51 protein-coding genes (1 of these 51 running past the window's edge) are annotated in these 57,671 nt (G+C 44.6%); 30 read left to right on the top strand and 21 right to left on the bottom strand.

Annotated features, from left to right (window positions below; translation table 11 throughout):
- Positions 1 to 96 precede the first annotated feature (96 nt).
- Positions 97 to 1,599 carry a guanosine-5'-triphosphate,3'-diphosphate diphosphatase gene (gppA, locus tag L1070_RS17385; RefSeq protein ID WP_237126516.1) on the bottom strand — a complete coding sequence of 501 codons (1,503 nt, stop codon included), beginning with the start codon at positions 1,597 to 1,599 and terminating at the stop codon, positions 97 to 99.
- 44 nt (positions 1,600 to 1,643) lie between these two features.
- Positions 1,644 to 2,918, bottom strand: a complete 1,275-nt coding sequence (gene rhlB, locus L1070_RS17390) for an ATP-dependent RNA helicase RhlB (protein ID WP_070983498.1) — start codon at positions 2,916 to 2,918, stop codon at positions 1,644 to 1,646.
- A 91-nt stretch (positions 2,919 to 3,009) separates the two neighbouring features.
- On the opposite strand from rhlB, the gene trxA reads away from it, so the two are divergent.
- From trxA to L1070_RS17405, 3 genes are all read left to right on the top strand, one after another.
- The gene (trxA, locus tag L1070_RS17395) at positions 3,010 to 3,336 is read left to right on the top strand and encodes a thioredoxin TrxA (protein ID WP_070983497.1); all 327 of its coding nucleotides are present in this window, start codon (positions 3,010 to 3,012) and stop codon (positions 3,334 to 3,336) included.
- 208 nt (positions 3,337 to 3,544) lie between these two features.
- Positions 3,545 to 4,804 (top strand): transcription termination factor Rho, encoded by a 1,260-nt coding sequence (gene rho, locus L1070_RS17400; protein WP_070983496.1) that lies wholly within the window; start codon positions 3,545 to 3,547, stop codon positions 4,802 to 4,804.
- A gap of 120 nt (positions 4,805 to 4,924) precedes the next feature.
- Entirely contained in the window at positions 4,925 to 6,181 is a 1,257-nt protein-coding gene (locus L1070_RS17405; RefSeq protein WP_237126517.1) for a methyl-accepting chemotaxis protein, read from the top strand.
- Here the strand turns inward: L1070_RS17405 and L1070_RS17410 are convergent.
- A complete protein-coding gene (locus L1070_RS17410) occupies positions 6,158 to 8,989 on the bottom strand; it encodes a response regulator (protein WP_237126518.1) in 2,832 nt (943 codons plus the stop codon). The genes L1070_RS17405 and L1070_RS17410 overlap by 24 nt on opposite strands.
- Positions 8,990 to 9,056: 67 nt before the next feature.
- Between L1070_RS17410 and L1070_RS17415 the strand changes: the two genes are divergently transcribed.
- The gene (locus tag L1070_RS17415) at positions 9,057 to 9,641 is read left to right on the top strand and encodes a DNA-J related domain-containing protein (RefSeq protein WP_237126519.1); all 585 of its coding nucleotides are present in this window, start codon (positions 9,057 to 9,059) and stop codon (positions 9,639 to 9,641) included.
- Here L1070_RS17415 and dbpA read toward each other — a convergent pair.
- The gene (gene dbpA / locus L1070_RS17420) at positions 9,631 to 11,019 is read right to left on the bottom strand and encodes an ATP-dependent RNA helicase DbpA (protein WP_237126520.1); all 1,389 of its coding nucleotides are present in this window, start codon (positions 11,017 to 11,019) and stop codon (positions 9,631 to 9,633) included. The genes L1070_RS17415 and dbpA overlap by 11 nt on opposite strands.
- 238 nt (positions 11,020 to 11,257) lie before the next feature.
- Here dbpA and L1070_RS17425 point away from each other — a divergent pair, with 238 nt between their 5' ends.
- On the top strand, positions 11,258 to 12,046 hold the full coding sequence (locus tag L1070_RS17425; RefSeq protein WP_237126521.1) for a hypothetical protein: 789 nt from the start codon (positions 11,258 to 11,260) through the stop codon (positions 12,044 to 12,046).
- On the opposite strand, the gene L1070_RS17430 is transcribed toward L1070_RS17425, so the two are convergent.
- Complete coding sequence (locus L1070_RS17430; RefSeq protein WP_237126522.1) at positions 12,043 to 14,643, bottom strand: EAL domain-containing protein; 2,601 nt, start codon at positions 14,641 to 14,643, stop codon at positions 12,043 to 12,045. The two genes, L1070_RS17425 and L1070_RS17430, sit on opposite strands and share 4 nt — an antisense overlap.
- A gap of 167 nt (positions 14,644 to 14,810) precedes the next feature.
- Here L1070_RS17430 and ubiD point away from each other — a divergent pair, with 167 nt between their 5' ends.
- The gene (gene ubiD, locus L1070_RS17435; protein ID WP_237126523.1) at positions 14,811 to 16,286 is read left to right on the top strand and encodes a 4-hydroxy-3-polyprenylbenzoate decarboxylase; all 1,476 of its coding nucleotides are present in this window, start codon (positions 14,811 to 14,813) and stop codon (positions 16,284 to 16,286) included.
- A 77-nt stretch (positions 16,287 to 16,363) separates the two neighbouring features.
- Entirely contained in the window at positions 16,364 to 17,077 is a 714-nt protein-coding gene (gene fre / locus L1070_RS17440; RefSeq protein ID WP_070983488.1) for an NAD(P)H-flavin reductase, read from the top strand.
- 67 nt (positions 17,078 to 17,144) lie between these two features.
- On the opposite strand, the gene add is transcribed toward fre, so the two are convergent.
- From add to cyaY, 7 genes are all read right to left on the bottom strand, one after another.
- The gene (gene add, locus L1070_RS17445; RefSeq protein WP_237126524.1) at positions 17,145 to 18,137 is read right to left on the bottom strand and encodes an adenosine deaminase; all 993 of its coding nucleotides are present in this window, start codon (positions 18,135 to 18,137) and stop codon (positions 17,145 to 17,147) included.
- 135 nt (positions 18,138 to 18,272) lie between these two features.
- Positions 18,273 to 19,382: a heme biosynthesis HemY N-terminal domain-containing protein gene (locus L1070_RS17450; protein WP_237126525.1), complete on the bottom strand. Its 1,110-nt coding sequence runs from the start codon at positions 19,380 to 19,382 to the stop codon at positions 18,273 to 18,275.
- The gene (locus L1070_RS17455) at positions 19,379 to 21,184 is read right to left on the bottom strand and encodes a uroporphyrinogen-III C-methyltransferase (protein ID WP_237126526.1); all 1,806 of its coding nucleotides are present in this window, start codon (positions 21,182 to 21,184) and stop codon (positions 19,379 to 19,381) included. The genes L1070_RS17450 and L1070_RS17455 overlap by 4 nt, the downstream gene beginning before the upstream one ends.
- Positions 21,184 to 22,119: a hydroxymethylbilane synthase gene (gene hemC / locus L1070_RS17460; protein ID WP_237126527.1), complete on the bottom strand. Its 936-nt coding sequence runs from the start codon at positions 22,117 to 22,119 to the stop codon at positions 21,184 to 21,186. The genes L1070_RS17455 and hemC overlap by 1 nt, the downstream gene beginning before the upstream one ends.
- Positions 22,120 to 22,139: 20 nt before the next feature.
- The gene (locus tag L1070_RS17465) at positions 22,140 to 22,973 is read right to left on the bottom strand and encodes a DUF2914 domain-containing protein (RefSeq protein WP_237126528.1); all 834 of its coding nucleotides are present in this window, start codon (positions 22,971 to 22,973) and stop codon (positions 22,140 to 22,142) included.
- 15 nt (positions 22,974 to 22,988) lie between these two features.
- The gene (locus L1070_RS17470) at positions 22,989 to 23,642 is read right to left on the bottom strand and encodes a dienelactone hydrolase family protein (protein ID WP_237126529.1); all 654 of its coding nucleotides are present in this window, start codon (positions 23,640 to 23,642) and stop codon (positions 22,989 to 22,991) included.
- Positions 23,642 to 23,962: an iron donor protein CyaY gene (cyaY, locus tag L1070_RS17475; RefSeq protein ID WP_237126530.1), complete on the bottom strand. Its 321-nt coding sequence runs from the start codon at positions 23,960 to 23,962 to the stop codon at positions 23,642 to 23,644. Before cyaY ends, L1070_RS17470 begins: the two co-directional genes overlap by 1 nt.
- A 122-nt stretch (positions 23,963 to 24,084) precedes the next feature.
- Between cyaY and L1070_RS17480 the strand changes: the two genes are divergently transcribed.
- The 8 genes from L1070_RS17480 to L1070_RS17515 all read left to right on the top strand — a co-directional run bounded on the left by L1070_RS17480 (position 24,085) and on the right by L1070_RS17515 (position 31,303).
- Positions 24,085 to 24,279, top strand: a complete 195-nt coding sequence (locus L1070_RS17480; protein WP_237126531.1) for a lipoprotein — start codon at positions 24,085 to 24,087, stop codon at positions 24,277 to 24,279.
- Positions 24,280 to 25,533, top strand: a complete 1,254-nt coding sequence (gene lysA, locus L1070_RS17485; RefSeq protein WP_237126532.1) for a diaminopimelate decarboxylase — start codon at positions 24,280 to 24,282, stop codon at positions 25,531 to 25,533.
- Positions 25,534 to 25,599: 66 nt separating this feature from the next.
- Positions 25,600 to 26,430 carry a diaminopimelate epimerase gene (dapF, locus tag L1070_RS17490; protein WP_237126533.1) on the top strand — a complete coding sequence of 277 codons (831 nt, stop codon included), beginning with the start codon at positions 25,600 to 25,602 and terminating at the stop codon, positions 26,428 to 26,430.
- Between the two features lie 17 nt (positions 26,431 to 26,447).
- Positions 26,448 to 27,074: a DUF484 family protein gene (locus L1070_RS17495; RefSeq protein WP_237126534.1), complete on the top strand. Its 627-nt coding sequence runs from the start codon at positions 26,448 to 26,450 to the stop codon at positions 27,072 to 27,074.
- Between the two features lie 8 nt (positions 27,075 to 27,082).
- Entirely contained in the window at positions 27,083 to 28,021 is a 939-nt protein-coding gene (locus L1070_RS17500; RefSeq protein ID WP_237126535.1) for a tyrosine recombinase XerC, read from the top strand.
- A 38-nt stretch (positions 28,022 to 28,059) separates the two neighbouring features.
- Positions 28,060 to 28,764 (top strand): HAD-IA family hydrolase, encoded by a 705-nt coding sequence (locus L1070_RS17505; protein WP_237126536.1) that lies wholly within the window; start codon positions 28,060 to 28,062, stop codon positions 28,762 to 28,764.
- A 98-nt stretch (positions 28,765 to 28,862) separates the two neighbouring features.
- Positions 28,863 to 30,350, top strand: coding sequence for a peptide MFS transporter (locus L1070_RS17510; protein ID WP_237126537.1), 1,488 nt, complete (start codon positions 28,863 to 28,865; stop codon positions 30,348 to 30,350).
- Between the two features lie 68 nt (positions 30,351 to 30,418).
- The gene (locus L1070_RS17515) at positions 30,419 to 31,303 is read left to right on the top strand and encodes an SDR family oxidoreductase (protein WP_237126538.1); all 885 of its coding nucleotides are present in this window, start codon (positions 30,419 to 30,421) and stop codon (positions 31,301 to 31,303) included.
- 68 nt (positions 31,304 to 31,371) lie between these two features.
- On the opposite strand, the gene L1070_RS17520 is transcribed toward L1070_RS17515, so the two are convergent.
- Positions 31,372 to 32,097 (bottom strand): hypothetical protein, encoded by a 726-nt coding sequence (locus L1070_RS17520; RefSeq protein WP_237126539.1) that lies wholly within the window; start codon positions 32,095 to 32,097, stop codon positions 31,372 to 31,374.
- 115 nt (positions 32,098 to 32,212) lie between these two features.
- Complete coding sequence (locus tag L1070_RS17525) at positions 32,213 to 33,052, bottom strand: glycosyltransferase (protein ID WP_237126540.1); 840 nt, start codon at positions 33,050 to 33,052, stop codon at positions 32,213 to 32,215.
- A gap of 147 nt (positions 33,053 to 33,199) precedes the next feature.
- On the opposite strand from L1070_RS17525, the gene L1070_RS17530 reads away from it, so the two are divergent.
- From L1070_RS17530 to L1070_RS17540, 3 genes are all read left to right on the top strand, one after another.
- Positions 33,200 to 33,892, top strand: a complete 693-nt coding sequence (locus L1070_RS17530; protein WP_237126541.1) for a pseudouridine synthase — start codon at positions 33,200 to 33,202, stop codon at positions 33,890 to 33,892.
- 67 nt (positions 33,893 to 33,959) lie between these two features.
- Complete coding sequence (locus L1070_RS17535; protein ID WP_070983469.1) at positions 33,960 to 34,337, top strand: BlaI/MecI/CopY family transcriptional regulator; 378 nt, start codon at positions 33,960 to 33,962, stop codon at positions 34,335 to 34,337.
- 1 nt (position 34,338) lies between these two features.
- Complete coding sequence (locus L1070_RS17540) at positions 34,339 to 35,556, top strand: M56 family metallopeptidase (protein ID WP_237126542.1); 1,218 nt, start codon at positions 34,339 to 34,341, stop codon at positions 35,554 to 35,556.
- A 42-nt stretch (positions 35,557 to 35,598) separates the two neighbouring features.
- Here L1070_RS17540 and L1070_RS17545 read toward each other — a convergent pair whose 3' ends face one another.
- The gene (locus tag L1070_RS17545; RefSeq protein WP_237126543.1) at positions 35,599 to 35,982 is read right to left on the bottom strand and encodes an MAPEG family protein; all 384 of its coding nucleotides are present in this window, start codon (positions 35,980 to 35,982) and stop codon (positions 35,599 to 35,601) included.
- A 244-nt stretch (positions 35,983 to 36,226) separates the two neighbouring features.
- Here L1070_RS17545 and L1070_RS17550 point away from each other — a divergent pair, with 244 nt between their 5' ends.
- Complete coding sequence (locus tag L1070_RS17550) at positions 36,227 to 37,099, top strand: DMT family transporter (RefSeq protein WP_237126544.1); 873 nt, start codon at positions 36,227 to 36,229, stop codon at positions 37,097 to 37,099.
- 7 nt (positions 37,100 to 37,106) lie between these two features.
- Here L1070_RS17550 and L1070_RS17555 read toward each other — a convergent pair whose 3' ends face one another.
- Positions 37,107 to 38,633, bottom strand: coding sequence for a bifunctional GNAT family N-acetyltransferase/carbon-nitrogen hydrolase family protein (locus L1070_RS17555; protein ID WP_237126545.1), 1,527 nt, complete (start codon positions 38,631 to 38,633; stop codon positions 37,107 to 37,109).
- Between the two features lie 250 nt (positions 38,634 to 38,883).
- On the opposite strand from L1070_RS17555, the gene L1070_RS17560 reads away from it, so the two are divergent.
- Positions 38,884 to 39,936, top strand: coding sequence for a GGDEF domain-containing protein (locus L1070_RS17560; protein ID WP_237126546.1), 1,053 nt, complete (start codon positions 38,884 to 38,886; stop codon positions 39,934 to 39,936).
- On the opposite strand, the gene L1070_RS17565 is transcribed toward L1070_RS17560, so the two are convergent.
- Positions 39,933 to 42,227: a penicillin acylase family protein gene (locus tag L1070_RS17565; protein ID WP_237126547.1), complete on the bottom strand. Its 2,295-nt coding sequence runs from the start codon at positions 42,225 to 42,227 to the stop codon at positions 39,933 to 39,935. The two genes, L1070_RS17560 and L1070_RS17565, sit on opposite strands and share 4 nt — an antisense overlap.
- A 358-nt stretch (positions 42,228 to 42,585) precedes the next feature.
- Between L1070_RS17565 and L1070_RS17570 the strand changes: the two genes are divergently transcribed.
- From L1070_RS17570 to folX, 6 genes are all read left to right on the top strand, one after another.
- Positions 42,586 to 45,801: an ATP-binding protein gene (locus tag L1070_RS17570; RefSeq protein WP_237126548.1), complete on the top strand. Its 3,216-nt coding sequence runs from the start codon at positions 42,586 to 42,588 to the stop codon at positions 45,799 to 45,801.
- 23 nt (positions 45,802 to 45,824) lie between these two features.
- Positions 45,825 to 46,451 carry a YceH family protein gene (locus L1070_RS17575; RefSeq protein ID WP_237126549.1) on the top strand — a complete coding sequence of 209 codons (627 nt, stop codon included), beginning with the start codon at positions 45,825 to 45,827 and terminating at the stop codon, positions 46,449 to 46,451.
- Positions 46,452 to 46,509: 58 nt separating this feature from the next.
- Entirely contained in the window at positions 46,510 to 47,340 is an 831-nt protein-coding gene (gene nadE, locus L1070_RS17580; protein ID WP_237126550.1) for an ammonia-dependent NAD(+) synthetase, read from the top strand.
- Positions 47,341 to 47,521: 181 nt separating this feature from the next.
- A complete protein-coding gene (gene folM / locus L1070_RS17585) occupies positions 47,522 to 48,229 on the top strand; it encodes a dihydromonapterin reductase (protein ID WP_237126551.1) in 708 nt (235 codons plus the stop codon).
- A gap of 11 nt (positions 48,230 to 48,240) precedes the next feature.
- A complete protein-coding gene (gene folE, locus L1070_RS17590; protein WP_070983458.1) occupies positions 48,241 to 48,795 on the top strand; it encodes a GTP cyclohydrolase I FolE in 555 nt (184 codons plus the stop codon).
- 9 nt (positions 48,796 to 48,804) lie between these two features.
- The gene (folX, locus tag L1070_RS17595) at positions 48,805 to 49,164 is read left to right on the top strand and encodes a dihydroneopterin triphosphate 2'-epimerase (protein WP_070983457.1); all 360 of its coding nucleotides are present in this window, start codon (positions 48,805 to 48,807) and stop codon (positions 49,162 to 49,164) included.
- A 4-nt stretch (positions 49,165 to 49,168) separates the two neighbouring features.
- Here the strand turns inward: folX and L1070_RS17600 are convergent, their stop codons facing one another.
- A complete protein-coding gene (locus L1070_RS17600; protein ID WP_070983456.1) occupies positions 49,169 to 49,606 on the bottom strand; it encodes a YqaA family protein in 438 nt (145 codons plus the stop codon).
- Between the two features lie 79 nt (positions 49,607 to 49,685).
- Here L1070_RS17600 and L1070_RS17605 point away from each other — a divergent pair, with 79 nt between their 5' ends.
- On the top strand, positions 49,686 to 50,195 hold the full coding sequence (locus L1070_RS17605; RefSeq protein WP_237126552.1) for a TlpA disulfide reductase family protein: 510 nt from the start codon (positions 49,686 to 49,688) through the stop codon (positions 50,193 to 50,195).
- Between the two features lie 67 nt (positions 50,196 to 50,262).
- Here L1070_RS17605 and L1070_RS17610 read toward each other — a convergent pair whose 3' ends face one another.
- Positions 50,263 to 53,739, bottom strand: a complete 3,477-nt coding sequence (locus L1070_RS17610; protein WP_237126553.1) for a S8 family serine peptidase — start codon at positions 53,737 to 53,739, stop codon at positions 50,263 to 50,265.
- A 341-nt stretch (positions 53,740 to 54,080) separates the two neighbouring features.
- On the opposite strand from L1070_RS17610, the gene L1070_RS17615 reads away from it, so the two are divergent.
- Complete coding sequence (locus tag L1070_RS17615) at positions 54,081 to 54,530, top strand: cytochrome c (protein ID WP_237126554.1); 450 nt, start codon at positions 54,081 to 54,083, stop codon at positions 54,528 to 54,530.
- A gap of 48 nt (positions 54,531 to 54,578) precedes the next feature.
- Here the strand turns inward: L1070_RS17615 and L1070_RS17620 are convergent, their stop codons facing one another.
- Together L1070_RS17620 and L1070_RS17625 are read right to left on the bottom strand one after the other, a co-directional pair.
- Entirely contained in the window at positions 54,579 to 55,220 is a 642-nt protein-coding gene (locus L1070_RS17620) for a cytochrome b/b6 domain-containing protein (RefSeq protein WP_237126555.1), read from the bottom strand.
- A gap of 160 nt (positions 55,221 to 55,380) precedes the next feature.
- Complete coding sequence (locus L1070_RS17625) at positions 55,381 to 56,535, bottom strand: iron-containing alcohol dehydrogenase (protein WP_237126556.1); 1,155 nt, start codon at positions 56,533 to 56,535, stop codon at positions 55,381 to 55,383.
- 181 nt (positions 56,536 to 56,716) lie between these two features.
- On the opposite strand from L1070_RS17625, the gene L1070_RS17630 reads away from it, so the two are divergent.
- Together L1070_RS17630 and L1070_RS17635 are read left to right on the top strand one after the other, a co-directional pair.
- The gene (locus L1070_RS17630; protein WP_083330427.1) at positions 56,717 to 57,583 is read left to right on the top strand and encodes a LysR family transcriptional regulator; all 867 of its coding nucleotides are present in this window, start codon (positions 56,717 to 56,719) and stop codon (positions 57,581 to 57,583) included.
- A gap of 40 nt (positions 57,584 to 57,623) precedes the next feature.
- Positions 57,624 to 57,671 carry the 5' portion of a glutathione peroxidase gene (locus tag L1070_RS17635; RefSeq protein WP_237126557.1) on the top strand. 435 nt of this gene lie beyond the right edge of the window, so only the first 48 of its 483 coding nucleotides appear in the window; its start codon is at positions 57,624 to 57,626; the stop codon falls past the right edge of the window.

Below are 57,671 nucleotides of genomic sequence, written 5' to 3' on the forward strand. Positions count from 1 at the left end.
ACAGAATTATCGAAGAAAAGTGATAAAAACAGACCGTTCGCATTATTTTTGAGCGGAACTTATATTTTTTGATAGTTTTATATACAAATAAAGCGCTTAATCGCGCTTTATTTGTATATTCCAACCGACTTTACGCTGATATTGCGCTTCTTGTTGTAATTCGCTTTCCATAAGTGGATGATTCGCTAGCCAATCTGCTTTAAAACTTAGCACTAGCTGTTCCAGAGCATCTGCAGAAACCATAACAGGCGGCACCATATCGTCTTGTCTGCGCATTGATAGAATAACCGCAAGCCTAACAATACGACTTAGTCGTTGCGAGGCTTTAGTGTGAGCCCCTAGATTAGCAAAGTTATTCAAATTGAGATCTGCTCTATGCGATGAGGTTAACGCAACGATCATCTGTTTTTCTATTTTTGAATAACCGGGCATACCCGTATGAGTCAGAATATAAGCACTATGTTTATGATAAAGCTTATAATCCACAATTAACCCAATTTCATGCACACAAGCAACGGCACTAATTATCTTCTTGGTCAGTTCAAGATCTAGTTGCCACGTATCTGCTAGCTGTTTAGCTAAAGACAAAGCAAGCTCAGCAACATAGCTAGCTTGGCGTTTGTCTACATGGTAACGGTCCATAAAACTATCTAATGTGCGTTTGCAAATATCTGAGTTGTGAAGCTCTGGGATCATGCTATATAGCACACCTTCACGCAAAGCACCGCCCGCAAGCCCCATCTGCGCTATATGTAGTGATTCAAAAAGAGCTATGAGGATAGCTAACCCAGATACAAATACCAATCTGCGTTCTTCACTGAGTCCAGGCAGATCAAGCTTGCTTATGCTTTGACAAGCGATAGCTTGCGCCTGAATATCATGAAGCTTCTTAAGCGTTAGTAAGTCAGATTGGCCATCTGCCGCGAGTATTTCTTGAATGGCTTGCACAGTGCCAGAAGCACCTATCGCCAGCTCCCATCCCAGCGCAACAAAATCTTTTTGTATTGGTGACACGACTTTTTTTGCTGAAATGATAGCTTGATCAAAGTTCTCGGAGCTAAGTAAACCATCCGAAAAATACTGTTCGAGAAAAGTAACACAGCCCATGTTTAAGCTTTTATATAGTAGGGCGTCAAATCCTTTACCAATGACAACTTCAGTACTCGCACCGCCTATATCAATCACTAATTGGCGACCTTGGCAAGCTGATGTGTGCGCAACACCTTTATAAATAGTCTTAGCTTCTAGTTCACCACTAATCACATTGATCTTATGATTGAGGATTTGCTCTGCCCGCGTTTTAAACTCTTCCGCGTTCTTGGCCAGTCTAAGCGTTGCTGTCGCAACGATGCTAATATTTGCCTTGGGTATATCTTGTAATCGCTCTGCAAACAGGGCTAAACACTCCCATCCTCTTTGCATCGCTTCTTCTGACAACACATTGTTTTTATCTAAACCTGCAGCCAAACGTACTTTGCGTTTAACACGGCCAATAGTATGTACACCACCCGCAACATGTCTTGCAATAAGCATATGAAAGCTGTTTGAACCTAGGTCTATAACCGCGAACACGCTACTTTGAGGAATTTTCTGCCCCACTAATGTAAACCTCTAGAAACAAGTACCAATGTGATCGCTCTAATTTAATTATTAGAGCGCGACTTTTGGTAACTACCTTGGCGACGGCCGTTATTACGGTTGCGTGGTCCAGATGAGTAGTTCCTTTTTCTTTGCATATTAGGCTTAGTTAAGTCATCAAGCAAAGCTGTTTTATCATAATGCGACAGCGGAATTGCATGTTCGATGTATGATTCGATCTCATGTAAGTTGTAGGCATATTGCTCACAAGCAAAACTGATAGCATGTCCCGATGCACCTGCACGACCGGTTCGCCCAATTCGATGAACATAATCCTCACAATCATCAGGCAAATCAAAGTTGAAGACATGACTTACTTCTGGAATATGTAACCCACGCGCTGCCACATCAGTTGCGACCAGAAAATCAACATCACCTTTGGTAAACTGCGCCAAAATACTCTGTCGTTTTTTCTGATTGACGTCACCAGTTAGTAGCCCCACTCGATGTCCATCGGCTTTCAGCCACGCGTAAACGTTTTCACAACTTTGCTTGGTGTTAGCGAAGATAATCGCTTTATCCGGCCACTCTTCTTCAATTAAAGTCAGTAGCAATGGAATCTTATCATCGTGCGAAGGGTGAAATAACTCTTCCTGAATACGCTTACCAGTTTTCACATCCGGCTCAATCTGTACATGTTCAGGGTTAGTCATATGCTCAAAAGCCAACTCTTGAACTCGGTACGATAGGGTCGCCGAAAATAATAAATTTAGTCGTTCAGATGTCTCCGGCATCCGATTGAACAAATAACGAATATCCTTAATAAAGCCCAAATCGAACATGCGATCAGCTTCATCCAACACCACAACTTCGATTTCATTAAGGCTATACGCGCCTTGTTTGTAGAAATCTATTAGGCGTCCGGTCGTGCCAATTAAAATATCTACACCATTTTCTAACTGTGCACGTTGTTTTTCATAGTCTTCGCCACCATATATCAAACCTAGTTTGAGATCACAGTGTGGCGCAATAATTTTTGCATCTTTATGTATCTGAATCGCCAGCTCCCTAGTGGGAGCCATGATCAGTGCCCTTGGTTGCTTTCTGGAAATGCCTTCTGATTGCATCAAACGATGACAAGTGGCTGTTAAGAAAGCCAAAGTTTTACCTGTCCCCGTTTGAGCTTGGCCCGCAATATCACGGCCATCAACAACAAAAGGCAAACACTTTGCTTGGATTGGCGTACAATATTCAAAGCCATTCGCGGTTAAGCCGGCGACCACTTCCGGCGCTAAAGCAAAGTCAGAAAATTTTTTATTGGTCAAATGTGTCTTAGTCATAGCGATAAAGCATAACGTTTAAACTTGCAATAAGAAACAAGAGTGTTTAAATACGCATTAAATAATTCGCCAAATTCTAACGGAGAGCGCAATGAGCGACAAAATTATTCAACTTACCGATGACAGCTTTGAAGCAGATGTACTTAAATCAGACAAGCCTGTACTTGTTGATTTTTGGGCAGAATGGTGCGGTCCTTGTAAAATGATCGCCCCTATTTTAAACGAAGTTGCTGAAGAGTTTGATGGTAAAGTAACCATAGGTAAACTTAACATTGACCAAAATGCAGGTACACCACCTAAGTTCGGTATTCGTGGTATTCCTACCCTTTTACTATTTAAAGATGGTGCTGTGGTAGCAACTAAGGTAGGCGCATTATCTAAAACTCAACTTGTCGAGTTCTTAGAAAGTAACGCTTAACAAAGCCTTAAATATGTACCCGAGAATTAAAAATCGGGTGCATATTGCCTTGTTTCCAGTTTAATTTTAGATTTTTCACACAAAATTTGTATAAAGACTGGACGCCCAGCGACCTAACTGCTAATTTATATCACCACTAACCTTTAGATTTATCAAATCAACCTCTCTCGTTTACGAGAATGACAATTGTAATAAAGAACCCACCAATATGCATTTACGCGAACTTAAAGACAAGTCAATCAACGAACTTGTAAAACTAGCCGAGTCTATGGGACTCGAAAACGTAGCCCGTCTAAGAAAACAAGACATTATTTTTGCCATTTTAAAAGCCCACGCCAAAAGTGGCGAAAACATTTACGGCGGCGGTGTTTTAGAAATTCTACAAGATGGCTTCGGCTTTTTACGCTCATCAGAAGCTTCTTACTTAGCTGGGCCAGATGACATTTATGTCTCACCAAGCCAGATTAGACGTTTTAGTATGCGCACCGGTGACACCATCAGCGGCTTAATTCGCCCACCGAAAGATGGTGAACGTTATTTTGCGTTACTGAAAGTCAATGAGGTTAATTTCGATAAACCCGAAAACTCTCGTACCAAAATACTATTCGAAAACTTAACACCTATCCACGCGAACGAACGTTTTGTTATGGAACGTGGTAACGGTAGTACTGAAGACATCACAGCACGAGTATTAGATCTTGCTTCTCCTATCGGTAAAGGACAGCGTGCGCTTATCGTTGCACCACCGAAAGCTGGTAAAACCATGCTACTTCAAAACATCGCGCAGTCAATCACTTATAACAATCCAGATGCAACACTGATGGTATTGTTAATTGACGAACGTCCTGAAGAAGTAACCGAGATGCAACGCCTAGTAAAAGGTGAAGTAATCGCCTCTACGTTTGATGAACCAGCCAACCGCCACGTACAGGTTGCAGAAATGGTTATCGAAAAAGCTAAACGTTTGGTCGAGCACAAAAAAGATGTTGTTATCTTACTTGACTCAATCACGCGTTTAGCTCGTGCTTACAATACCGTGATCCCATCATCAGGTAAGGTATTAACAGGTGGTGTAGACGCAAACGCACTACATAAGCCAAAACGCTTCTTTGGTGCAGCCCGTAACGTTGAAGAAGGTGGTAGTTTAACCATCATCGCAACTGCTCTTATCGATACCGGCTCTAAAATGGATGAAGTTATCTACGAAGAGTTTAAAGGTACCGGTAACATGGAACTGCATCTTAATCGTAAGATTGCTGAAAAACGTGTTTTCCCAGCTATTGATTTCAACCGCTCAGGTACTCGTCGTGAAGAGTTGCTGACGAAAACCGACGAGCTACAGAAAATGTGGATCTTACGTAAGATAGTTCACGAGATGTCGGAGATTGACGCCATGGAATTCCTCATTGATAAGCTATCAATGAGTAAAACAAATGATGAATTCTTTGATCTAATGCGAAGAAAGTAGCAATTAAAGTTTAAAAGAAGCCTGTTTTTACAGGCTTTTTTATTACCTATCGCTTGGCTAAGTAGGTTTTATCAACTATATATTATGAGTCTTTTAAAACTTAAATGGACTCGTTAAACAATGAAGTCACTGCACCTAGCTATGCTTTTGTTAGCCCTTAATGCCTTATTATTGATAGGCATAGGCGTGCTCTTTTCATTATCCGTGAGTGCAATTACGATACTCACCATAGCCTCATCTATCATCATGTCGGGCTGCATCCTCTACTATCATCGAAAGCGCCAAGATACCTCTTATTTAGACATGCTTGTGCAGAAACTGGTCAACGAGGGTTGTATTGATCTGACCTTTCGCTTTGATGAAAATGATAAAGACATCCCCCCAGCCTGTTTAGCACTCAATGCCAGTTTGATCACCGTTGAGCATATTATTGGTGAAGTTTATGCCTCATCAGCAAGGCTTTCACCAATGGCCGATAACTTGCGCGATACATATGCATCTATGACACAAAAAGCGTCCATTCAACATGCTCATGGCCAAGATTTAGCGTCTTCAATAAACCGTATGTTAGAAGTATCTAGGGAACTTGATGAGAATTTAGAAAAGATCTATCACTCCGTCGAGGAGGCAACACACGCCGTCAAACAAACTCGCCAAGATACCGACAAAAGCCAAAGAAGCTTACTTGGGCTTGTAGATAATATTGAACAAACCAGTAAACAGATTGAGGCGCTCAAAGCAGATAGTGACTCCATCAGTTCTGTCATTGATGTCATTAACTCTATTGCTGAGCAAACCAATTTACTTGCGCTCAATGCTGCTATTGAAGCAGCCCGAGCGGGTGAACAGGGTCGTGGCTTTGCGGTTGTTGCTGATGAAGTACGTAGCCTTGCCGCACGAACCAGCCAATCTACCCAGCAAGTTCGAGACATGGTAACCAAAATTCAGGCTGGTACCGATAGTGCTCATAGCTTAATGCAGGAGGCGTTAACACAAACAGAGCAAACGGTATCGCTATCAGAAGCATCGACGAAAGAAATGGATCAAATTGAACAAGCGATGGTGAACGTCAACGATATGTCTCAAAGTATTCATACCCAAGTGGAGCAGCAAAAAGCGGTCTCTGATGAAGCACAAAGTAGTATTGAGTCGATGGTAGAGTTAAATTCCGATGCGTTATCTAACTCTAAAATTCAAGCCGTATCCAGCAGCGACTTGCTCAATTTAGCTGTTACCATACATGAAAAATTATCGCTGTTTAAAGCAGACTATGATCCGCCCGACATGTCGCAAAGAGAGCCCAAAGATAAAAATCTGGCCCAAGATAAACCCAGCGAGACTGAAAAAGAAAGCTCATCCGACGTCGAGCTGTTCTGACAAGCCGAGATACTGTAATTCGTCACACAAAATCAGATACAAATGCTCGGCTTGCTTATACTGCTCTTTTGATAGCATTTGCTCCAACTGTCGAGAAGTATTTGCCAAAGATATGAAACTAAATGTACTCGCAGCCCCAGACAAGCGATGGCATGCGCGCTGTAAGCTTTCCCACTGCTGAGTTTGCCAAAGCTCAATGATTACAGAGCGCTCGTTGGATAATGTTGCTACAAAACTTGCTGCCAAATCACTAATATCTACCTGACTAGATACCAACTCCGATGCTGTTGATATATGCCTTTGCAAAGCTTTAATTAATAGCTTGCGATCAAGCGGTTTACCCAAGTGCCCGCTGAATCCTGCTTTTAAATATGACTGTATCTCATGTTCCATTACATTAGCAGTCAATGCATACACCGGTTGGTCAAAACCAGATTGGTGTAGCAGGTTAAGCGCTTCTACACCATCCATTTTTGGCATTTGTATATCCATTAACACAACATCAGGATACTCTCTTAGGCACAGCTCTACCGCTTCCTCACCATTTCTCGCTACCACTACCTCTAGACCAAGTTGCTCAATCAGCCGTTTAAAAAGTGCGCGGTTATCATCATGGTCTTCGGCCACAAGCACTTTCCCATAGTCCCAACTAACTTCTTGCTGTTGCTCTAAACTTTGTGGTAACTCGCGCTGTTGTGGTGCGCATGGAATATAAACAATAAACTCACTGCCCTTGTTAAGCTCACTATTGACACTAATGCTACCGCCCATCATATCAGTCAGCTGCTGTGATAAGCACAGCCCTAAGCCTGATCCTCCAAAACGACGGGTAATACTGTTGTCACCTTGCTGAAAGCTTTCAAATACTCGACTCAGTTGCTCTTGGCTCATACCGATACCGGTATCCAAAACCTTGAAAATCAACCCAGAGGGCTGGCAACTTACTTGTAGCTCGACCCCTCCGTGCTCGGTAAACTTGACTGCATTCCCCAACAAGTTAATCAGGATCTGTTTAAGACGAACATAGTCCAGCTTAACCATGACTGATTCTTCATTGTCGCTTTCAATACTAAATTGCAGCGCTTTCACCTTACAGGCGTTATAAAACATGTCACTAATATCATCGAGTAGACTTTGTAAGTAAAACTCTGTGTATTCCAAGTCTAAGCGCTGCGCTTCAATACGACTCAAGTCAAGCACATCACTAACTAAATCCTTTAGGTGCTCTCCTTGGCGCTGGATAACCCCAAGCGATGTTTTGAGCTCAAAGTTCTGCCCATGTTCATTTAACATAGCCTCGGCCTGTCCAATAATCGAGGTTAAGGGGGTTCTGATCTCATGGCTTATGTTGGCAAGGAACTGATTTTTGACTTGGTTAGCTTCTCGCAGTTCATCCGCAACACGCTGTAACTCAGCGGTTCTCTCTGCAACCTTTTCGCGCAGTTCAACTTTCGCATTCTTCTCAGCTTGCTTGAAGTACAGACTGACGACAGCAATAAAAAGCGACAACACCACCATGGAGCTTAACCAGATCACTTGCTCACGCTTTTCTATTTGTAGTGTTTGAAATGCTTGCTTTTGCTTCAGCTCTGTAATTTCTCTATTTAACTCAGCGGCTTCAATTCGGTTTTGATACTCCATCATTTTGGCGAGAACATTCTTGTTCAAAAACTCATATTGATTTGTTTGATAGCGCGTAAAGTTTAACAGTGCCTGTTCATGCTTCCCCGCGCCAGCTTGGATCAGAGCCAATGTTGCAAGCTCATCTTTTTCTAAATAACGCGCGCCCGTTTCGGTGGCCAATGACATAGCCTCATTAACCATCAGTTCCGCTTTAACTAACTCTCCTTTCACAAACATCGCTTTCGCCAGTGGAAACAAGGCAGACATACGCCCAGTGTCGCTATTTATTTTCTCCGCATAATACAAAGCAAAATTGGCCTCTTTTTCTGCTTTATCAAATTCCCCTTGCACGAGACTCACATTTGCGAGATTCGCATGCTGAACCATCAAATGATCCATATTATTTTGCTGTTCGTAGTAGTCTATCGCTGCCTGAAAGTGATATCGCGCAGAGTGCGTCATGCCTTTCTTACTGAATAACTCCCCCAAATATGTGTTTGCCAATGCAACCCCATAGCTATCACCCAACTCTGAAAACATTTTCATACCGGTGTTGATCATCTCTTGGGCAACATCAAACTGATATTGACGAATGTAAACCACCGACATATTGAGCATGATATCCGCCTCATGCTGCATTTCTCCTAGGCCCTGATAAAACTTCTGTGCTTCACCAAAATGAGAAATCGCTAAACCTAGCTCATTGGTTTTAACATAAGTCAATCCTAGGTTGTTATGCATGTTGGCTTGTTCTAATGGATTATTGCGTTTGCTCGCAATATTTAGTGCTTTTAAATACTGAGGGATAGCTGTGGTATAAAATCCTTGATGATACGCGTTGATAGCCAAAAGTTTGGTGGCAAAATAGTACTCATCACTGAGCGGTTGCTGCACATATTCCAACTCTATTTCTTTAAGGTATTGCTCTGTGGTAGTAAAGTCGTCACGTTCAAACGCCTCTCTTGCGAGTGACTTTAGTAACTCAAAGCGCTGCTTTGAGTTTAAATTTGGATGGGAAAGTAGCTGATGGCCTTTAATGGAAATATCTTGCCAGCTTTCTAAATCTCCAAGCGCCTCTATCTGGGTATCAAGCGACGGCGTGGGCTCTTGCGCAGAAACAGCCAAGGTTATGTTGAAAATCAACATTATATATATCAGCGCTCTACCTATAAGCCTTTTACCCATCCTTGTTTCCACCACCTGCTACAAAATAATGCTATGCTGAAGATACACTAACTCAATTGGTGGAACAATGCTCAACCCTTTAGTCGATACTATTTTCCTCATCATCTGTGATAAAAAAGTACACAAAGTTCATACATTAGCGGGCAAGTTAAGCCACCGACGGGCCTTTCCTCAACTAGACTCAGAGCCAAATAAAGAACTGTTTAAGAAGAACTTTTTAATCATGAATGCACTGTACCAGTTGCAAACTGAGTTATTACAGGAAGGTCTTTTCCTCAGTGTTAGCAGCATGCATATTCAGTTAGTAGATATTTCCAAAAATACGCCGCTACCACCTGATCCACTGCGAGATTATTACTTGGACTGGGAAAATTATGAAACTACGAAGGAAGAGGTATTAGAGTTACTCGATACATTCTGGCAAAGTTTTGCACCACCTAGCATACCAACAAACATACCCACTACAGTGATCCAAGGTATTTGTAAGCACTGGCAATTACCCTATCCATACCAAAGGCAGCAACTCAAACGAACGTGGCGACAACAAGCTGTATTACAGCACCCTGATAAAGATGCAGGCTGCGAACAGCGCTTTAAACAACTCAAAGAAGAGTATGACTTACTTAAAGCGCATCTGGCTGTTATTGATTGATACGGCGAACGCGAAATTTACGACCTTTCAGTTTGCCTTCACTCAGCTTACGAAACGCGGGCTTTGCAGCCTCTCTGGCGACAGCCACATAAGCACTGTTATCTAGCACATTGATTTTTCCAATTTGTGTAAAAGCGATGCCTTGTTCACCCGTTAAGCTTCCTACAATATCACCTGGGCGTACCTTTTGTTTTTTACCACCATCTATTTGCAGCGTCACCATGTCTGGTTTATAGGGAGGCTTATCAAGTAAGCTTAACGATGGCATGGGCGCAGGTTCAAAATCACGATCATATACATCACCAATCTGAGCCACTTTAAAGGCTTCGCTCTCGCCGTAGATTGAACAAGCTAAGCCTTTCTTTCCTCCTCGACCTGTGCGTCCAACACGGTGCACATGCGTTTGCGGGTCGTGTGCAAGATGGTAGTTGATCACCATATCCATATCATCTATATCTAAGCCCCTCGCAGCCACGTCTGTTGCAACCAAAATAGATGCGCTCTTATTAGCAAAACGGATCAGAGTTTGTTCTCGCTCTCTTTGTTCCAAATCACCGTGCAGTGCCACCGCATTAAAGCCAGCAGCACGTAGTTCATCACAGGCTTTTTGTGTTTCAACCTTGGTATTACAAAATACTACACAGCTTTGCGGCTTGTGTTGTAACAGCAACAGTCTCAAGGTATTAAAGCGTAGTTTGTTATTATCCAGCTTAAAAAACAGTTGCTTGATGCTGGTATTGACCGTTTGTTCTTCAACTTTAATCATTTGAGGTGAGTGCATCACACGCTCGGCAATTTCTTCAATGCGCTTTTGATAGGTCGCACTGAACAACAAGGTTTGCCTTTGCTGTGGTAAATAAGAAACAATGTTATCTAGCGCATCAGCAAAACCCATGTCCAGCATTTGGTCAGCCTCATCTAATACCAGCGCAGATACTTCAGATAGATTGAGCGTGCCCTTAAACAGATGATCCTCTATTCGGCCAGGCGTGCCGACTATGATGTGCGCACCATGTTCCAAAGATCCAATCTGTGGTCCAATGGGTACACCACCACACAGGGTTAAAATCTTAATATTATGGATGCCTCGAGCAAGTTTGCGTAGCTCCGTAGCCACTTGCTCAGCCAACTCTCTGGTTGGGCATAACACTAACCCTTGAATTCGATAGCGAGCAACATTTAAGCGTGACAATACTCCTAAACCAAATGCGACGGTCTTACCCGACCCCGTTTTGGCCTGAGCAATGACATCTTTGCCAGATAAAACTACGGGTAGACTTTGCGCTTGTATGGGCGTCATATTTTTAAACCCTAAATCAGTCAGGGTATCCAATAGCTCCTGGGCCAAAGGTAGGGTGTTAAATGCAACTGAACTCATGTGCCGTTCTCAAAGGATTAAATGATTCGAGATTCTAGCAGAAATCTGTGTGTGCGAGTATCACATCACGGCAAGTATTTACGCCTGCTTGATGCTACTTGGTATTACCTTTGAGAAGTTCTATCAGTCACCTACACTGTGACATTCGCTTAGACAAAGTGATATGGTATACCTCCTGCGGCCTTATCTGTGTCGAAGGAACAACTAAACTTTAAATATTAATCAAGGGAGTGGCCCTATGGCATCATTGAGCTTAGTCTATGCGCTTCATGAGTTCGTTGAAACATGCATCATTCACTACAGATGCCCTTTGCTCATAGCCACCTCTTTGCTGTGCGTAGGCTATTTGGGTTACCAGTATCAACACGCTCAATCACAACAAAGCGCCCTACTAGCGCAGCCAGAAGTACACGATGTCTGGATCCTCAACATGGGACACCTCGAAACACAACGTAAATATCAAGCACAATATCGCGTCGCTCAAGTATTACAGGTGTCACAGACACACATTGAACTCTTGCAAGGCAGCTTTACCTATCGAAAGCTACATGGTGCGCAGCGCGCCATTAAACTAGACTCCCTAATGTTAGATAGCTACTTTAGGCAGCAAACAATGACATTCGAACGCGCTGAATTACCCTCTCTGTTTGAACGACAGGCCATTGATAGTGTCTATCGCCCTAACGATATTTATGTACTTGGCGGTATTGTTAAAAGGCGCGCCATACCCACTGCTATCAATCATCTACCTAAAGCTTCGGTCGCTTTAAACTCACACAATGACCAAGCCGTTACGTTATTTCGTCAAGGAGATTTTAAAGCAGCCAGAGCAGAGTTCTTACAGGCGGCTAAGCAAGGAGATAGTTGGGGACAATATAATTTGGCCGGTATGCTTAGACTGGCACAAGGTGGCTCACAAGATCTGAAACAGGCGATTTATTGGTTACAACAATCAGCAAAACAACACAACCCAAAAGCTCAGGAAGCCCTCTCAGCACTTTGCGCTGAGCACCCTAAAATGTGTTAGCAACCCTCGTTGAAACGCGCTAAATATACATCAAACTCATCCGGTGATAGAGGCTGGGCATGTAAATAGCCTTGTGTAAAATCACAGTCGAGTTGTTTCAATAACCCCAACTGCTCTGCAGTCTCAACGCCCTCAGCCACCACTTGTAGGTTTAGGTTTGCCGCCATGGAAATGATGGCGCTGACCAAAGCTCTATCTTCCGCATCATGGGGCAAATCACGGATAAACTCCTGGTCAATTTTCAGCTTTGAAAGCGGAAAACGCTTAAGGTAACTCAACGACGAGTATCCGGTCCCAAAATCATCAATTGCCAGCTCAACTCCCATATCACGAATCGCTCTTAGCTGCGTAAGAATACGCTCAGAGTTGTCAGCCAACACATTTTCTGTGATCTCCAAAGTGAGTGCGTGACTAGGTAACCCTGTTTCACGTAACACCGTTGCCACAAGTGTAGATACATCTTGCCGCTTGAACTGCGTGCTAGAAACATTAACTGTGACAAAGAAAGGCGTTTTGGTTTTCTCATACCAATGTTTGGCCTGTTTACATGCCTGAAATAGCACCCACTCTCCCATCGCTAGAATGAGTCCTAACTCCTCACTAACAGGGATAAATTCTCCAGGAGAGACGTCACCGAGTGTTTCACTGTGCCAACGTAGCAACGCTTCGCACCCAATGCGCTCATTATCTTTGCCAAGAATTGGCTGATAGACAACTGATAGCTCCTCGTTTATCAAAGCCTTATGAAGCGCCCCCTCAAGCTGACTGCGCGCCTTGGCATTTTCATGCATCATGGAAGTGTAAAACTGAAAACAATTTCGCCCGTGTTCTTTGGCTTTATACATTGCGCTATCTGCGTTGCGTAATAGCACTTCTCTTTCATCACCATCGTCAGGGTAAAACGTAATCCCTATGCTGCCCGACACAAATGCCTCATGGCCCTCCAGTACAAACTGGCTCCTTAACTGGTGTAAAATCTTGTTGGCAATAGCTTCTACATCACGAATGTGTTTAATGTCCGTCAACAATATTGCAAACTCGTCTCCGCCTAGTCTTGCCACCACATCACTGCTGCGTGTGCAGTCCTGAATACGCTGCGCCGCTTCAATCAACAGCAAATCACCTATATGATGACCGAGCGTGTCGTTTATTGCTTTAAAGCGGTCCAAATCAATAAAACAAATGGCAAAACGGGTATGGTTTTCTTTTGCCGCAGCAAGTGTTGTATCAAACTTCTCGTGGTAATGATGTCGATTGGCAAGTCCCGTCAATGTATCAAAGTTGGCCTGTTGCCACATTAGCTGCTCATGATGTTTGCGTGAGGTAATGTCGTTGAACAACGCCACGTACATTTCAATATTACCTTGCTCGTCAAACACGGCTGAAACTTGTAACCAGCTCGGATAAACGTCTCCCATTTTTCGACGATTCCAGATTTCACCTTCCCAGTGCCCCCGCTCATTTAAGGTTTGATAAAGTTGGTTGAAATAGGCGTTGCTATGGTGTCCTGAATTAAACATCGCGGGCGTTTGGCCCAATACTTCATCACTTTCAAACCCCGTGATCTGAGTAAACGCACGGTTAACCATTTGAATGCGGTTGTCTCTATCAGACACCAGCACCCCTTCGGTGGTGGTGTCAAATACGGTCTGAGCTAATCGCTGCTCACGCTCACGAGCGAGACGTTCGGTGATATCTTGTAACACATAGATATACCCTAATAGCTGCTGATTAATATCCAACACAGTGGTTTTAGTGATACTAAAAGTACACTGTTTATTACCCAGCTCCAATGTGTAAGGCAATTGATAACACGTTGCTTGCTCAGCACTGCGACTATCATGCAGTACTTCCCCAATTGGCTTATTCATTAACGAGCCATGCGCTGCGAAGATATCTTCCACCCTTTTATTTACTGACAAAACTTGCCCTTGTTCATCAGTAAAAATAAGCAAATCATCAATACCATTGAAAATGGCTTTTAGCCTCGCGCCTTGTGCCTCCGAGCGTCGCTTGGCAGCCCTTAAGCGTAACAAAAGTGCACCTAACACAAGAATCGAAACCAGCAAAATGGCGATGATTAATGCCAGTAACAACACTTTCAAGCTGCTCATTTGCTGGATTTCTTGTGTTTGTGCAGCAACTTGCTCTTCTAGTTTATTTTGGTAATACCATAGTGAATCTTGTAGCGCTCGTTGAGCACTTATATCATGAATGATTGAGAGTAGCTGAGTTTGTCCTGCGCCATCGACAAATGGCGTTGAGTAAACACTCACTGTGCGTAGGGTGTCATCCGCCAAGCGGTGGCGAAAGATAAAATAGTTTCGACCTTCACTTGCAGCCAGCGATCGTTCCTCTGCAACCTGCTCTGCGTTAAGCTGATTAATGTCCTGTATCAGCATTGCTTCGAGTGTCGTACGCGAAAAGCCATAAAATTTTGCAGCTGCTTTATTGGCAGCGATAATTTGCCCCGACTGAGGGTTGATCACCAACATCACAGCACTGTGCTCTACAAATACTGGATCATCAACAGACAATGCATTCACCACACTGCTACAGAGCGACAGACACGCGATTATTATTTTTATTATTTTCATCCAGCCACCACAGACTTAAAGGCTTGAAAATGACTATAAAACAAAGCATATCCTTTGAAAACACGTTAAGGCACTAAGTATTGCACAATATCAAATAAAGCGCAGATTACTGCCATTTCAAAGTCAAGTTGATATACTGAAACCAAATTCAAGTACCCAGTAACGAAATGAAATATAAAGACTTGCGAGATTTTATCGCGCGCTTAGAAGCGCAAGGTGAGTTGGTACGTATCTCACAGCCAGTTTCCACTAAGTTAGAAATGACCGAAATCGCAGACCGCACACTCAGAGCGGGCGGTCCGGCGTTACTATTTGAAAACCCTATCGGTTTTGATATTCCCGTACTCGCCAACCTGTTTGGTACCGCCAAACGCGTTGCGATGGGAATGGGGCAAGAGGATGTCAGCGCACTGCGCGAAGTGGGTAAACTACTTGCCTTTTTGAAAGAACCTGAACCACCAAAAGGCATTAAAGAAGCGCTCGGACAATTACCCGCTTATAAGCAAGTTCTTAATATGCCTGCTAAAGAACTGCGTAAAGCACCTTGTCAGGAAGTGGTGCTCAGTGGTGGTGAGGTAGACTTAACTCAGTTACCGATTCAGCATTGCTGGCCAGGCGATGCCGCTCCGCTCATCACTTGGGGCTTAACGGTCACCCGAGGCCCTTACAAAAAGCGACAAAATCTAGGCATTTATCGCCAGCAACTGCTGGGTAAAAACAAAATTATTATGCGTTGGCTGTCTCACCGTGGTGGCGCGCTGGATTTTCAGGAGTGGTGTAAAGAAAACCCAGGTGAACCTTATCCCGTCTCCGTTGCCTTAGGTGCCGACCCCGCAACCATTTTAGGGGCAGTCACCCCTGTTCCCGACACGCTTAGCGAATACGCATTCGCAGGTCTGTTACGTGGCGCAAAAACTGAAGTCATCAAGTCTATCTCCAACGATTTACAAGTCCCCGCCAATGCGGAGATTATACTGGAAGGACATATCATGCCCGGCGAGCTAGCGCCAGAGGGACCTTATGGAGATCACACCGGTTATTACAATGAAGTTGATGACTTTCCAGTGATGACTGTCACGCATATTACGCACCGTAAAGATCCTATCTATCACAGCACCTATACCGGCCGCCCACCCGATGAGCCAGCTATTTTAGGCGTGGCACTCAATGAAGTGTTTGTGCCCATCTTACAGAAACAATTTCCTGAAATTGTAGATTTTTACTTACCGCCTGAGGGGTGCTCTTATCGCATGGCCGTTGTAACCATGAAGAAGCAGTACCCAGGTCATGCAAAGCGGGTGATGATGGGTGTTTGGTCATTTTTAAGACAGTTCATGTACACCAAGTTTGTGATTGTATGTGATGACGACGTCAATGCCCGCGATTGGAATGATGTCATTTGGGCTATCACAACACGTATGGATCCAACGCGAGATACCACCTTAATTGATAATACCCCAATAGACTATTTGGACTTCGCTTCGCCGGTTTCGGGGTTAGGTTCAAAAATGGGGATGGACGCAACCAATAAGTGGCTAGGAGAGACAGATCGTGAATGGGGGGAGCCCATCGTTATGGATGATGCCACCAAGCAACGCGTTGATGAGATCTGGGACAGTCTAGGTATTAAGCTGGAGTCATAGGATAACCATCTTGGCTGTGATAAAGTGCTGATACTTTATACAAATAATCAATATAACCGCCGTGCTAAAGGTAAAATATGCAATTAGTTAAAGCTGAAGTGGCCGCCATCAGCCCACTTACAGAGTTTGTTCATAAAGTAACACTGACTCCTGAGGAGGCTGTTACATTTGAAGCAGGACATTATTTACAACTGGTATTGGGTGAAAAAGATAAACGCGCTTTTTCTATCGCCAGCCGTCCATCGTTACGCAATGAGCTTGAGTTACACATCGGTGCCTCAGGTGCAGACTCATACGCCATGCAGGCGTTAGAACATTTGCGAGAAGCCCATCAAAGCAACACGCCAGTATCATTAGAAGTGGGCCTTGGCGTGTCACAACTACGTGTTGATCACCAACGCCCAATCGTTTTGCTAGCCGGTGGCACGGGGTTCTCTTATGTGAAGTCAATGGCTGATCATCTGGCCGAAATTGGTTTTGACCAACCCGTTTTGTTTTACTGGGGCGTAAAAGATGAGTCTGCTCTATATGCAAAACAGGAAATGGAAGCTTGGGCTGCATCACGTAAAAACTTCCAGTTTATCCCTGTCGTTGAAAACCCAAGCGGTGATTGGCAAGGACACACAGGCTTTGTACATAAAGCAGTGATGAAAGACATCGTTTCATTAGAGCCTTACAGCATTTATATGGCTGGCCGATTTGATATGATTGGTATCGTACGCGATGACTTTATTAATCATGGTGCAGAGCGTGAGCACATGTATGCAGATGCATTTGCATTCATTAAGTAGCAAACAATGTTCTTAGAAAAAACGCGCCCAGATGGCGCGTTTTTTTATGTATTTAACAACGTGCCCATTAACCCCTAGCTAGCAGTGCTTTTTTGTCGCTGTCACTTAAGTAGGCAATCTCTAACGCATTACGCTGCGCTTGCTCAATATCGTTCTGACTTAGACCAGCCTGAGGAGCTGCCACCTGATACTCGTGTGCCAGTTCAATCCCCTGAACTGCAGGATCATCGGTGTTAATACACGCCAAAATGCCGTGGTCTAAAAAGCGTTTTAAAGGATGCGTTTCGAGACTTGCAACCGTGCTGGTTAGAATATTGCTTGTTAAACAAGACTCGATACCAATACGATTATCTCGTAAATAATCCATCAAAGCAGGATCTTCAATTGCCTTTACGCCATGGCCGATGCGTGTCGCGCCAAGCTCTTGAATAGCTTGCCAAATACTTTCAGCTCCTCGTGCTTCACCTGCATGAATTGTTGCCGCTAGATAGGCATCATGAACCTGCTTGAAGTGATCAATAAAGAGGTTGCCAGGAAAGCCGATTTCATCTCCAGCTAAATCCACTGCCACCAGGTCATTTTTAAAAGCCAACAACGCATCCAGTTCATACTGGCATTTTTCTACACCAAACGTTCTCGACATAATACCAATCAAATTCACTTTGATATCTTGTCCCTTGGTAGCCGCTTTAACACCATCGACAACTGCTTCAACAACCCCTTGCGGGTGTAAGTTATGACTTTGGGCCATATAATAAGGGCTAAAGCGCAGTTCGGTGTAATCAATACTCTGTGCTTGAGCATCCGCCACATTTTCCATCGCAATCCGGCGACATGCGTCATAATCTCCCAACACTTTAACGCCCCAATCTAACTTGGCCAAAAAAGCCATTAAATCAGGGGCATTGTCCAGCACCTGTACGTGCTCTCTCAGCCCTTCTAAGTTTTGAGCTGGCAAAGGCAAATTAAATTGCTGACCAAGCTCTAAAATCGTACTCGCTCGTACGTTTCCATCAAGGTGGCGGTGTAAATCAAGCAAAGGTAGGTTGTTATTGATCATAGGTCACTCGGCTGCAGATAAAATTTTGCGGATCATACGCGCCCCCAAATAAAGATCAAGGACACATGTCCATTTTTAGTATTGCTCAATATTAATACAAGTACAAAAAAGCCAGCACTCGGCTGGCTTTACCTTTTACCACTGATGGCGAGCAAGTTGATAAGCCCGCTGATACTGGCCTGTTCGCTCAAAGCTGTGCAGTGCAGGCTCGACCCAAATGGGTTGCCAATCCTGTTCAGGCAAACTTGCAAATATTTTTGCCGCAAGTTCAAAATCCCCTTCTGCATTCGCCATACAGGCTAAACAAAAAAGTAACTCGCTGTTTTGTTCCTGCTTCTTCAAGTTATTTTGAATCGCTTGAGTGAGCTTGGTATCACTACCTTTAGCATGTGCCAATACCGATGCAAGTTGATGGTACTGCCCCTTTTTGAGCAACTTTGCCAATACATCATGGATCTTGGCTAACTGCCCCTGACTGGCCATCGTTTGTAGGTAAGACTGCTGAGCATGGGCCTGTACTGTCTTGGGTAACTGTGACAAATAGTCCGTCGCATCTTGTTGTGCAAGGTTAAAAAAGCGTTTAAAGAACCCTTGCCAGTAGGTCTCTGTCAAATCAAGTTGCTTGTATTTGCTCGACAATGTTTCAACAACTTCTGCCAGCTTTTGCTCTTGTAACAATCCATCAAGGTAACTACTCACTGCAGCCGCACTGGGCTTTTTCTGCTGCATCGGTTGTGACAGCAGCGCTAACGCCTGCTCCGTTTGATTTGCCTTTAACCATAACTTAGGCACTTGAGCTTGCGCCTCATCAGACATCGCTTGTAAGTGCTGCAACGCGCCTGCTTGATCACCAGATTGCAAAGCCGCTTTGGCTTGTAAGGCATGTTGCTGGTCTTGCCACTGAATCGGTGCATTGCTTTTAGCAAAGGCACTTTTCACGGCATAAGCATCGTCATTCAACATCCCCCAAAACGCTTGGTTTAGAGCTTGTTGTGACTTAGCACGTTTTTTATTGCCAAAATGTCCTGTGGTTTTGCGATAGATTTGCCATACTAACACCAGCAGTTTCGATGCTAACCACGCACCTATTAGCACCATAAAAAGCAAAATCACAAACGCCACGATGGTGCCTTCTATCGTCGTATCATTAAAGGCGATTAAAACATACCCTTTTTCGTCTATGAGTAAATGACCTGCCGCCATGGCCAAAGCAACCACGGCTATCACCATCAGCGTTTTAATCATTGTAACCACTCCTTGAGGGCTGTGCTGCTGCTAAGCTCAACCTGCGTGTTGAATTGCAGCCCCATGTTTTGCAATTGCCCTATTTGCTCAAGCACCGCTTGCACACCGTCATCGCGAGTATCGTAATATTTACTCAGCGTCTGCTTAGCAGACTCCAACGCACTAAAAAAGATACTGGCTTGTTTGTCCATCAGGGCACTTTGCGCTTGAGATAGATGGCTACGTAATTGCGCTCTAAGTAGCTGCTGTTGTTCACTATCAAGCAACGGGTCAATCACCGCAACTTCACGAGTTCTGATTTTAATAAAGTCATCTACAAGATTCTGCCAAGTCTTTTTCAAATTACTTTGGAAGTCATTTAAGTCGCTTGAAAGCTCGGTATTTTGCGTTTCTTTTGGCTCAGGGAGGTGCAACGTTTTCAAAGCCAGCTCGTCTACCTGCTGTAACATCCCATGTAACTTTAGATAGATACCTTCATATGCAGGCTTTGGCTGAGCCTGCAACATAGCGATATCAGTCGCTATAGCACTGAGCACAGCCGTATTGTCTGTCTCATTTTGCACGACTTCATACAAACGCTGTAATACGGCACTGGCGCCTTGAAAGTCTTGCTCTGCATTCGCCTTAAACTGTGCCATGCGTTGCAAATACAGAGCCTCACTACTCAGGGCACCACTGATCTGCTGCTTGGCTTGAGAAAGCGCCGCTTGCAATTGCGCCTCTACCGTTTGTGATTGCATTGTAAGCTGCTGCTCAATCGCACCGCGCTGCCCTTGCTGCACGCTTTGTACAGATGCCAGTTGTGATTGAGTTTGCTTTAATTGTTCGCTGAGTAAGGCATTATCGGCACGTAATTGTGCAAGTGCCGCATAAGTTTTGTCACTGATTTGCTGGCCATGAATGATGAGCCCTGCGGTCGCTGCTCCCCCTGTAAGGGCTACCAGTAAGGCTAAGATTGCAAGCTTACTGACTTTTTGTTTAAAAACTGGCTGAGGTGTGTGCGTTACGGTCTCAGGTTTTGCTGCTTCAGGTTGCTTTTCTTGCTCGCTCATATGGCTACCTTGCTGATGTTGATGTGGCACTATGCTTGTATAAATCGCCAGATCATCTGGCCCTTTTGCAACACTTATATGCGTTTTGCTAACGCCGTAAGTATCGTGTAAATAGCTTGCGCTACGCTGGCTTACCAAGAAAAAATGGCAACTTTTCAGCCAGTCGACATATTCACTTTGTTGACAATTAAACACCGCATCAATTGCTGCATTGCTGGTAATGACTATACCGTCAATTTGTTCTATTCGCCAGAGGTCTAACCAGCTGCTTGAGTCAGACTGTTCTGGCACACGTTGATAAACAGCACATATATTTAAAATCGCACCTCGCTGCTTAAACGTTTTGGCCAGCAGGGCTCTCCCTCCTTGGCCTTTTACCAGCACCACCTGCTTCGCATCTATGTTTTGTAACGGAGCAAGCGCCAATAGCCCTTCAGAATCTTGCTGAACAGGCGCAACTGCACTTCGAGAAAAGCAATCTTGTACTGCTTTAGCCGTTTGTTCGCCCACCGCAAATAGCTGTGCGTTGGTAGGTAGGGCATCCACTTGGGCGGCCAATTGCTTAACCGCATCCTGCGAGATAAATACAATTATATCTGCATCGCTTAGCGGTGCCAGTTGTGCCGCATTAAGCTCACAGGGTTCAATACGCAGCACGGGCGTATGTACATTGTAAATACCGTCTTTTTCAAGTAGCTGTGATAGTTGCAGCCCCTTTCCTTCGGGCCGCGTAATGGCAATGCGCATCATTAAGCGCCTTTATAAACCTCGGCGAGGATTTTATCTGCACCTTGTGCTAATAATTGCTCAGCCAATTCAATCCCTAATTGCTCTGCGTCCTCACTACGGCCTGACACTTGAGCACGTAAAATTTCGCTGCCATCAACAGCGCCCACTAACCCTCTTAGTTGCACCTGATCACCACTGACTTGTGCGTAAGCACCGATAGGCACCTGACAGCCCCCCTCCAAGCGACGGTTCATGGCACGCTCGGCGAGAACTCGAATTCGCGTTTCTGCATGCTCCAGTGGCGCTAACAGACTCTTAGTTAACGTATCATCACTGCGACATTCAATCCCTACCGCGCCTTGCCCATTAGCAGGTAAAGACTGCTCTGGCTCAATATAACTTGCGATGCGCTCAGACATTTCCAAACGTAGCAAGCCTGCAGCCGCAAGAATAATGGCGTCATAGTCACCATTGTCTAATTTCGCTAAGCGAGTATTAACGTTACCGCGTAAATCACGGATGTCTAGGTCTGGGCGCAATGCGCGAATTTGACATTGACGACGCAAACTTGAGGTACCAACTACCGCCCCTTGAGGTAAGTCACGTAATTGCTTATAGCTGTTTGACACAAATGCGTCTCGTGGGTCTTCGCGCTCACAAATGGTGTAAAGTTCCAACCCCTCAGGAAACTCAACGGGTACGTCTTTCATAGAGTGCACGGCAATATCAGCACGGCCGTCTAACATTGCTTGCTCGAGTTCTTTTACAAACAACCCTTTGCCACCAATTTTAGCCAAAGGCGTATCAAGAATAATATCCCCTTGTGTGGACATGGGCACCAACTCAACCTTGAGTTCTGGGTGAAAGTGCAGCAGTTGTGCTTTAACAAATTCCGCTTGCCACAGCGCCAAAGCACTTTTTCTTGTTGCAATTCGTAGGGTATGTTGTTGTGTCATAGTCAACCTTTGATAGACCTTTAATCGGCCTCTGATAAAATTCGAAAAGATTTTTGCGCAAGTAGCTGACCTTGCTCGGTCACAACTTCCACGCGCCAAGGGCCAGTTTGGCTTGGCATGATATTTTTACTTGAATACGTACGAAAACGAATAGCACTGATTTGCAACGGGATCTCAGCCATTAGCTGATCTTGGTGAAACCACAAGTGCTGTACGGTTTGCCCTTGCATATTGTTTATTTCGGTAAAGAAAAACAGCTTCTCAGTAAAATCTGTTTGCTCAAGGTGTTCTTTAAGTACGTCGATGGGTTCTCTATCTGCAATGCCTGTAGTCAGTACCGCTCGACTAACCAGGTTACTGTCTATCTGTGCCCCCAACGCAACATTAGTGATGTTGGCATCCTCTGCGAAGGCATTGGCGGTTTCAATTTCATTGTCTGACTGCTGCGACGGCACCGACTCTAGCTCGTTGATGTCATCGTCAGTCACTGCGTCAGTTGCCTCTGCGGATTCTGCTTCACGCACGCTATCTGATGCCAAAACGAGTTCCTGCGTGGTAACGGGCTCCACATCTTGAGCTGTTGACACATCGCTTGGAGCGCTAATGGTGTCAACCTGCTCACTGTCAGCAACTAATGCGGCTTCACTATCCAATAAAGGCTGTGATTGGCTATCCATGGTTGTCATTTCAATGGCATTGACCGAGTTAAGTAAGCCATAAACAAGGGCCGCTGCGAACAACAACACCGCACTCGACGCTGCAAATATACGTCGCCAGTGCCACTGATACCTTACCTCAGTGCTTGCTTGTGGTACTTTGCTCACCGCAGTTTTTATAACGATCCTTTGTGTCATTGTTGCAGCTCCTAATTAAGACAGTGTTGCGATCAACCATTGACGGATCGCAATAAGTTCTTCGTAACACACCTGATGAGCCATCGGGTAGTCCTGCCAGCTTACCTGATAACCCTGTTTGTGCAAGACGCTATAAGCTTGTTGCCCAGCTGACATCGCGACAACTGGATCCTGACTGCCGTGTGCCATAAAGATGTTTAACTCACTTTGCTTGGCCTCAGCAGCAAGCTTTTGCGGCACGCACATGTAGGTAGACAACGCCATCACCCCGCCGAGCTTATATTCAAGTCTAGGTGCCACATGTAAAGCAATCACTCCACCTTGTGAAAAGCCAGCCAAAATGATGCGCTCAGGGGCAATCCCTTTATCCAGTTCGCCTTGTATTAATGCCGCAACTGCCTCAGCAGATTCTCTGACACCCGTTTCATCTGCGCGATTATCAAGATCCATTGTTTTGATGTCATACCAAGCACGCATCACCATGCCACCATTGATGGTGACGGCCTGCTCAGGAGCATGAGGAAAAATAAATCTAACACCGAGTTCATCTGGTAAATCTAGCTCAGGCGCAATAGGTAAAAACCCTTCGCCTGAGTCACCTAACCCGTGTAACCAAATGATGCTTGCTTTGTGCTGACCTTCGGCAGCGTATTCTACATACTGTAACATCAGTCATGCTGCCAGTTGATTTGGGAACCGGCCTGACGCGTTGCCGCATCACACATAAATTGCCAAAACTCAGCACCGGAACGATTGTCTATCCACTTATTTTCATGAAGTTCAAAGTGATAGCCATTAAATTTGGTCGCAACCCATACTTGATGCAACGGGGCTTGTTTGTTGATCACTATTTTGCTCTTGTCAGCGAAAATGATCTCTAAAATGCCGGCCGCAGACTCATAGTCTAAATCGGCGTCACAGTCATCAATTTGTTCTTCTATGGTAAGCATCAAGGCATCAGCCAACTCATGGTACTCGGAATCAGTCATATGATATCCCTCATTTGTACAAAGTTTTAGCTATTCAAGCATGAAAATACTCGTTTCAATAGCTGCTTTTTTTACGAATTCTGTTACTCTGCGATTATAAAGGCACTGACATCATTAATCTAATGAAAGCGACACTCTCTCAATCTGGCTTATTATTTTTGTTAATCTTCACTACGCTTATCTTAGTAGGCTGTGGACAAAGTGGACCACTATATTTACCAGAGCAGCAACCTAAGAGCACTAACCAAACACCCAAAGCATCAGATGCTAATATCAAGCAAAAAAAAGATGCGCCCAAGAAACAGCAGGAAGGTTAGATGGATTTTTTTCAATACAAAGCGCAACAACTGTTTGCAGAGGATGTATCCGTTACGGATATCGCTAACCAGTATGGCACTCCATGCTATGTGTACTCTCGCAAAACATTAGAGCGGCATTACCACGCATTCACCGACGCGGCCGCAGGCCACCCTCACTTAGTCTGTTATGCCGTCAAAGCGAACTCCAATATCGCGGTGCTAAACGTACTCGCTCGTTTAGGGGCAGGCTTTGATATCGTTTCTAAGGGGGAGTTAGCGCGTGTATTAGAAGCCAAAGGCGACCCGAGTAAAGTCGTCTTCTCTGGCGTGGCGAAAACCGCCGATGAAATCGCCTATGCACTGTCTCATAACATCAAGTGCTTTAACGTTGAGTCCAGCGCTGAATTAAAGCGCATCAGCCAAGTTGCCAATGAAATGAACACCACGGCACGTATTTCGATACGTGTTAATCCGGATATCGATGCTAAAACACATCCTTATATTTCTACCGGATTGAAAGAAAACAAATTTGGTATCGATATCAAACAAGCCTTTGAAGTGTATCAATTAGCCTATGCTCTGCCTGGCATCGAAGTGGTGGGTGTTGATTTTCATATCGGTTCACAACTGACAGAAATAGAACCGTTTTTAGCGGCACTCGATAAGGTATTGGCGTTAGTTGAACAGCTCAAAACTGCTGGCATAGAGTTACACCACTTAGACATTGGCGGTGGCTTAGGAGTGCCGTATGACAGTGAGAAACCGCCTCACCCAAGCGCCTATGCTGCAGAGGTGAAAGCAAAGCTCAGTGCCTACCCAACGCTTGAGTTAGTATTTGAGCCAGGTCGCGCCATTGCCGCCAATGCCGGAATTTTAGTCACCAAAGTTGAATACTTAAAATGCTCACAGGGTAAACACTTTGCCATTGTGGATGCAGGTATGAACGACATGCTGCGCCCATCACTGTACCAAGCTTGGCAAAATATTATTGCCATCAACCCTCGTGATGATGGCACGCCAACACATAACTACGATGTGGTAGGGCCAGTATGTGAAACTGGGGACTTTCTTGGTAAGAACCGACCTCTGGCGATTCAAGAGGGCGATTTGCTGGCACAGCGCAGTGCGGGGGCTTATGGTTTTACCATGAGCTCCAATTATAATTCACGCCCACGGGTTGCCGAGCTTATGGTAGACGGTGATACGTGCCACCTTGTGCGTCAAAGAGAAACGTTATCTTCGCTTTGGCAGGGCGAACATTTATTACCTTAATTTATTAATGACAGCGGTGCCCCTAGCATGGCAAAGTTAACTCATCAGGAGTTTTATTAAGACATTATGTTTGTAAATTTTTCAAAAATGCATGGCTTGGGCAATGATTTTATGGTGGTCGATAACATCACCCAGAATGTATTTTTGTCCCGTGATCAAATTAAGAAACTCGCAGATAGAAACTTTGGTGTAGGCTTTGACCAACTACTCATGGTTGAAGCGCCCTACTCGCCTGAACTTGATTTTCATTATCGTATTTTTAATTCCGATGGCAGTGAAGTTGAACAGTGTGGTAACGGTGCGCGCTGTTTTGCACGCTTTGTGCGTATGAAAGGGCTCACTAATCGGCACAAGGTATCCGTTTCGACTAAATCGGGCAATATTACGCTTTATTCTGAAAAAGATGGTCAGGTGACCGTCAATATGGGACATCCACAGTTTGCGCCGGCCAGTATTCCGTTCAAAGCCAGTAAACCTGAGCTAACTTACATTATGCGCGCGCAGGAACATACGGTATTTTGCGGCGTGGTCTCGATGGGTAATCCGCATTGTGTTCTTGAAGTGGATGACATTGAAACTGCCGACGTGCAAACCTTAGGGCCACTTTTGGAAACCCACGAGCGATTTCCCGAGCGTGCTAACATTGGCTTTATGCAAATTCTTAACTCTGAACATATTAAGCTCAGAGTATGGGAGCGTGGTGCACAAGAAACCTTAGCCTGTGGCAGCGGCGCTTGTGCCGCCGTGGTAGTGGGCATTATGCAAAAGAAACTAGCCAATACAGTTCGAGTTGATCTGCCCGGTGGTAGTTTGCAAGTTCGCTGGCAAGGCGAAGGGCACAGCGTCAAAATGACCGGGCCAGCGGAGCATGTATTTGATGGACAGATCTCGTTGTAACAATACTGGGGTATATCATGAGTACAAAAACAAACTTTGATGAGCAATCAATCTGTGATTACTTAAGCCGTCACCCGGATTTTTTACTCAATCATCCCTATGTGTTGTTGGAAATGGATCTACATGGCAAGAGTCAAGGCTTACCCAACCTGGCACTGCAGCAACAACGCTTACTCAGAGAGCAAAACCAACAGCTCAAACAACAACTGCAGGGCATGTCCCGCAGTGCTTTAGAAAACGAACAGATATTCAAATTACTCAGTGAATGCCAAAGACAGCTGTGGCACTGCACGAGCTTTGATGAGCTTGCCATAGCGCTTGCTGATACCTTAAGCCGCCCAGCAAATATCATGAGCTGTCAATTGCTCCCATATGACACAAGATTCAGCCAATTAGTAAACGCTCGCTTACTCAATAATGGAGTTTATCTTGGCCGTTTATCTAAACAGGAGCAACAACAGTTGTGGCCAGATAATGATGACGTACGCTCAGTGGCGCTTTATTTAATTGGTAACCGTGACAAGCCAGAAGCCATCTTGGCGTTTGCCAGTGACCATGCTGAGCACTTCTCGCCAACCAATGACATTTTATTTATGCAAGAGTTTGTCACAACCTTGCAGGTACGCTTAAGCGCACTGGCTTAAGGCAAAAAATGGCAGACCAACAGGCCCTCAGCGAACAGTGGCAGCAACCCATTGCTGACTTTATGGACTATTTACGCCATGAGAAACGTTACTCGGCCCATACACTGAGCCAGTATCAAACACAATTGTTACAGGCTGCGGAGTATTTTTCACCGCTCGCGAATGACTGGCTGAGCGTCAGCAGTGAGCAAATTCGCCGCTTTAGTATGCACTTGCGCACTAAGCAATATAACCCGCGCAGCATCAACCTCAAACTCAGTTGTATTCGCAGCCTCTACAAGTTTCTAAAAGCGAAATACACCTCACACAGTACCTTCACCAATCCAGGTGAAGGTATTAAAGGTCCCAAATTTGATAAGCCGCTGCCTAAAAATCTCGATGTGGACCAAATGGCACAACTGCTATCTATTGGCGATGATGATGCCCTAGCGATCAGAGATAAGGCTATGATGGAGCTGATGTATTCAAGCGGCCTTCGCATCAGTGAATTAGTAAATGTCAATCTGGGTGATATTCGCGACGGTGAAATTAGAGTGCTGGGTAAAGGCAATAAGGAGCGCGTGATCCCCGTCGGAGGAAAGGCGCTCGAGGCTTTAGAGAGCTGGTTAGCGCTGCGAACACAATTTGCCAACGAAGGTGAAGTGGCGGTTTTTTTAAGTAAGCGTAAGCAACGTATTTCTATCCGTCACGTACGTGAGCGCATGAAAGAATGGGGCCTAAAACAAGGTATTAGCACGCCCATCCATCCTCACAAGTTACGCCACTCCTTTGCCAGTCACATGCTGGAGTCCAGTGGTGACTTAAGAGCAATTCAAGAGATGCTGGGGCATACCAGTCTGTCGGCCACGCAAGTGTATACCCATGTCGACTTTCAGCATCTCGCTAAGGTATACGACAAAGCACACCCAAGAGCGAAAAAGCGCCATTCAAATTCTGATGAAAATTAACACTATGTGTAACAACTCAAATCAAAAAGGCAGTCAATATGAGGTTTAATCGGGCGATAGACAAAGTGAAGGTATTGAGCTTTGATTTAGACGACACCCTGTACGACAATCACCCCATCATTCGCTCAGCGCTACAAGCGCAGCACAACTATTTGCTAAAGCTCTCCCGCTGGCCAAAACAAGACGCCCAGTTTTGGACGAAATGCCGTAACCAAGCCGCACAGGCAACTCCTGAACTGACGCATGATGTAACTGCCTGGCGACAACAAGCGCTTTATATAGCCATGCTAACCTGTGGTTACAACGAATCGGAAGCACGTATTCACGCGCAACAAGCCTATGAGGCATTTGCTCAAGCCCGCAGCCAAATCACCGTGAGCGAATCGGTACTGGAGTTGCTCGCCAACCTAAAGCAACATTACATGCTAATTGCCATCACCAACGGTAATGTTGAGGTCGATAAATTCAACCTTGCTGGCGTCTTCTCGTTGGTGCTCCAAGCCGGTAAAGATGGCCGAGCCAAGCCCTATAGCGATATGTTCGATGTTGCAGCGCAACAACTCAACGTACACCATAGTAACATTCTGCATATCGGCGATAGTTTAGATACCGATGTTCAAGGCGCGAATGAGGCGGGCTGTCACAGTGTATGGCTGAATAATCAAGACTCGCACTATCACTATCAGGGGCTACCTGATATAGAAATAAATAATATCAATCAGTTACAGATTCTTGTTCGCTGATTTATACGCCACTCGGTTCAGCTGAGATGGTTGCAATATGTGATGGTTTGACGTACTAATAATGGTTCACACGAGAAATATAATAACGGAAGTGAACTATGTCATCACAGGATACAGGCTTTTTTGGTCACCCAAAGGGCCTCTCAACTCTCTTTTTCACTGAAATGTGGGAGCGCATGAGTTACTACGGTATGCGTGCCCTACTAGTTTTATTCATGACCGCCAGCTTACAACAGGAAGGCCTAGGCTTTACTGTAGCTTCAGCTGCCGCAATCTATGGTTTATACACCGGTGCAGTATATTTCCTCGGATTACCGGGAGGTTGGGTTGCCGACCGTCTGTTAGGGGGGCAAAAAACCGTCTGGTATGGTGGTATCATCATTATGTGTGGCCACATAATTCTGGCCATTCCCTCTGAACACTCCTTCTTTATCGGCCTTATTTTTGTGGCCCTAGGTACGGGTTTACTCAAGCCTAATATCAGTGCCATGGTCGGTCAGCTCTATGACTCAGAAGATGAACGTCGTGACAGTGGCTATGCCATTTACTACATGGGCATTAACATCGGTTCAGTCATAGGTTACTACGTCTGTGGCTACTTTATGGAAAACGCGGGCTGGCACTACGCATTTGGTGCGGCGGCGGTGGGTATGGCCGTTGGTCTTATCCAATACCGTAAAACCATCGGTAATATTGAGGGGGTGGGCGATGCACCAACCAACCCCTTTACGCCTGAACAGGCTAAAAAGGTCTGGATGGGAATCGCGCTGCTGTTGTTAGGTGTTGCAACGATAACCGCACTTACCTACACCGGTGTTATTGTGATTAACCCTGTGGTTTTAGCCCAGTATGTGGCGGTTGCCTTTACCGTTATTTTCTTTGCTTACTACGCGCTGATTTATTTTAAAGGTAACTTATCCGAAGACGAAAAGAAGAAAATGTGGGCGCTGTTTTTTGTCTGTGTTGCCTCAGCTTGTTTTTGGTCTGGCTTTGAACAAGCTGGTTCGTCATTGAACTTGTTTGCCCGTGACTATACCGACCGTATGGTTGGCTCCTTTAGCATTCCAACTGCTTGGTTCCAATCAGCAAATGCCATCTTTATCATTATTCTATCGCCATTTTTCGCAGCGCTGTGGATAAACCTTGCCAAACGCATGATCACCCCATCATACAACCTCAAATGCGCTATTGGTCTTGTGATCATGGCCAGTGGCTTTTTGGTGATGTTTATGGCTTCACAATACGCTGCACAAGGCTTGAAAGTAGCACCTTACTGGTTGATCACCACGTACTTTTTACACACGGTGGGCGAGTTATGTTTAAGCCCCGTTGCACTGAGTGCAGTTAGCCGCCTCTCACCACAGCGCTTTGCAGGACAGATGATGGGCGTGTTTGTACTCACTTACTCTATCGGTAATATTATTTCAGGCTTGTTAGCGGGTAACTTTGACCCTAACAAAGTTGAAGAGATGCCCAACTTGTACTTGCAGATCAGCTTATTCAGTATTGGTGTAGGTATCATTATCGCGCTACTGAGTTTGAAATCAAAAAGCTGGGAGCATGAACAACAGCCAAGCCAGTCATAATTTGTTTTTTCAATGAGTTAATCTTGTTAAGCTAGCGGCTCACTATCGGATAAATAGGAAGAGCCGCTATGCAAAAGGTTATGATCACCGGTGCAACAGGACTGCTGGGGCGCACACTATATAAAACCCTCAAACATGAATTTGCCGTAGTTGGCACCGGATTTAGCCGTGCTACAGCGCCTATTTTACCCTTAGATTTAGCTGATCAGCAGGCCGTTATTACCTTTTTAGAGTTACATAAACCCACGGTGTTAATTCACGCCGCCGCCGAGCGAAAACCCGATGTTTGCGAAAATTCGCCACAGCAAACCATCGCTTTAAACGTTGCGGCCAGCGAGTTTTTGGCCAAAGAGTGTGCTAAACGCAATATCCGTTTGTTGTTTATCAGTACTGACTATGTGTTTAATGGCCAAGATGCGCCATATTATGAATCGGCCACACCTAACCCGTTAAACTTATATGGTCAAACCAAACAACAAGCGGAACAGGCAGTGCTTAACGCGTCACCCTTACACACCATTATTCGTGTCCCCGTGCTCTATGGTGACGTCACCTCGCTAAGCGAATCCGCCGTGACCATTATCGCCACCCAACTCAAACAAGATGAGCAGACCAGTCATGATAATTGGGCTATCCGCTACCCAACTCATGTTGAAGATATTGCCTTTACATTGCGCGACTTACTCAAACAATCTGAGGCACTCGGCGGGATTTTTCATATTTCAGATAGTCAGGCTATGACTAAATTCGACATGGCCTGCGTGATGGCAGATATTTTAGGCTACCCAAGCGAACGACTCATTCCACAAGGTAAACCAACACAAACTGCGGCGCGTCCATACAACTGCGCATTAGCCGATTCACGACTAAAACCGTTGGGGATTGCTTATGGCAGAGATTTTAAGGCAGCGGTTGGGGATATCATCAATGGTGCAACCCACAATAAGATATGAGTGTAAATTTAAATAATTATATGGAGCCATAGAACATGGCTCCAACTAGTCTTGCAAACTAGATAAACTTAAAAGCTGCTTGTACAGGTTGCTGTTGCGGTCACATCTCTTTGCTTAGAAGCGCCATTTAGCATCCAATAGCCATTATTTTGTGATAAACGAACCCACTCACCATTACCCTCGAACTTGCCAGATATTTTCGTTAAATAACAAACAGTGTTCGCTGATGACGCTAAAATTTTCGCTGACTCTCCCTGCTTCCAAGTATAAGACTTTAAGCTAGGATTATAACGACTTAAGCACGCTGCACTTGCTTTTACACTATGCTGATCTGAGCTACCACCCAAATATACTCCATAGCTGGTATTTTTAACTTCAATAACCTCTTTCCAGCCTTCGAATTTACCAGCCATTGCTGTTAAAAAACATACATTGTGTCGATCACCTAAATACAGGTCACTTTGCCCCTGCTCCCACGTATCAAACTGTGTATATTTATCGCCTTTTGGGTTAATTACACATGTTGCTGTCGCCTCAACGGAATCTTGATTCGACTTGCCACCTAGGTAGTAACTCGCACCAATTTTTTTTACGTGTACTGATTCACCCCAGCCTTCAAAGTGACCTTGTACGCTTGATAAAAAACACACACGATCACGTGAAGTTCCCAGACTCACCTGATTTTCTCCTTGCTTCCAGTGGAACTCACTGTATTGATATGAACTAGCATTCGCAACACCACTTAAAGTCGTTGCGCCAAGCACTGCCAAGAAGCCTAATTTAGATAAAGTCATAAAGTTTCCTTTTCATATAAGTTATTGAGCGCTATTCGAGTCATTGAACAGCGGCGGCATAATAGCATACAAGCTCAACACGTAAACTTACTAGGAACAGTTTTTTACAAAAAAATCACCTAGTTACAAAAGCCTCACTACTCAGCTTGATCAACCAATTTGGTAACGGGTATTTCTTATACACAACGTCCAAGAAACTATCCCAAGCCATATTTTGTAGTCTCTCGATTTCAGCCTGCGGTACTGTTCCCTGATAAAACTGCCCAAAGTCCTTCAAAAACTGTACATCACGGCGGCGACTGTTTTTCGCATAACCTTTACCTGCATAGTGGATAAAATCCGCTGCAAGATAGTCATCATGGCCAAACATATCCATACGGTTAAAGCTGCGGTCAAATGACTGATGAGAAATGCCATGTTTATGTAATGTATAGTTAAAATAGCTTTGATCATAATGAGTTATGGTATTACACACCTGTTGCAAATCGCTAAGCTGAGTTTTCTGAAACAAGGGGCACTCATTCGAAGTGAGGATGATACCCGCATTGTAATAAACGGGTCCGTTATCGTTACGAGGCCAGTCGACCTCGCCCAATGCTTTGCATACTTGCGCTACATCTTCTTCTCGCTCTTGAATTACCCCTTCATCGAACCAATATGCGGTTTTCATATCTGGATATAATTCAAATACATCCCGCGCATGAGGTGTGATCAACACGTCCGCATCTACATACAAAACACGATCATATTCTTTTAGCAATTCGCCTATTCTTAGCTTTTCAGTCCAAGCTGGGCTCGCATTGTACTTTGGGTTTTCAATTACGATTGGATAATGTAGCTGATCTGACACAACTAAATCCGCCCCCACTTTTTGCGCGTAATGCTTAAAGCTTAATATAGCGGCTTGGTACATGGGGTTGTCACCAATGGCGAGGGTAAAAATGGCTTTTTTCATAACTCAACGAGCTCCTTTTTTCGTCGGGGTATTTTACCCCAAGAGGATAAGAAACCACGATATAAAGTTTCAAATCGAGTATTTTTCGTAAAAGCCATAAAGCAGAATGTGTTATTCTGGTTGATATTTTCTAGCTTTTTTACACTCATGACACACCCTACGCGCCTTGCCAAATACCTCGGTCATGCTGGCATTTGTTCCCGCCGTCAGGCATCTCGCCTGATTGATGCAGGTCAGGTCATGGTCAACGGACGACCCGCCAACCATATCGACCATGTGACTCCCGCTGACTTGATTACGGTTGCAGGTCAACAAGTGACGGGCCCTGCCAAAAAAGTGTTATACGCGTATCACAAACCCGTTGGGATTGACTGTAAGCTGAAAATGGATGACCCATCGAGCCTGATACATCATCTACCCCATGGCGAGCGTGTCTACCCGATTGGCAGGCTAGACAAGGATTCTCGAGGCCTATTGTTGCTAACCAATGACGGTGAGCTGTGCCAACGTCTTATTCACCCCGATCACCACGTAGAAAAGGAATATTGGGTAGAAGTAGACCGCCCACTGGATGATAATTTTTGCCACACCATGAGCTCCGGCATTCCCATTGACGGACAACTGACCTTGCCTTGTGAAGTCTGCTTACTCACCCCCACTCGCTTTAAGATTGTGCTCAAACAAGGCTTAAATCGACAAATTCGTAAAATGGCCAAGCATTGTGGCTATCGTGTCATTGACCTATTTCGCGTGCGAATCGCAGGGTTTGAGCTTGATTCGACGCTGCTCAGCGAAAATCAATTTCATCCGCTCTCCCTAGACGCCCTTAAATTAGATTAAAAATTGACTTGACGTTTTTGATTACAGGTGTAATCTTAATTTATCGATTACATTTGTAGGCAATAATATGATTGAACTTTCTAAAGCGGAATTTGCCGTGATGGAAGCCCTATGGCAAGGCTATCCGGCTAAAGCCAGCGACATAGTCAAACGCTTGAGCGATGATACACAATGGCATGAAAAAACCATCAAAACCCTAGTCAGTCGTCTAGTAAAAAAGCAAGCGGTGAGTTTTGAAAAACAAGGTCGAGAATATATCTACACCCCCACAATAGGCCGTGAAGCATACACCCTAAAAGAAAGCCAAAACTTTATTGCACGCTTATTTCGCGGGCGCGTTGCGCCGCTAGTCAGTGGTTTTGCTAAAACTGAGCAGCTCTCTCAGCAAGATATTGATGAGCTCAAACAAATCATTGAGCAATGGGAACAAAAGCAAGGAAAGTAACATGCTAAATTCAATGTTTGATTGGGTGTTCAATATCAATAACCAACTGCTCATCAGCGCAATTGTGATGGCGCTGATGATGCTACAAAAGCATACCGCTCAATGGTTGGGCAGTCGGTTGATTTATAATCTTTGGTGGGTTTTACCTTTAGGTCTTGTAGCGATGATGTTGCCCAATGAGATAAAACCCATTGCCAGTGAAACCATCAGCTATTTTCGTATCACGACACAGCCACATCATTTTGCACCGCAGTGGCAGTTCAGTATTGCTGGCGCATATTGGTGTATTTCGACCGTGCTTTTGCTTTGGGTGTTGTACCAACACTATCAATTTATTCAAGCTCTGAATATCAAAGCGCCTACTCAACAATTACAAGGGCAGCCCGTATATACAAGCACACAGGTGGCCACACCTATGGTGGTCGGCTTATGGCAACCAAAAATTGTTTTGCCAGATGATTACGCCCAGCAATTCGACCCAGATACATTAACACTGCTGATGGAGCATGAATTAACGCACATACGCCGCTTTGACAACCTCGCCAACTTAGCCTTACTACTGTTTTGCATCAGCTGCTGGTTTAACCCAGTGCTTTGGCTTGGATATCAAAATTTTAGAAAAACTCAGGAGCTGGCGTGCGACGCAGCCGTATTACAACAAAAAACCACACATCAACAGCTAACGTATGCAAAAGCCTTGGTTCGTTGCGCAGAAAACTCGCGTGCAGGGACTTTGATATACGCTTACTACGGAGATAAACAAACTATGGTACAACGACTTAAGCAACTTCAAAGTATCACTACCCCATCACTGGGCGTGAAAGTGTTGGCGCTGGTATTGGCTTCAAGTTCGCTAAGCGCAATGGCACTGGCGAAATCAACTGAGCAACTCGCGCATAAAAAAACCTCAGAAGTGCGCCCGGTTATGCGTATAGAGCCTATTTATCCGGCTGAGGCTGCCAATGCAGGGCAAACGGGGTATGTCACCTTACAATTTACCATTGATGGGCGCGGGCACACCAATAACATCGAGATAGTCGACGCACAACCCAAAGGAGTATTTGAAAAAAGCGCAGTAAATGCTTTAAGACAGTGGCAATACACGTCTGCTTCAGACACCACCAAGCGCTACACGGTTCAGTTAGATTATGCGATGGGCAATGAAGCACCATCAGACAAGCAAAAAGTGAAACACGAGCGCATCAAAGTCGCTCACTAAACCAAGCAGACGGCCAGTATTATAGCTACTGGCCGTTTCTCATTATAAACTCACCGCTATCATTGCAATGGCACATCCTAACCCCACAGCCCAAATGAGTGAGCGCAGCACATGCAGATTCATGTAGTAAAACAAGCAGTAAAGTACCCTTGCCACAATATGTGCCACCGCCAGATACTGCACCGTTGTACCAATGGTATTGGTGCCTAATACCACCGCAACTGCCAGTGTAAACACAGCTAAAGACTCAAAGCTATTTTGATGCGCCGCCAAAGCCCGTGCGCCAAATCCAGTTAACTGAGCTTGCTGCGCTCTTGGATGTTGATTGTCGTAGCCGCCCAGTTTGTTCATCGCAATGGCGACTGGCACTTTAGTCAGATAAGGAAGCAGCACTGCGATAAGCGCACATATTAGAATTGTAGTCATACCATGTCCTTGTAAATTAAGCTCTGCTGAGGTTAATAATTAAGCATCAGCTTTAACATAGCATGTTCAAAATAAAAAAGCCGCCTCTTAAATCTGGGCGGCTAAATTGTGTAGCATCATCGCTAGTATACGATGATTGGTAACTTCTAGCACTGCGACAGATTGTCGCACGTGAGATGAAAAAAATGCACTCGCAAGACATTGCCATGATAGATACACTGAAAAGAAATAATTTGGAATGACAATGAGTTGGATCGCATTTACCGTTTTGGCTGCACTCTCACAGGCTTGGCGTAATGCGCTGCAAAGCCATTTAAGCCAAAGTGTCAGTGTGGCCGGTGTAACCTTTGCTAGATTTTTGATAGCTTGCCCGCTTGCGCTTGTGTATCTGCTGGGCTTATACCAATGGCAGAGCGTTGCAGTACTCACACCAAACAATCAGCTCATCTTGTATGTGATAGCCGCAAGCGTTATGCAAATTGTCGCCACAGGCCTGATGGTGCTGCTATTTAAGCAAAACAATTTTGCAGTAGGCGCAGGCCTTGCCAAAAGTGAAGCGCTGATGGCAGCAATACTTGGCATGTGGTTATTTGGCTCAACGCTCTCCCTAATTGGCTGGCTCGGTGTGGCAATTGGAGCCGCCGCGGTGCTAATGCTCAGTGGTTTCAGTTTAAAACTATTTAAGCCAAAAACCGCGCTGCTTGGACTCGCCTGTGGCAGCGCCTTTGCACTGACATCTTTATGGGTAAGAGAGGCGAGTCTCGCAACCGGTTTACCATTTTTGCACAGTGCAGCGTGGGTGTTACTGCTAGTGTTGTGTACACAAACCCTGCTGCTTGGGTTGTTTATAAGCTACAAAGAAGCGCAGACGTGGCGAAAACTATGGCAAAAACGTATGCTCACCTGCGGTATCAGTGTAACGAGCTTTATCGGCTCGGTCGGCTGGTTCAGCGCGATGAGCCTACAACATGTTGCCTACGTAAAAACACTCGGCCAAATCGAAGTATTTTTCACTTTGCTCATCGCCACGCTCTGGTTAAAACAGCCCACCAAAACCAGCGACAAACTCGGCTTGGTACTGATTGGTATTGCCGCTGTGCTGGTCATGTTAAGTTAAGTCGTGACTATCGCCTCTTCAACACCACTTGATATAAATCGGTGCGACGGTCTTTTAGATTTCTAACCGTGCCCTCACTGTGTAGCAACTTGAGTTTATCCAGATCCAGATCACTAAATAGCAGCATCTCTGTATTTGGGGTTGCCTCGTTGAGTGCAGCATCATGAGGAAACGCAAAATCAGACGGTGTTAACACAGCCGACTGACCGTACTGTACATCTAGTGAATCAACTTGCGGTAAATTACCAACGCTGCCTGCTATCACGACGTAACACTCATTTTCAACTGCGCGTGCTTGAGCACAGTGGCGCACCCGCAAATAACTGTTCTTGGTGTCAGTCCAATAAGGAACAAACAATATGTCTAACCCTCGCTCGGCCATCAAACGGCTGAGTTCAGGGAATTCGACATCGTAGCAAATCTGGATCCCCACTCTACCCGCATCGGTTTCAAACACACTAATTTCATCGCCCCCTTCTATCACCCAGTCATAGGCTTCATGGGGTGTAATATGTATCTTGCGTTGCTCATCAATTTTACCGCTACGGTGACATAAGTAGCTGACATTATATATTTTTTCTCCATCCAGCAGGGGCATGGAACCCGTCACTATGTTCGCATTGTATTCAATCGCCATGGTTGACATCGCATCACGAAACAGTTCGGTAAACTCTGCCAGATAACGAATAGCTTCGGTTTGATTGCGGTGCTCTTGCAACCCCATCAAAGGCGCGTTAAAAAACTCTGGAAATAAAATAAAGTCGCTTTGATATTCCGACACTGTATCAACAAAATACTCCACTTGACGCATCAACTCTTCCACTGAGCTGACGGAGCGCATTTGCCATTGCACAGCACCAACCCGAACAATGGTTTTTTTGGTGTCTATCACTGTATCGGTTGGCTGGAACAAGATGTTGTTCCACTCTAGCAATGTGGCATATCCACCCGAATCTTCATCCTCTGGTAGATATTGCTTTAGCAAGCGCTTTACCTGAAAGTCATTGGCCAATTGAAAGCTCAGTATTGGGTCGTAGAGTTCCTTATGATCGACTTTATCGATGTACTCCATCGGTGTCATATCTTTACTGTGGTTGGTATAGCGCGGGATCCGTCCACCCGCTAGAATTGCTCGAAGGTTATACTGGCGGCACAACTCTTTGCGAGCATCATATAAACGCCGCCCCAATCTCATCCCTCGATGACTTTTAGCGATAACAACATCTAACCCATACAGCGCATCACCATTACTGTCACTGAACACTCGGTTGTGAGCATCGACAATTTCATCGTAGGTATGGGGATTAGAAAAGCGTTGATAATCCACTTGCACACTTAACGCCAAACCGACTAATCGGCCTTCATCTAAAATGCCTATCTGCCCTTCTGGGAATTGATCAATCAATCTAAAAATGGTGTGACTGGGCCAAGCTCCGCCCAGATCAGGGTAAGCCTCGTCCATAAGTGTTTTTATCTGTGGGTAATCTTCTTTATTGACATTGCACAACGTAATACGTGCTTTTTCTAACGACATACTCCCTCCTGAACGACACATTTTACTGTGGCTATTCGTCTTTCGGTTTACCTAATCCTAAATTATAGGCCTTTGAAAAGTTTATAATATCACCATAATTTTGCGAGCCTCACCGTACCTACTTAACCAGCATTACACGCTTTATGAACAAAAAACAGCCAGAACCATCTATACTAACAACTGCGTTTTCACTTAAATTTCAGGCCTCACTGAATATGAATCAGTAACGGTATACACAGAGGTAACGTGATTGGATCATCCACATAAGAAACCCAACGAAGTCGAACAGCTAAAAAGTCAATTACTCTTAAAGGTTGCTTGGTACTGCTTGTTTTTGCACGCTATGCTGATTTTGGTATTTTTGTTTGTTGAAGTCGAATTATTGGCCTTATTCAACATTTTCAGTGTGGCAACATGGTGGTTTGGTATCAAGTTACTGCAAAAAGATTATCTTTCATTGGCGCTGAGAATCTTCAGTTTAGAGGTAACAGCACACTCCATTGTAGTATGCTTGTTGATAGGCACCGACTATGGCTTTCAGTTTTATTTGTGGGCGGCATCATGTTTACTGCTGCTAGATATTCAGCTCAAACTTAAACAAGCCGTGAGCTGGTGCACCGCCATCATTATAATGTTTGCTTACACCTATATAGGCTTCATTCCCTCCCCGTACCAAATCGCCTATCATGAATATGCGCCTTATATTCATTTTTTAAATGTCGTAGTGTGTGGTATTCCAATGATCTATACCATAGGTCTGATCCGAGAGATTACGATTAATCAACGTAAAGAACTCGAAATCCTTGCCGCTCACGATTCTCTCACACACTTATTCAACCGCCGCTACGCGCTGGGCCTTATTCATCGCGCTCAGCAAAGCTGCGTTAGTCAAAAAACGCCTATTTGTGTCGTGATGGCTGATATCGATCACTTTAAACGTGTAAACGATAGGTACGGTCACGAACTAGGTGATGAAGTGATCTTTCGCGTATCAGGCCAACTCAAGCGCCATTTAAATGATGCTGATATCGGTGTTCGTTGGGGCGGAGAAGAGTTTCTACTGGTGCTCCCCAATTGTTCACTGATTGAAACCCAACAGCGTATTGAAAATATTAGACAAGCTGTTGAAGCTATGTCTTTCCAAGCAGATGACTTATGCGTAACCATGAGTTTTGGTATTGCACTGTGGCACCCGACACAAAGCTTTGAAAGTGTCTTAAAATATGCCGATGTTGCTTTGTACAACAGTAAGCATAAGGGGCGAAATACCCTGACTATCGCCCCTGAAAGTGCCCTTACCTAGCGCAATGCTTGTATTTTTAGTTGATGTATAAGTTCACCGGGTAACAGGGGCGTTGCCTCGCCGTTTGCATAAGCTTCAAACCCCGCACGATAGAACTCTGATAAAGGGTGTCCACTTTGGCCACCAGCGATTGTCATAATCGCCTTGTCTAGTTCGCCCGGCTGAGCAATAAAACGTTGTGATGCACCAAAGCTCGGCCCTTGTACGGCAGGCATAAATGTATCCCCAAATGCGCTCATACGTGGCATGTCCAGTAAACCACTTAAGATTGGCAGTTGCTGGCTAAACGGATGGCGAATGTTTAGCGCGTTGACATTCCCCCAGCGCCAATCATCCATTTGGCTGCCGTGTGATGCTGTTAGGGATGCTTTTGCTCGTTCGTATGCCGCAAGTTGTAGCGCAGTCCAATCTATATGGCCATTTAACCAACTACCTGGCTGCGCTTTAAGCAGCTGCCAAAGCGCAGGTTCTAAATAGTTTTTTATTTTACTCAACGAACTATCTCGCGCCAGAAGCTTTTCCTCTATTGGCGCTAGCGCAACGTCAATCACCGCAGCTCGAAAGTGTTTAACTAAAGTATATCCCACCGATTCTGCACAAGCACAGGCTTGCCACGCTGCAAGATACTTTAAATCAGCTGCGTACTGCTGTTTACTCTGCTCTGATGCATTCAATAATTGTGTTAGGTGTTCATGCCATGGCGTTAAAAATAACGCCTCATTGTCTTGTTGCAATTGGTTGAAGCCACGCTCATTGAACTGTTGCTTACCCTGAAGGCGATCGCGTATCTGCTGCGCTCTGGCACCCAGTGCATACCCTCCATCGCCAAAGCGCTGATGATCGGTCACTGACATGACACGCGCATTTGCGCTCCACAACCTGCCGTCATCAGGATTCACCACTGACGGACGCTGTGATTCATTTTGCTGCCAGCCTGTGGGGTAATCGGCTGCACGCACCGCTAGGTCGGCAGGTTCATTGCGCTTCGGAATGGCTCCCATAGGCTGCCATCCCGCCTGCCCTGAGTCATCAACGACCATTAAATTCTGTACAGGGATCCCCACATCCGCGGCTTGAGCAACCGCTTCACTAACGTCTCTGACGCGCTCAAACTCAAGCAGGTCTAAATTCACAGCATATGACTGATGCGCAACCCAGCTCAAAGCATATTGCTTACCATTAAACACTTTTACTGGCCCAAATTCGCTCATTGTCAATTCGTATTGGTGAAGCTCGCCATTGGGCAGCACTATCTTTTCAATCTCTTTCCAAGTATTAGTGCGCTCATCTAACTCCACCCAATCAGCCACATCTAGATACCCATTGGTAAAGCCCCACGCCACTTTATTGTTGGTACCCACAACGATCGCTGGCGCTCCAGGTAATGAAACTCCCGTAACTTGAACTTTCTCACCTTCAAACTGGTAGTTTAGCTGGGCACGATACCATATTGCAGGCACATTCAACCCCAAGTGCATATCGTCAGACAACATGGCCTTGTTTGTCATGGTTAATGCGCCAGTAACAGCCCAATTATTACTACCATAATGTGGTAATGACTCAATGTGGCGAGCAACTACAGGCACGTTACTCACTTCTAATGCTGGAATAGGCACATCGCCTACAGGCAGCTCAGAGCCATCTAGTGCCGCCTGATATCGGCTGGGTTGAGTGAGAAAAGCCTTCATATCTGCCCCAAATACGCTATCGATATGAATAAGTGCCTCATCTCGTTCAAAGTTTCCCGCTTGCAAATCCAAATACATAGCAAAGATCACCAAAAGGCTATCAGCAGGTTGCCATGCTCTGACTTGCGCCCCTGTTAAATAATATTCAAATGTATTGAATCCCGCTTGTGCTTGCCCATCATTTACACCCTGAGTGTAAGCGGTTAAAACATCTTGGTGCGATTGCGACAGCTGTGCGTATATTTGCTCACTACGTTCACGAAACTGATGAAAACGCATTTGCTTATCAAGGTTGAGCGCCGCTTCTCCAAATAACTCACTTAATTCGCCCGCGGCATTACGACGCAATAAATCCATTTGAAAAAAACGATCTTGCCCGTGGGCAAAACCTAAACCATAGGCCACATCTTGCCGATTTTGTGCTTCGATTACCGCCTGCCCTAAGTTATCTCTAGCAACGCTTACATCAGCGCTAATTGCACGGCTAGTTTGTTTACCATCTAACATAGGTAGGCTCAAAGAGAGTAAGCCATATACCATTGCCGTTGCAGCCAGCGCTAATATCACCAGTGGCGCTAGTAGCCATTTTAGTATCTTGAGCATATCCTTTTCCTAATTAAGTTTGCCTGTTTTTTCATTTAATCAGCTGATTGTGACAATTGCCTAACATAAATTGCTATTTAGTGCGGTTTTGGCACCCTAAGCCTTTGTGCTTTATGCTTGCTGACCCAGCATAAACGGGAGCATTCTCTGCGTATTTTTTTATTGTAGAACAAACCTTTTGATCAACCACACAGTGGACTATAGTTAAAAAACGCTCAGCAACTCTCGATAAGCAATGTTTGCAAATTTGTCTAATGCACCAAGGAAGACGCAGTCGATCAAAATCAGTTTTTGGCTTTTTTTGTGTGCCATTATCATTTCAGGTTGGTACGTTGACACAGTCAACTACAACCGTCTCATGCAAGAAGAAAAAAGCATAGCCTACGAAACGGTCAACGTATATCGTACCCAAGTTGAAGGGATCTTAAACACCAATATTCAGCTCGTTAGAGGTTTAGCCATTGCGATCACACGTGAAGAAAACCTGACACAAGCCTCTTTTGAGCGCGTTGCAGAGCCTCTGTATCGCTCCAGCGGTGTGCTACGCAATATAGGTGCCGCACCCGATATGACCTTGCAATATATCTATCCACTGGCGGGCAACGAAAAAGCCATCGGGTTAAATTACACCACCCATTCAGCACAAAGCGCCGCTGCGCTCAAGGCAAAGAACTCTGGTGAAATCGTACTATCTGGGCCGTTAAATTTAGTACAAGGGGGGCAAGCGGTGATTGCCCGCGTACCAGTTTCGGACAAAGACAATAAATTTTGGGGCCTTATTTCAGTAGTGATAGATACCCAAAAGCTCTTCTCACTCGCTCGGCTTGAAGACCTATCACAGCAATACATCATCGCAATGCAGGGCAAAGATGGCCTCGGTGAGCAGGGCGAGTTTTTCTATGGTGACAGTAATATATTGCTTGAAGAGCCACTTTCTCTAACGATAAATGTGTTATCAGGTCAATGGAAGCTTTATGTATATCCACGTGGGGGCTGGAGACCAGACAGTGCCACAATATGGCCATTTAGACTTGCACTATTCACCATTATTTTGCTCTTTATGTGCGCATTTTTATTTTTTAATCGCTTACTCAAACAACTTGAGGACAACGCACATTCATTAACCAGTATGGGGGCTTTAGCAGAAGTTGGCGCTTGGACCATTAACTTGAAAACCCGCAATATAAGCTGGTCTGAAGTCACTAAACAAATCTTCGAAGTACCTGATGGCTATCAACCCTCTTGGATAGCCACGACAGAATTTTTTGTCGCGGGTGCACCGAGGCGGTTAATGCAAGACACATTCGACAAGGCGATAAAACAAGGCGTTGACTTTGAAGAAGAGATGTTAATAAAGACCGCTAAAGGCCAAGAGCGCTGGGTGTTACTTAAGGGCCGAGTTGTCAGAAGCGGCAGCTACACAACTCAAGTTTATGGTTCGGTACAAAACATACATGGTCGTAAATGCCTAGAAATAGAACGCAATAAAGTTGCGAAAAATAATGAATTGCTGGCTCAGCTCAGCAGCCATGAGGCTGTGCTCAACCTGAAATTAGAACCAGCACAAAAAGTAGCAACTAAAGTGATTTGTGAAGGCTTGGATGCTCAGCGTGCTAGTATTTGGCTACTCAACGCTGATGGCACCCAACTCATTCCTATGGGCTTTAGTGACTCTAGTGGTGACAACCTTCAGTACTTCCCTCCGTGGCGTAAAAAGCAGTTACCTGAATTATTCGAGGCTGTATACAAACAAGAGATGATTCAAGCCAACTTTGCGCATACCCATAGTTGTACAAAGGAGCTAAAAGACAATTACTTGAGCCCATACGAAGTGAACGCCATATTTGGGTGTAGTATTTCGTATAAAAGCCACGCCATTGGTTTACTGTGTGCCGAGTACCAACACCCGCATTTACAATGGGATGCAACTGACGAAAAACTCATTAAAGCAGTAGCCGCTACATTGGGTAGCCTATTTGCTAGTCGAGAGCAGCAACAAGCTAGACAGCAAGCTGTTATGGAAAAGGAACTGGCGCAGCAATCCGCCAAAATGAAAGCGGAGTTTCTCGCTAGCATGAGCCATGAGATCCGCACCCCTATGAATGGCGTACTAGGAATGCTAGAAGTTGTCATGCACTCAAATCTCTCTCCATCTCAACAGCATCATCTGCAGCTGGCCAAAAGCTCCGCCGAATCTTTATTAACTATTATCAATGACATATTGGATTTTTCTAAAATTGAGGCGGGTAAGTTAGACGTAGAAAAAACTGAGTGCGATTTAGTCCAAGTGGTGAGCGAAAGCATCAGCAATTTTGCACCGCGCGCGCACGAGCAACATACTGAATTGATTTTAGACACCCAAGGCATGCAAGTGCAATATGCCAAAACAGATCCCCACAGGCTAAAACAAATACTTAATAATTTATTGAGTAACGCCATTAAGTTTACAGAAGATGGTAAGGTCACCTTAACGTGCTACACAGAGCAGCAAGCTCAACATACACGGCTTTGGTGCAACATCGAAGACACAGGGGTAGGCATTAGTAAGTCTCAACTCACAAAGATCTTTGACTCTTTCACCCAAGCCGACCCCTCAACTACTCGAAAGTATGGTGGGACAGGGTTAGGTTTAACCATAGCCAAGCAACTATGCTCGCTGCTTGGCGGGTCGCTCAATGCATATAGCAAAGTTGGTGTTGGCAGTACCTTTAGTTTTTACATTGAACTCTATGAACCAAAAGCCCTACTCCCCATATACACGACCTGTGACGGCCTAGTTGTAATTGATGAGCAGTTACCATCGCTTGCAGGTAACCATAGCCTATTTTCAGCATGGGGTATCCGCTTATATCATGCAACTTCCTTAGTACAAGCAACTCAGGTAATTAATCAAGAGCATTTGAGTCGCCCCGCCATAGTCGTTGCCTCTGAGTTGCTCAGTTGTGCCGATCAAAATCAAGTCGAGCAGTTCAAACAGGTGGTCAAATCCACGTGTACTGGATTTGCCATATTAAGCGAATGCTTAGATAAAGGTGAAGCGCTTTGCCTGCTCAAACCAGACTTAATGCTACTAAAGCCCCTAACGCCCGCAGATATGCTAAAACTGTGTCAGTTGAAAGTGACTGAACAGCCCCATCCCATGCCCACTCAACAAGATTTGAGCCACCTCAACGTATTACTTGTTGAAGACAACAAGGTCAACCAAGCCGTAGCATTAAAGCTGCTAGCAAGATTTGGCATCCATGCAGACTGTAAAGAAGATGGTCAACAAGCACTCGCTCATCTAAAACAATTAACCGAACCATACGATATTATTTTGATGGATTGTTTAATGCCTGAGCTCAATGGCTACCAAGCAACGAACCAAATACGTAACGGCAGTGTCGGTAAACAGCATAAAAACACGCCTATCATTGCTCTTACAGCCAATGCAATGCAGGGAGATCGTGAAAAGTGCCTTGCTGCTGGTATGGATGACTACATTGCTAAGCCTATAAAGGTTGCTGAACTTGAACAAAAGCTACAGCAATGGAGCTCAAACACTAAACAAAACCTCGCCAATAGCGTACAGTAGAAGAAAAATGTTGGAGTCAAAACATGGAATTGAGCGAAATAGAGCAACGTATTGTCGGCTGCCTGCTAGAAAAGCAAAGCACCACACCAGAGCATTACCCACTTTCTCTTAACGCATTAACCAACGCCTGTAATCAAAAGTCCAATAGAGACCCCGTACTGAGCCTAAATGAGTCAGATGTATTGGATGCATTAGAACAGTTACAAACAAAGCATATTGTACTGATCGATGAAGGGCTGTCTGGGCGAGTAAATAAATACAGCCATAGATTCTGCAACACCGAATTTAGTCGCCTGCAATTTAGTGAACAACAAAGCGCCATTATTTGTCTATTGCTGCTCAGAGGCCCACAAACTCCCGGTGAACTTAGAACTCGTAGCGCTCGACTAGCAACATTTAAACAAGTCAGTGAAGTCGAACAAGCACTCGAAGAGTTGCAATCGCAAGGGTATGTGAAAAAGCTTGCGCGAGAGCCTGGCAAACGTGAAAGTCGTTTCATTCACTTGTTCCAAGACACAGAGCAATACGCTGCAAACACGGCGACAAGCGAAGCTAAACAGCTAGAAAATGCAGAGTTAGACTCCCTACTGAGCGAGATTGAACAACTTAAGCGAGAGTTAGCTGAAATCAAACAGCACTTAGGGCTTTAAATTCGGCACTAATAAAAACATAATATCCCCAAATAGCATTGGCAAAGAGGAGCATAGAATGCGCCAAGCGATCATGGCAGAAATGCAAGTACAACCACACATAGATGTGGCTTTTGAAATTACGCGTCGAGTCAACTTTATCAAACAACGTTTGGTGTCAGCGCACTGCCAGACATTAGTGTTGGGGATCAGCGGAGGTGTTGATTCATCTACGTGTGGCAGATTGTGCCAACTAGCCGTGGACGAGCTAAATGCTGAACACAGTACTGACAGCTACCAATTTATCGCTATGCGCTTGCCATATGGTATTCAAGCGGATGAAGATGAAGCTCAACTTGCATTAGATTTTATTCAACCGTCACAGCGTGTGACGGTAAATATAAAACCAGCTGTAGACGCTATGCATGAACAAGCGATGCAAGCGATGCAAACGGCAGAGCTAGATATTCCCTCACAAACTTCGCTCGACTTTATCAAAGGCAACGTAAAAGCACGTCAGCGCATGGTCGCGCAATATGAAATCGCCGGCTTAACTCAGGGGTTGGTGGTAGGGACAGATCATAGTGCGGAAAATATTACAGGCTTTTACACCAAGTTTGGCGATGGCGCATGTGACTTAGCACCGCTTTTCGGCTTGTCTAAACGTCAAGTGCGCGCCTTGGCAGCATACTTAAAAGCCCCTGTAGAACTCGTCACAAAGGCGCCTACCGCTGACTTAGAATGCGATAGACCGGGCCTAACCGACGAAGAAGCCCTAGGTTTAAGTTATGATCAGATAGATGACTTCTTAGAAGGCAAAGATGTGGATGATGCTGTAGCGGAAAAGTTGATTGCCATTTATCAACGTACCCAGCATAAGCGCCAGCCTATTCCAACTATTTACGATTAAAGTTCGTTAGCACAGTACACCATGTGTACTGTGCCATTTCCCCAATACCATTCACGTGATGACCTCTTCAAAAACTCGCAGTTTATAAACGTTGAATGCCAGTGATCGACAAACCAAAACATGACGTAAAAATTACGTTATAGTTAACTTATTGATATATTTCAGAGGATAAACAGTCTTAATGACAGCTCCCATATTAATTACTGGTGCAGGACAGAGGATTGGTCTTGCGCTAGTTGAACATTTTGTTGCCAATAACCAACCTGTCGTGATGACATACCGAACTCGGTACGCAGCGATTGATGCGCTGGAAGAACAAGGCGTGCATTGTATACAAGTGGACTTTGATAGTGCCGAGGCGCTTACTCGGCTCGAAATGACGATAAGAGCGCACTACGATAGCTTAAGAGCCATTATACACAATGCATCAAGTTGGGATTGTGAAGCAAACAACCCTGATTTTAATCAGTTGTTCGACAACATGATGCGCATACACGCTAAAGTACCCTATCAGCTCAATTTGACTCTTGCCGACCTCCTGCTCGCATCTGAATCAGTAGCAGACATCATACACCTGACGGATTATGTCGTGGAAACAGGCAGCCCCAAGCACATCGCTTATGCAGCCAGCAAAGCCGCCTTAGATAACTTAACCAAGTCTTTTGCGAGCAAATATGCGCCTAACATAAAAGTGAACTCTATCGCACCGAGTTTGATTATTTTTAACCAGCACGATACACCTGAATATAAAGCCAAAACACTCAAAAAGTCCCTTATGGGCATAGAGCCAGGCTGTAAAGAAATCATTCGTAGTGTTGAGCTGCTACTCAATAGTGACTACATCACAGGTCGGAGTTTACCTGTAGATGGTGGACGTCACCTTAAATAGAAGAGAATATTATGCACGACAATCTAAAAGACAGTTACAAGCAAATCATTGAAGCTGTGGGCGAAGATAGCAATCGTGAAGGATTGCTGGAAACACCAAAGCGCGCAGCTAAAGCCATGGAATACTTAACGAAAGGGTATCGTGAAACACTAGAAGATATCACTAATAATGCGGTGTTTACCTCAGATGCTGACGATATGGTATTGATACAGGACATCGAACTGTATTCTATGTGTGAACATCATCTGTTGCCTTTTGTTGGCCGTTGTCATATTGCCTATATTCCAGATGGTAAAGTACTAGGTTTATCTAAGTTCGCACGTATCGTTGATATGTTCTCTCGTCGCTTTCAAATTCAAGAACAACTAACACACCAAATTGCAAAGGCTGTTGAGCAAGTTACTCAAGCAAAAGGTGTTGGCGTAATTGTCGAGGCCAAACATATGTGTATGATGATGCGTGGTGTTGAAAAACAAAACTCGCAAATGCGTACATCGGTGATGCTAGGCAACTTCAGAGAGGATCCGAAGACACGCAACGAGTTCATGCAATTAGTAAAAAACTAAGGATAGGCTATGCAAAATGCCATTATTAACATTACTAACCTGCGACTGCGTACGTTCATCGGCTTTAACCCTGAAGAGCGTGAGAAAAAGCAGGATGTGGTGTTGAATATAGAAATTCACTACCCCGCCGACACGGAGTGTATTAACCACGATGAAGTTGACCACGCCCTCAACTACAAGACCGTAACTAAAGCGGTAATCAAGCTAGTCGAAGATGGTCATTTTTTATTATTAGAAAAGCTGGTCGCGGACGTGCTCAGTGAATGCCATCGTCATCACAGTGTCAGTTATGCCAAAGTTAGGGTGGATAAACCTCACGCTCTACGCTTTGCAGACTCTGTTTCTTTGACGCTTGATTGGCACAAGTGAGCAGCTAAAACAGCTGCTCCACACCAACCGCTAATATTATCACTGCTGCATACCTGAGGCCCTTTCCAGCCATAACCAAAGGTATAAATAACCTTTTTGGTACCCTAAACACCCCTGCGAACAAAGTAAGTGGATCGCCAATCACGGGCACCCAAGCAAACAATAGACTGTAAATACCATAACGGCTAAATTGCAACCTTGCCTGATGGAGCTGCTGTGATGACACCGGAAACCACTTAGCATTTTCAAAACGAAGTAGATTAATGCCTAGCCAATAGTTAATACAACTCCCCAGTACATTACCCAAGGTAGCAATCGCCCATAGTGTTACTAATTGCGCATTTTCAGTGATGGCTAAGCCGGATAGCAACACTTCAGACGAACCGGGCAACAGCGTGGCCGAGCTAACGGCTGAAATAAATAAACCACTGTAAACCCACATAATTCCTACTACCTTCAACGAAATATAGTTATGCTAATAACATCAACTAAAGACTTACAGTTCAAAAAGGAAGACACCAATGATAAACAAGGTTCATAAGCTATTGATTGCCACAGCCATACTCGCTGGCATATCAGGTTGCGTCTCGTCACAAACCGACTCATCCCACTCTAAGGGCTATGAAACATATATCGCACAAGGCGAGCAATTTAAACATGACCATTTTACCAGCACCCAAGGCGAAACCATAGAGCTCAAAGCTGATCGCAAGTTAGTGATCCTATTTGCCACTTGGTGTAGTGATTCACAACGCGCGCTAAAAGAAATTAAGGCATCAGCACTGGCTACAGACCCAACATTACAGATTATTGCAATTGGTCGCAATGAAGATGGGGAGACCTTGAATAAGTTTAACGATGAGTATCAGCTTCCATTTCCTTTAGTTGCCGATCCTGAACGGGAAATATATAGCCAATATGCCAATGCTGGTATCCCGAGGCTGATTTTATTAGATGAGAATAATAAGGTGGTAAAAACATTAATTGGTGAAGAACCTACCATCGTCGATAAGCTCGTATGGAACAAGTAAATTGTTAATTCGTTAAAACAAAAACGCCAGTCAAATGACTGGCGTTTTTAGTTTAAAGCTCAAGGGCTTATTTTTGTTTACGACGACGTAGCGCAGCAAACGGAGCAGCTAATAGCGTTAACCAAGCTAGAGAACCTGATGAAGAGCTCTTCTTAGGCTCAACAACTTCCTCTACTGGCTGTTCAGCTTCAGTATCAACTACATTGGTGATGTTAACGATGATTTCTGCAGGCTCAGAGATGTTACCTACTACATCAATTGCATTAACCATAAGCTTCGCTTCATTGTTACCCGCTTCAAAATCTAGAAGCTCTCCATTAGCAACAACAATTTCACCTGCTGCGTTTACAGACAAGCCCGCATGCGTTGACGACTTCAAGTAGAATTCTGAAACATCTAACGTGTTTTCTACGTCTTCAACTGCTAGGGTCGCGATTACAGTACCAGTTGCAGTGTTTTCAGCAACACTCACTTCAACACCGTTTAGTACTGGCGCATCAAATGGCATTGGGTTGTTCAATACATCACTTGTAACAGGTAATACAACACCTGATAAATCTGCACTTGCAAGTGCAAATGGAGCATCAGCGCTGACATACGCTTTCGCGCCAGGAGCAAGTGTTTCAATCGCTTCGCCTTGCTCATCAACAAGTTGTGCTGATGATGCACCAAAAGCCGCAGAACCTGTTAATTGATCAGTCTCAGAATAAACTCCATTATAAGCAGCTGAACCAGTTCTTATATCAAAAGCAATGTTTTTACCCAGATCGTCTGCGCTTAAACCAATTGCATCTGCACAACCTGCAAATGTAACCGTGTTTGAACCAGCTTCATGGAACAGTATGTCGTATGAACCCATACTCCAAGCTGGCTGACCTGCAACCATAGGAGCAATGATTGTAAGCCCGCGACCCATTATCGCTTCTAAGTCATGGTATTGTCCAACTGCGTAGTCAGCTTCACCATCTTCGTTGATATCAAGGCGCATCTCATAGCCACCTTGAATTAGGTGTGCAATGTCTTCACGAAGTACTACTGATGATGTAAACAACAGTTCAGACTTACAGCGTGAAATACCACCATAGACATTGAAAGATGCACCAACTAAATTTAGGCCTTCATGTTCTTCAGATGCGGCTTCTCTATTTGCAACTAGCTGCTCAATTGATGGAGTAAACTCTTTGCTGCTAGTGTTCTCAAGCACCACACGAATTTGACCATCAACCAACTCATAGCCCACTTCGATGCCTGCGCTAGCTTTTGGTAATGCATGATAAACTAAGTGAAGGTCGTGATCCCCGTCAGTTGAAGGGTCATCAAATACCAACGCACCATCAAACTCAGAAAGTGTTAAGGCAGGGCTACGTGCAGCTAAGCCTGCTGGATCCAATGGGTTTTCAAGGTTCCACTCTGGTAACTTGCTTGAATCAATGCTTAGTTTAACATCAAACTCAATTGTTTGACCTGCAGGCACCGTTACCGACTCTGGGATAGTCCAGCTAATCGCACCAGTCTGTTCATCGTTTGCATAGCGCGCTTCAGTTCTTAAGTTATACGTCTTCTCTTCAGATGAGAAGTTCTTCAATGTTACGGTCTTAGAGTACTCTTCTACACCGTTAACTTTAACTAAGCCAAATGATAGTGCTGCTTGGTTTGTATCAAATTTCTCTTCGTATACCCAAGCGGCTACAGGTGAGTTTACTGCTTTTTCAACATCAACTAAACCTGCACCGATTAAACTAATTGGCGCCAGTTCAGCGTCAGGGTTTACAGTCACAGCTTCAGTAGTCACGTTTAAATTAGCTGTGTTCATTAACGTTGCTTTGATCTCATAAGCATTGCGCTCTGGTAGCGCTTCTCTTGCAAGAGCCACAGCACCCGCTGTCATAGGACCAGAGAAAGAAGTACCCGTAGCTGGTGCTAGCTTATCTTGAGTGCCTGTTGCAGCGACCATAATGTTTTTACCTGGCGCCGTAATTTCAGGCTTCAATAACCCACCCATAGATGGACCACGAGATGTGAAACTAGCCACAGCACCCGCTAAATTAAACATTTCATTTTTTATGCTGTACGTTGCTTCACCACTCGCTAGTTGCGCCTTCAACGCATTACCAGCTTCTAGAGTGATACCCACAGCTTGGATAGTGACTTGATCTGTTGAGCCACCCATAGACGTTGGGTCACCTGCTACGTTGTTCGCGATAAGTACAAACGCAGCGCCCTTTTCTTGAGCTTTAATTACTTTTTCAGTGAAATAACAACTACCACGGTCAATTAGAACTGCTTTACCTGTGAAGTCAACATCATCACCAAAATCAACACATGCATCTTGATTCTCTTGTGGGTAAACAAGTGGTGCGATTTCATTGTTCATTTCATAAGCGCCACCAGCTCCCCAGCTCGCATTGACAGCCTCAGCCTCAACACCTGCGATGGTTGCTGAAACAACACCTTCTTCGATTGTTGGGTGCTTCATAGCGCCAACAGAAAGTGCATTTGGTGTTGTACTTGGCCCACCAATAATAAATGGAATATCGTTATCGTTACCAGCTGAGATAACCATGTTGATGCCCAAATCTGACGCTTTCTGGATCAAGTACTGAGTACCAGTCCCAGTATTAGTTGAGCCGAAAACTCCGCCCAGTGACATATTGATCACGTCAACACGGTCACTGATATCACCGTCACCGTTAGGGTCCATCGCCGCTTCTAGAGCAGCCGCTTGTGCCGCAAACGGACATCCGCCACCACATACAGAGTAAACGTATAACTCTACATCAGGCGCAATACCTGTTACTGAGTGAGATACTGACGTACCATGACTAGTTGGAGCACCTGTTGCAGGGCCAATTGAAGGGTCATTTTCAATTGGATCAGCATCATTACGCATATAGTCATAACCACCAGAAACTTGACCTTGTGGCCAAGAAACACTTGTAGGGTCTTCTTGAGCTGCTTGGTACGCTTCAAGAGTACCTGCACCACCAAATATAGCGTGCGTATAGTCAATACCCGTGTCTAACACGGCAACCTTTTGGCCCATACCCGTTGCGACACCGCCAGTCCTTACCGGCGTTGCCTCAATATAATCTGACGACTCCTCGATATGAAGTTGAGCGTCAAACATTGGTAGTACTTTTGCTACTCGAGGGTCATTTTTCAGCTTTTCGATCGCTTCTTCAGATGCTTCAATAATTAACGTTGGTGCCAAAACTTTAGTTTTACCAACTACTTTTGCATCTACATCAAATTTGCTTAATTCAACTGCCACTTCGCTTTGCAATTGTTCAATTTTTGCCATTGATGCACGTGCATCACCATGGCGATAAGTACCTTGTGCAAATAAATCTGCAGCTGTCGTTGTTTTTAAAACAACCATGTATCCAGCAGGTTCTTGTTTTAGTTTATCGCTAGCGCTTGCTTCCACAGGCGTAAAGGTTAATTGCTTTTGAAATTGCGTAGCTGTTTGTGCAGAAGCAGCTGCGGATAGTAATACGCTACCGACTGCGGCTGCAATCGCAGTCTTTTTAATCATATTAGACATGTTTTCCCCTAGGACTTGTTGTTTAATTATGTGTTGCTATTTTTTTTAAAGCGAATGGACATTTAATATAATGTAAATATGCAAGCACAAGCAACACACGAAAGACACAAATATAGTACCCCATTCACAAAAACAAAATAACACAACATAACACATTGTTTTTTATGAGTTTCATTTTGTAAAAGAAAGTAAATAAAACATCACCCTGTCATAATTTACATGTATCGATAAAATGTATTTCGATGATTTTTCTCATAATTACTAGTACGCCGCGTTGCACTTGCCTTGCTGGTAATTTTCCGTAACACTGGGCAGCAATATATTATTAATGGAGTAAATAAGTGAAAAAGTTACTATTATTAGCCGTTACGTTGGCAGGGTTTACGGCAACAAGTCAGGCGAATAATCTATTTGAAGCAAGTGAAGACGCAATTGAATATCGTAAAGCAGCGTTTCAACTGATCCGTTATCAAATTGGTGATATGGGCGATATGTTAAAAGGCAAAGTGCCTTTTGATGCTAAACGCTTCGCTGAACGCGCCGAAAATGCAGCGCAGCTTTCAAGCATGCCATGGGAAGCCTTTATCGAAGGGTCAGACAAAGGTAACACCGATGCATTACCTGCAATTTGGTCAGACCGTGAAACGTTTGACAAAAAAGCTCAGGCCTTTGCGAAATACGCCCAAGAACTTGCAGTGGCAGCCAAATCGGGTGATAAGAAAATAATTGGCGCAGCCTTTAAAAACTGGGCTAAAGGCTGTAAAGATTGCCATAAGTCTTTCAAAGACTAATTGGTATGATAAGACCTAAACTCATCGCAGTTTAGGTCTTATTGCCCGCTAACCTAATAACACCTGTAAAGGTTGCCCTCCCCAGATCCCTAAAATAGCGATTGAGAACAACATAAATATGATATAACCCAGCTTACCAGAACGCATTTTTGGCACTGCGGCTACACCTTGCTCTTTACCTGTCAGCAACGTTTTCACTAGGTTTTTACCTTTAATTCGATAAATGATAATTGCCAAAATATGCAGTGCGATAGCCATCAGTAATATGTCAAAGTTATCATGATGAAGGTCGCTGGCAATTTCACTCCATGATGAAGGTACGTACGCCACCAGCGGCCCCTCCACAAGAATGTCATCGGTACTCATTAAGCCGCTTATCAATTGAATGAATATCAGAATGAAAAACAGTAGTACCATGTAACTGCCCGCAGGATTGTGACCAACCCCTGCGTCATCCGAGCGCATCGCTTTTAATGCCGACTTTGGAGAGTGAAAAAGCGCGCTAAGCTTTGCCGTATCGCTACCAATAACTCCCCAAACAACACGTGCCAACATTAACGCAAGCAGTAAGTACCCTGTAATAAAATGTGCCTCTAAATAACCTTCTTCTCCGGTTACATACAGTACAGCTATCCCTAATACCAGCAGCCAATGGAAACCTCGTATAAATCCATCCCACACTTTTGTCATTTTTCTCTCCAAGCTCAAACCGACATGCAATTGCCTGTTAATAATAGCAAACTATATCAAATTCAAATCATAAACGCAGACGATATTGACAGGAGGACAAAAACTGAAAGAGGCGCTGTGTATCTACACAAACGCCATATTTTTTAGATACACGGGTACGTTATACACACTGCAATAAGATACTGCGACTTTTCTCTAGCGTTACAGCCTGATGCTCTCCCAACGCAACCATGCCATGGCGCTCCAGTTGAGCCACTATTTTATCCGCGACTTCTTCCCCGAGTCCATAATCTCGTAAACGTGTTGGCATTTGCACGCTGTGGAAGAATGCTTCTGTTTTCTCAATGGCTTGTTTAATTGCAGCATCTTCATCAGACATATCCAAATTGAGTACCCGCTGTGCGTATTGTAACAGCTTTTCTCTCTTGGCCTCTTTTTGTTCCATCATCATACGTGGTAATACGATTGCCAAAGTTTGCGCATGATCCAGACCATAAACGGCTGTCAGCTCATGACCTATCATATGAGTACTCCAGTCCTGCGGTACACCCGCTCCGATCAGACCATTCAATGCCATCGTCGCGGACCACATTATGTTAGCTTTAACAGCGTAAGGCGCATCTTTAGCAAACACCTTCGGACCTTCCTCCATCAGCGTCATCAATAACCCTTCTGCAAAGCGGTCTTGTACTTTCGCATCAACGGGGTAAGTCAAATACTGCTCCATAGTATGTACAAACGCATCAACAACACCGTTGGCTAATTGGCGTGTCGGCAATGTGGTCATAACATTTGGGTCTAAGATGGCAAATTTAGGCTGTACCAGTGGGGTAGCAAACGGCAATTTATCATTGCTTTGCAGATTGGACACCACGCTAAAGCTATTTGATTCTGAGCCTGTTGCAGGCAAGGTCAATACCACACCAATTGGTAAAGCAGATTCAACTGGTGCACCTTTAGATAAAATCTCCCAAGGTTCACCCTCAAAACAAGCCGCAGCTGCTATGAATTTGCAGCCGTCAATCACCGAGCCACCACCAACAGCTAGAATGAAGTCATAGTTGTGTGCTTTAACAAGTTCCACAGCTTTCATACAGGTTTGATAACTCGGGTTTGGTTCAACTCCTTCAAATTCTCCCCAAACATGTTTTTCTAGTGCGCTTGCCACCTGCTCATAAATGCCATTACTTTTAATGCTACCACCGCCGTATACAACCAGTACTTTTGCGTCTAACGGAATATTGACCGCTAAAGTTGATATTTGCTGTTCACCAAAGTGAATATGTGTGGGATTAACAAAACTAAAATTTAGCATGCACTGCTCCATTGGTTAATTTTTTGCTGATAACACAGAGTACGTATCTGCTGTCATTGTCGATTGGCAGTGTATTAAAAAGTTAGCATCACAAAAAGCACTCCAAATAAAATACACTTTTGCCTCAGAGCAACAATAAAAGAGATATAATGAGATTATTTCCATTTTGGAGCTATTTATCGTGAGTTGGCAAGGTTTAGAAGTTTTCCTCACCGTTGTTGAACAGGGCAGTTTTAGCAAAGCAGCGGATAAGTTAGATGTCTCAGCATCATATATTAGCCGACAAGTACAACAGTTAGAGCAACGCTTGGGGACGGTGCTCATTCAGCGGACCACAAGAAGCCAAAACCTCACCGATGCAGGCCGCCAATACGCCACCAAACTCAAAGTCATTCAGCAAGAATTAGTGGACGCTACTAACCAAGTACAAGGGGTACAAAACACCCCCAAAGGCCCGATTCGTATTTCTGGTGCAGGAGATTTTGTCGCTAATCAGGTGGCGCCAAAAATCGCCGAGTTTTTAAAGCTCTACCCCGAAGTGAATGTCGACATTGATTTTAACAACCGTAATGTTGATCTCGTAGAGGAAGGGTTTGACCTGGCCATTCGTTTTGGCCTGCTACAAGACTCCAATTTAATTGCACGTAAGCTATACACCCGACCTATGACTTGGGTCGTAAGCCAGAACTATCAAGCTCAAAAGGGGATGATACGCCACCCTTATGATTTACAGAATCATAATTGTCTGACCGGTGCCCACGGTCGCTGGCGATTCATGATCTGTGAACAACTGGAGGAGATCAAAGTTTCTGGCAATTGGCGCAGCAACAATTCATATGCCTTGATCAATGCTTGTCTAGCTGGACTAGGCGTTGCCCATATGGCCAAAGATATTGTTCAACCGTATGTAGAGCGAGGCCAACTCAGCTATATTCTAGAGCCATTTCAAGTCAATGATGGCGCGACATGGTTGGTATATCCACGCAAGGATTTAATGCCTTATCGAGTTCGTTTGCTAATTGAGTTCTTACTCGATAGTTTCGCTTAAACGTGTTAGTTTTTTCTATCATTCAAGAGGATATCAAGCGATGCACCCATTTTATCAACTTTCTGCCAATACGTTACAAGGTCAGCCA

The organism is Pseudoalteromonas sp. MMG022, assembly GCF_021654245.1.
In the GTDB taxonomy this organism is placed as follows: domain Bacteria; phylum Pseudomonadota; class Gammaproteobacteria; order Enterobacterales; family Alteromonadaceae; genus Pseudoalteromonas; species Pseudoalteromonas amylolytica.

Bases quoted from the DNA above. Each gene is read 5' to 3' on its own strand.
- rhlB (WP_070983498.1), bottom strand. From the start codon at position 2,918: ATGACTAAGACACATTTGACCAATAAAAAATTTTCTGACTTTGCTTTA.
- trxA (WP_070983497.1), top strand. From the start codon at position 3,010: ATGAGCGACAAAATTATTCAACTTACCGATGACAGCTTTGAAGCAGAT.
- rho (WP_070983496.1), top strand. From the start codon at position 3,545: ATGCATTTACGCGAACTTAAAGACAAGTCAATCAACGAACTTGTAAAA.
- L1070_RS17405 (WP_237126517.1), top strand. From the start codon at position 4,925: ATGAAGTCACTGCACCTAGCTATGCTTTTGTTAGCCCTTAATGCCTTA.
- L1070_RS17410 (WP_237126518.1), bottom strand. From the start codon at position 8,989: ATGGGTAAAAGGCTTATAGGTAGAGCGCTGATATATATAATGTTGATT.
- L1070_RS17415 (WP_237126519.1), top strand. From the start codon at position 9,057: ATGCTCAACCCTTTAGTCGATACTATTTTCCTCATCATCTGTGATAAA.
- dbpA (WP_237126520.1), bottom strand. From the start codon at position 11,019: ATGAGTTCAGTTGCATTTAACACCCTACCTTTGGCCCAGGAGCTATTG.
- L1070_RS17425 (WP_237126521.1), top strand. From the start codon at position 11,258: ATGGCATCATTGAGCTTAGTCTATGCGCTTCATGAGTTCGTTGAAACA.
- L1070_RS17430 (WP_237126522.1), bottom strand. From the start codon at position 14,643: ATGAAAATAATAAAAATAATAATCGCGTGTCTGTCGCTCTGTAGCAGT.
- ubiD (WP_237126523.1), top strand. From the start codon at position 14,811: ATGAAATATAAAGACTTGCGAGATTTTATCGCGCGCTTAGAAGCGCAA.
- fre (WP_070983488.1), top strand. From the start codon at position 16,364: ATGCAATTAGTTAAAGCTGAAGTGGCCGCCATCAGCCCACTTACAGAG.
- add (WP_237126524.1), bottom strand. From the start codon at position 18,137: ATGATCAATAACAACCTACCTTTGCTTGATTTACACCGCCACCTTGAT.
- L1070_RS17450 (WP_237126525.1), bottom strand. From the start codon at position 19,382: ATGATTAAAACGCTGATGGTGATAGCCGTGGTTGCTTTGGCCATGGCG.
- L1070_RS17455 (WP_237126526.1), bottom strand. From the start codon at position 21,184: ATGATGCGCATTGCCATTACGCGGCCCGAAGGAAAGGGGCTGCAACTA.
- hemC (WP_237126527.1), bottom strand. From the start codon at position 22,119: ATGACACAACAACATACCCTACGAATTGCAACAAGAAAAAGTGCTTTG.
- L1070_RS17465 (WP_237126528.1), bottom strand. From the start codon at position 22,973: ATGACACAAAGGATCGTTATAAAAACTGCGGTGAGCAAAGTACCACAA.
- L1070_RS17470 (WP_237126529.1), bottom strand. From the start codon at position 23,642: ATGTTACAGTATGTAGAATACGCTGCCGAAGGTCAGCACAAAGCAAGC.
- cyaY (WP_237126530.1), bottom strand. From the start codon at position 23,962: ATGACTGATTCCGAGTACCATGAGTTGGCTGATGCCTTGATGCTTACC.
- L1070_RS17480 (WP_237126531.1), top strand. From the start codon at position 24,085: ATGAAAGCGACACTCTCTCAATCTGGCTTATTATTTTTGTTAATCTTC.
- lysA (WP_237126532.1), top strand. From the start codon at position 24,280: ATGGATTTTTTTCAATACAAAGCGCAACAACTGTTTGCAGAGGATGTA.
- dapF (WP_237126533.1), top strand. From the start codon at position 25,600: ATGTTTGTAAATTTTTCAAAAATGCATGGCTTGGGCAATGATTTTATG.
- L1070_RS17495 (WP_237126534.1), top strand. From the start codon at position 26,448: ATGAGTACAAAAACAAACTTTGATGAGCAATCAATCTGTGATTACTTA.
- L1070_RS17500 (WP_237126535.1), top strand. From the start codon at position 27,083: ATGGCAGACCAACAGGCCCTCAGCGAACAGTGGCAGCAACCCATTGCT.
- L1070_RS17505 (WP_237126536.1), top strand. From the start codon at position 28,060: ATGAGGTTTAATCGGGCGATAGACAAAGTGAAGGTATTGAGCTTTGAT.
- L1070_RS17510 (WP_237126537.1), top strand. From the start codon at position 28,863: ATGTCATCACAGGATACAGGCTTTTTTGGTCACCCAAAGGGCCTCTCA.
- L1070_RS17515 (WP_237126538.1), top strand. From the start codon at position 30,419: ATGCAAAAGGTTATGATCACCGGTGCAACAGGACTGCTGGGGCGCACA.
- L1070_RS17520 (WP_237126539.1), bottom strand. From the start codon at position 32,097: ATGACTTTATCTAAATTAGGCTTCTTGGCAGTGCTTGGCGCAACGACT.
- L1070_RS17525 (WP_237126540.1), bottom strand. From the start codon at position 33,052: ATGAAAAAAGCCATTTTTACCCTCGCCATTGGTGACAACCCCATGTAC.
- L1070_RS17530 (WP_237126541.1), top strand. From the start codon at position 33,200: ATGACACACCCTACGCGCCTTGCCAAATACCTCGGTCATGCTGGCATT.
- L1070_RS17535 (WP_070983469.1), top strand. From the start codon at position 33,960: ATGATTGAACTTTCTAAAGCGGAATTTGCCGTGATGGAAGCCCTATGG.
- L1070_RS17540 (WP_237126542.1), top strand. From the start codon at position 34,339: ATGCTAAATTCAATGTTTGATTGGGTGTTCAATATCAATAACCAACTG.
- L1070_RS17545 (WP_237126543.1), bottom strand. From the start codon at position 35,982: ATGACTACAATTCTAATATGTGCGCTTATCGCAGTGCTGCTTCCTTAT.
- L1070_RS17550 (WP_237126544.1), top strand. From the start codon at position 36,227: ATGAGTTGGATCGCATTTACCGTTTTGGCTGCACTCTCACAGGCTTGG.
- L1070_RS17555 (WP_237126545.1), bottom strand. From the start codon at position 38,633: ATGTCGTTAGAAAAAGCACGTATTACGTTGTGCAATGTCAATAAAGAA.
- L1070_RS17565 (WP_237126547.1), bottom strand. From the start codon at position 42,227: ATGCTCAAGATACTAAAATGGCTACTAGCGCCACTGGTGATATTAGCG.
- L1070_RS17570 (WP_237126548.1), top strand. From the start codon at position 42,586: ATGCAAGAAGAAAAAAGCATAGCCTACGAAACGGTCAACGTATATCGT.
- L1070_RS17575 (WP_237126549.1), top strand. From the start codon at position 45,825: ATGGAATTGAGCGAAATAGAGCAACGTATTGTCGGCTGCCTGCTAGAA.
- nadE (WP_237126550.1), top strand. From the start codon at position 46,510: ATGCGCCAAGCGATCATGGCAGAAATGCAAGTACAACCACACATAGAT.
- folM (WP_237126551.1), top strand. From the start codon at position 47,522: ATGACAGCTCCCATATTAATTACTGGTGCAGGACAGAGGATTGGTCTT.
- folE (WP_070983458.1), top strand. From the start codon at position 48,241: ATGCACGACAATCTAAAAGACAGTTACAAGCAAATCATTGAAGCTGTG.
- folX (WP_070983457.1), top strand. From the start codon at position 48,805: ATGCAAAATGCCATTATTAACATTACTAACCTGCGACTGCGTACGTTC.
- L1070_RS17600 (WP_070983456.1), bottom strand. From the start codon at position 49,606: ATGTGGGTTTACAGTGGTTTATTTATTTCAGCCGTTAGCTCGGCCACG.
- L1070_RS17605 (WP_237126552.1), top strand. From the start codon at position 49,686: ATGATAAACAAGGTTCATAAGCTATTGATTGCCACAGCCATACTCGCT.
- L1070_RS17610 (WP_237126553.1), bottom strand. From the start codon at position 53,739: ATGTCTAATATGATTAAAAAGACTGCGATTGCAGCCGCAGTCGGTAGC.
- L1070_RS17620 (WP_237126555.1), bottom strand. From the start codon at position 55,220: ATGACAAAAGTGTGGGATGGATTTATACGAGGTTTCCATTGGCTGCTG.
- L1070_RS17625 (WP_237126556.1), bottom strand. From the start codon at position 56,535: ATGCTAAATTTTAGTTTTGTTAATCCCACACATATTCACTTTGGTGAA.